Origin of the sequence: Olivibacter sitiensis DSM 17696 (genome assembly GCF_000427965.1) — a bacterium.
GTDB lineage: Bacteria > Bacteroidota > Bacteroidia > Sphingobacteriales > Sphingobacteriaceae > Olivibacter > Olivibacter sitiensis.
This window is the reverse complement of sequence record NZ_ATZA01000015.1, coordinates 1-57,671: the sequence shown is the minus strand read 5'-3', so window position 1 is coordinate 57,671 and position 57,671 is coordinate 1. Positions and strand designations below refer to the sequence as shown.

Annotated in this window: 44 protein-coding genes, 1 tRNA gene and 1 pseudogene (1 of these 46 running past the window's edge); 10 read left to right on the top strand and 36 right to left on the bottom strand. The window is 45.7% G+C overall.

All coding sequences use genetic code 11. The features are described 5' to 3' along the window. A protein-coding gene (locus A37S_RS0109815; RefSeq protein ID WP_028296833.1) for an ABC transporter permease crosses the window boundary here: on the bottom strand, positions 1-824 show its 5' portion. The gene continues 586 nt to the left of window position 1, outside the view; only the first 824 of its 1,410 coding nucleotides appear in the window; its start codon is at positions 822-824; the stop codon falls past the left edge of the window. A gap of 17 nt (positions 825-841) precedes the next feature. Continuing rightward, on the bottom strand, positions 842-1,543 hold the full coding sequence (locus A37S_RS0109810) for an ABC transporter ATP-binding protein (protein ID WP_028296832.1): 702 nt from the start codon (positions 1,541-1,543) through the stop codon (positions 842-844). Between the two features lie 124 nt (positions 1,544-1,667). Here A37S_RS0109810 and A37S_RS26630 point away from each other — a divergent pair, with 124 nt between their 5' ends. After that, the gene (locus A37S_RS26630) at positions 1,668-2,045 is read left to right on the top strand and encodes a Fur family transcriptional regulator (protein WP_084163844.1); all 378 of its coding nucleotides are present in this window, start codon (positions 1,668-1,670) and stop codon (positions 2,043-2,045) included. A 116-nt stretch (positions 2,046-2,161) separates the two neighbouring features. Here the strand turns inward: A37S_RS26630 and A37S_RS0109805 are convergent, their stop codons facing one another. Together A37S_RS0109805 and A37S_RS26625 are read right to left on the bottom strand one after the other, a co-directional pair. Further along, the gene (locus A37S_RS0109805; RefSeq protein WP_028296831.1) at positions 2,162-2,989 is read right to left on the bottom strand and encodes an IS5 family transposase; all 828 of its coding nucleotides are present in this window, start codon (positions 2,987-2,989) and stop codon (positions 2,162-2,164) included. Between the two features lie 75 nt (positions 2,990-3,064). Continuing rightward, positions 3,065-3,418, bottom strand: a complete 354-nt coding sequence (locus A37S_RS26625; protein ID WP_084163843.1) for a hypothetical protein — start codon at positions 3,416-3,418, stop codon at positions 3,065-3,067. Between A37S_RS26625 and A37S_RS28140 the strand changes: the two genes are divergently transcribed. Continuing rightward, positions 3,410-3,538, top strand: coding sequence for a hypothetical protein (locus A37S_RS28140; RefSeq protein ID WP_281169863.1), 129 nt, complete (start codon positions 3,410-3,412; stop codon positions 3,536-3,538). The genes A37S_RS26625 and A37S_RS28140 overlap by 9 nt on opposite strands. 39 nt (positions 3,539-3,577) lie before the next feature. Here the strand turns inward: A37S_RS28140 and A37S_RS0109790 are convergent, their stop codons facing one another. Further along, a complete protein-coding gene (locus tag A37S_RS0109790; RefSeq protein WP_211229758.1) occupies positions 3,578-3,784 on the bottom strand; it encodes a hypothetical protein in 207 nt (68 codons plus the stop codon). Positions 3,785-3,990: 206 nt separating this feature from the next. Here A37S_RS0109790 and A37S_RS24260 point away from each other — a divergent pair. Next, positions 3,991-4,256, top strand: a pseudogene (locus tag A37S_RS24260) (helix-turn-helix domain-containing protein). 85 nt (positions 4,257-4,341) lie between these two features. Here the strand turns inward: A37S_RS24260 and A37S_RS27075 are convergent. The 4 genes from A37S_RS27075 to A37S_RS0109770 form a co-directional block, all read right to left on the bottom strand. Then, a complete protein-coding gene (locus tag A37S_RS27075; protein WP_157278544.1) occupies positions 4,342-4,626 on the bottom strand; it encodes a hypothetical protein in 285 nt (94 codons plus the stop codon). 52 nt (positions 4,627-4,678) lie between these two features. Then, positions 4,679-5,551 carry an Rpn family recombination-promoting nuclease/putative transposase gene (locus tag A37S_RS0109780; protein ID WP_028296827.1) on the bottom strand — a complete coding sequence of 291 codons (873 nt, stop codon included), beginning with the start codon at positions 5,549-5,551 and terminating at the stop codon, positions 4,679-4,681. A gap of 94 nt (positions 5,552-5,645) precedes the next feature. Continuing rightward, positions 5,646-6,863 (bottom strand): site-specific integrase, encoded by a 1,218-nt coding sequence (locus A37S_RS0109775; protein WP_028296826.1) that lies wholly within the window; start codon positions 6,861-6,863, stop codon positions 5,646-5,648. 249 nt (positions 6,864-7,112) lie between these two features. Further along, positions 7,113-7,184: transfer RNA gene (locus A37S_RS0109770), tRNA-Glu, on the bottom strand. Between the two features lie 265 nt (positions 7,185-7,449). Here A37S_RS0109770 and A37S_RS0109765 point away from each other — a divergent pair. Then, positions 7,450-10,176, top strand: coding sequence for a TonB-dependent receptor (locus A37S_RS0109765; RefSeq protein ID WP_028296825.1), 2,727 nt, complete (start codon positions 7,450-7,452; stop codon positions 10,174-10,176). A gap of 8 nt (positions 10,177-10,184) precedes the next feature. Here A37S_RS0109765 and A37S_RS0109760 read toward each other — a convergent pair whose 3' ends face one another. The 11 genes from A37S_RS0109760 to pyrR all read right to left on the bottom strand — a co-directional run bounded on the left by A37S_RS0109760 (position 10,185) and on the right by pyrR (position 23,155). Continuing rightward, entirely contained in the window at positions 10,185-11,273 is a 1,089-nt protein-coding gene (locus A37S_RS0109760) for a WD40/YVTN/BNR-like repeat-containing protein (protein WP_028296824.1), read from the bottom strand. A gap of 7 nt (positions 11,274-11,280) precedes the next feature. Continuing rightward, entirely contained in the window at positions 11,281-11,952 is a 672-nt protein-coding gene (locus A37S_RS0109755) for a hypothetical protein (protein ID WP_157278542.1), read from the bottom strand. Positions 11,953-12,049: 97 nt separating this feature from the next. Then, positions 12,050-13,357, bottom strand: a complete 1,308-nt coding sequence (locus A37S_RS0109750; RefSeq protein WP_028296822.1) for a bifunctional folylpolyglutamate synthase/dihydrofolate synthase — start codon at positions 13,355-13,357, stop codon at positions 12,050-12,052. Positions 13,358-13,485: 128 nt separating this feature from the next. Beyond that, a complete protein-coding gene (locus A37S_RS0109745) occupies positions 13,486-14,304 on the bottom strand; it encodes an energy transducer TonB family protein (RefSeq protein ID WP_028296821.1) in 819 nt (272 codons plus the stop codon). Positions 14,305-14,333: 29 nt separating this feature from the next. Continuing rightward, positions 14,334-14,744: an ExbD/TolR family protein gene (locus A37S_RS0109740; RefSeq protein ID WP_028296820.1), complete on the bottom strand. Its 411-nt coding sequence runs from the start codon at positions 14,742-14,744 to the stop codon at positions 14,334-14,336. Positions 14,745-14,788: 44 nt separating this feature from the next. Continuing rightward, positions 14,789-15,487 (bottom strand): MotA/TolQ/ExbB proton channel family protein, encoded by a 699-nt coding sequence (locus A37S_RS0109735; protein ID WP_028296819.1) that lies wholly within the window; start codon positions 15,485-15,487, stop codon positions 14,789-14,791. 40 nt (positions 15,488-15,527) lie between these two features. Continuing rightward, positions 15,528-16,679, bottom strand: a complete 1,152-nt coding sequence (locus A37S_RS0109730; RefSeq protein ID WP_028296818.1) for a hypothetical protein — start codon at positions 16,677-16,679, stop codon at positions 15,528-15,530. 40 nt (positions 16,680-16,719) lie between these two features. Beyond that, complete coding sequence (locus A37S_RS0109725; protein ID WP_051292962.1) at positions 16,720-18,468, bottom strand: TonB-dependent receptor; 1,749 nt, start codon at positions 18,466-18,468, stop codon at positions 16,720-16,722. Further along, complete coding sequence (locus A37S_RS0109720; RefSeq protein WP_028296816.1) at positions 18,455-21,484, bottom strand: tetratricopeptide repeat protein; 3,030 nt, start codon at positions 21,482-21,484, stop codon at positions 18,455-18,457. Before A37S_RS0109720 ends, A37S_RS0109725 begins: the two co-directional genes overlap by 14 nt. Positions 21,485-21,638: 154 nt before the next feature. Further along, a complete protein-coding gene (locus A37S_RS0109715) occupies positions 21,639-22,577 on the bottom strand; it encodes an aspartate carbamoyltransferase catalytic subunit (protein WP_028296815.1) in 939 nt (312 codons plus the stop codon). Positions 22,578-22,603: 26 nt separating this feature from the next. After that, a complete protein-coding gene (pyrR, locus tag A37S_RS0109710; protein WP_028296814.1) occupies positions 22,604-23,155 on the bottom strand; it encodes a bifunctional pyr operon transcriptional regulator/uracil phosphoribosyltransferase PyrR in 552 nt (183 codons plus the stop codon). A 270-nt stretch (positions 23,156-23,425) separates the two neighbouring features. Here pyrR and A37S_RS24255 point away from each other — a divergent pair, with 270 nt between their 5' ends. Both A37S_RS24255 and A37S_RS27460 read left to right on the top strand, forming a co-directional pair. Continuing rightward, complete coding sequence (locus A37S_RS24255) at positions 23,426-25,969, top strand: zinc-dependent metalloprotease (RefSeq protein ID WP_036602078.1); 2,544 nt, start codon at positions 23,426-23,428, stop codon at positions 25,967-25,969. Between the two features lie 324 nt (positions 25,970-26,293). Then, entirely contained in the window at positions 26,294-26,446 is a 153-nt protein-coding gene (locus A37S_RS27460; protein ID WP_169719469.1) for a DUF5670 family protein, read from the top strand. 35 nt (positions 26,447-26,481) lie between these two features. Here the strand turns inward: A37S_RS27460 and A37S_RS24245 are convergent, their stop codons facing one another. Then, entirely contained in the window at positions 26,482-26,958 is a 477-nt protein-coding gene (locus tag A37S_RS24245) for a DUF983 domain-containing protein (protein ID WP_211229757.1), read from the bottom strand. A gap of 185 nt (positions 26,959-27,143) precedes the next feature. Further along, positions 27,144-30,071, bottom strand: a complete 2,928-nt coding sequence (locus A37S_RS0109685) for a M16 family metallopeptidase (RefSeq protein WP_028296813.1) — start codon at positions 30,069-30,071, stop codon at positions 27,144-27,146. Between the two features lie 235 nt (positions 30,072-30,306). Between A37S_RS0109685 and A37S_RS0109675 the strand changes: the two genes are divergently transcribed. Continuing rightward, positions 30,307-30,996, top strand: coding sequence for a YiaD family glycine zipper/OmpA-like lipoprotein (locus A37S_RS0109675; protein ID WP_028296812.1), 690 nt, complete (start codon positions 30,307-30,309; stop codon positions 30,994-30,996). A 110-nt stretch (positions 30,997-31,106) separates the two neighbouring features. Beyond that, positions 31,107-32,489, top strand: coding sequence for an FAD-dependent oxidoreductase (locus tag A37S_RS0109670; protein ID WP_028296811.1), 1,383 nt, complete (start codon positions 31,107-31,109; stop codon positions 32,487-32,489). Positions 32,490-32,612: 123 nt separating this feature from the next. Here A37S_RS0109670 and A37S_RS0109665 read toward each other — a convergent pair whose 3' ends face one another. From A37S_RS0109665 to A37S_RS24235, 4 genes are all read right to left on the bottom strand, one after another. Next, positions 32,613-34,070, bottom strand: coding sequence for a SusD/RagB family nutrient-binding outer membrane lipoprotein (locus A37S_RS0109665; RefSeq protein WP_028296810.1), 1,458 nt, complete (start codon positions 34,068-34,070; stop codon positions 32,613-32,615). A 32-nt stretch (positions 34,071-34,102) separates the two neighbouring features. Beyond that, positions 34,103-37,558: a SusC/RagA family TonB-linked outer membrane protein gene (locus A37S_RS0109660; protein ID WP_036602072.1), complete on the bottom strand. Its 3,456-nt coding sequence runs from the start codon at positions 37,556-37,558 to the stop codon at positions 34,103-34,105. Between the two features lie 231 nt (positions 37,559-37,789). Then, a complete protein-coding gene (locus tag A37S_RS26220; protein WP_028296808.1) occupies positions 37,790-38,749 on the bottom strand; it encodes a FecR family protein in 960 nt (319 codons plus the stop codon). 73 nt (positions 38,750-38,822) lie between these two features. Next, entirely contained in the window at positions 38,823-39,437 is a 615-nt protein-coding gene (locus tag A37S_RS24235) for an RNA polymerase sigma factor (RefSeq protein WP_051292960.1), read from the bottom strand. Positions 39,438-39,884: 447 nt separating this feature from the next. Here A37S_RS24235 and A37S_RS24230 point away from each other — a divergent pair, with 447 nt between their 5' ends. Beyond that, a complete protein-coding gene (locus tag A37S_RS24230) occupies positions 39,885-42,158 on the top strand; it encodes a glycosyltransferase (RefSeq protein WP_051292958.1) in 2,274 nt (757 codons plus the stop codon). A 3-nt stretch (positions 42,159-42,161) separates the two neighbouring features. Here A37S_RS24230 and A37S_RS0109640 read toward each other — a convergent pair whose 3' ends face one another. The 10 genes from A37S_RS0109640 to A37S_RS24210 all read right to left on the bottom strand — a co-directional run bounded on the left by A37S_RS0109640 (position 42,162) and on the right by A37S_RS24210 (position 57,334). Further along, positions 42,162-43,631 (bottom strand): glycoside hydrolase family 130 protein, encoded by a 1,470-nt coding sequence (locus tag A37S_RS0109640; RefSeq protein ID WP_028296807.1) that lies wholly within the window; start codon positions 43,629-43,631, stop codon positions 42,162-42,164. Positions 43,632-43,754: 123 nt separating this feature from the next. Then, the gene (locus tag A37S_RS0109635) at positions 43,755-44,456 is read right to left on the bottom strand and encodes a LytR/AlgR family response regulator transcription factor (RefSeq protein ID WP_028296806.1); all 702 of its coding nucleotides are present in this window, start codon (positions 44,454-44,456) and stop codon (positions 43,755-43,757) included. A gap of 42 nt (positions 44,457-44,498) precedes the next feature. Next, positions 44,499-45,572 carry a sensor histidine kinase gene (locus tag A37S_RS24225; RefSeq protein WP_051292956.1) on the bottom strand — a complete coding sequence of 358 codons (1,074 nt, stop codon included), beginning with the start codon at positions 45,570-45,572 and terminating at the stop codon, positions 44,499-44,501. Positions 45,573-45,574: 2 nt separating this feature from the next. Continuing rightward, positions 45,575-46,792, bottom strand: coding sequence for an acyltransferase family protein (locus A37S_RS0109625; RefSeq protein WP_028296805.1), 1,218 nt, complete (start codon positions 46,790-46,792; stop codon positions 45,575-45,577). A 116-nt stretch (positions 46,793-46,908) separates the two neighbouring features. Further along, the gene (locus A37S_RS24220) at positions 46,909-49,236 is read right to left on the bottom strand and encodes an alpha-L-rhamnosidase-related protein (RefSeq protein ID WP_084163841.1); all 2,328 of its coding nucleotides are present in this window, start codon (positions 49,234-49,236) and stop codon (positions 46,909-46,911) included. A 5-nt stretch (positions 49,237-49,241) separates the two neighbouring features. Further along, a complete protein-coding gene (locus tag A37S_RS0109615) occupies positions 49,242-50,396 on the bottom strand; it encodes a glycoside hydrolase family 88/105 protein (RefSeq protein ID WP_084163840.1) in 1,155 nt (384 codons plus the stop codon). Next, complete coding sequence (locus A37S_RS0109610; RefSeq protein ID WP_211229756.1) at positions 50,380-52,080, bottom strand: RagB/SusD family nutrient uptake outer membrane protein; 1,701 nt, start codon at positions 52,078-52,080, stop codon at positions 50,380-50,382. Before A37S_RS0109610 ends, A37S_RS0109615 begins: the two co-directional genes overlap by 17 nt. Before the next feature lie 26 nt (positions 52,081-52,106). Then, positions 52,107-55,391: a TonB-dependent receptor gene (locus A37S_RS0109605; RefSeq protein WP_036602067.1), complete on the bottom strand. Its 3,285-nt coding sequence runs from the start codon at positions 55,389-55,391 to the stop codon at positions 52,107-52,109. A gap of 114 nt (positions 55,392-55,505) precedes the next feature. Further along, positions 55,506-56,690 (bottom strand): FecR family protein, encoded by a 1,185-nt coding sequence (locus A37S_RS26215; RefSeq protein ID WP_051292954.1) that lies wholly within the window; start codon positions 56,688-56,690, stop codon positions 55,506-55,508. 2 nt (positions 56,691-56,692) lie between these two features. Then, positions 56,693-57,334 carry an RNA polymerase sigma-70 factor gene (locus A37S_RS24210; protein WP_051292952.1) on the bottom strand — a complete coding sequence of 214 codons (642 nt, stop codon included), beginning with the start codon at positions 57,332-57,334 and terminating at the stop codon, positions 56,693-56,695. Between the two features lie 149 nt (positions 57,335-57,483). On the opposite strand from A37S_RS24210, the gene A37S_RS24205 reads away from it, so the two are divergent. Further along, positions 57,484-57,671: DUF4372 domain-containing protein (locus A37S_RS24205; protein WP_028297637.1), on the top strand; the 188-nt coding region annotated here is incomplete at its 3' end.

Here is a 57,671-nt window from a genome sequence, read left to right as displayed (position 1 = left end):
TTAAATTCCTGACGGCTGGGCAAAGGATGGAGCTTGTCGGTCGTATTGCCCCATATTTTGGGCAGGAAAATGGTCCATAATATCCATACCGCCAGCATAGATGATAAGGATGCCGCATTGCTTTTTAGCCTTGCCGAAAACCAAGTGGCCAGCAAGGTGATGACATAATAGTAAGCGGCATAAGCCAACAATAACAGGGCTGTTCTGGTGAAGCTATCTGTATCTGTGCCTTTCGTATTTAAGAGCATCTGCATACCGACCGTTACGATAAGCAACAGCAGACCGTAAGCCCATACGCTTAGGGCTTTTGCAAAGATAAGCTTGGAAAGCGATGTACCTTGAAATACCAATAGCTTAAGCCGCCCGGTTTCTTTTTCGCTGCTTACCGATGCGAACGCAAGGAAAATAAGAAAGAGCGGAATCACATATTGCAATAGCAGTGCTGGTTTCAGCTTTCCGAACTTTGATACCGATAGGGACTGTGATGCTTCGGAATATGCTAATTCGTTTTGAACGTGTCCTTCCAGCCGGAGTACGTTTCCCGTTATGGCGTTAATCCCTTCGTCAATACTGTTTAGCGTATTGGTTGGTTTAAAAGCGTAAGAGCCGTAATGAGCCGCGCTATGAGGGTTCATGGCATCAATGCTTTCCCATTGCTCACGGACGTGTGCCTGTGCCGCCTGTTGCTGTTCCCGCTGTTTGTTGTTCTGTGAAATGCCTAAGTAAGTGACCAGGGTTAAGCCAATAATAAAAAACAGGGTGAGGTAAGCCAGTACCTGTATGCGGAGCAACATTTTCCATTCGTTGAGGATAATCTGTTTCATTGGAAATAGTTTATGGTTTAGCCCTGCATATAGTCGAGGTAGATCTTTTCCAGTTCGTTGGCAGTTACTTCCGATGTGTTCATTTCCTTAACCAGCACGCCGTGTTTTAATATGCCGATGCGATTGCAGGTTTCCCTTACCCTGAAAATATCGTGTGATGCCATTAGTATGGCTGCTCCTTCCTTGGCCAGTCTTTGAAGTAAGGCGGAAAGCTCATTGCTTGCCAAGGGGTCTAAGCCGCTTGCAGGTTCATCCAATAAATAGACTTTGGCCTTTTTGGCATAGGCGATGGCAATGCCCACTTTTTGCCGCATTCCCTTGGAATAGGCTTCCGTCTTTTTGTTGTGGGCGTCTTCCTGTAAGCCACAGGTGCTAAGGATACCCGAAAGTTCCGCACTACTATAATGGATACCTGCCAGCTTGCAGAAATAATCCAGGTTTTCAATACCTGTCAGATAAGGATAAAGATTGACGTTTTCGGGGATATAGCCCGTTTGTTTCCTTGCACCTTCGGCATTGGTGCTGGTATCTGCACCGTTGACGAGGGTCGTGCCGCTGTCAGGCTTCAGGAAGCCCAGCAGCATATTCAGCGTGGTTGACTTTCCTGCGCCATTCGGCCCGAGCAGTCCGTATATTTCACCACTGGCTACGGACAAGGAAAGGCCACTTACGGCCTGCTTTCCTCTGTATGACTTACTTGTGTTTTCGATTGCTATCATAATTCAATATTGTTATATTTGGGTAACCTACTTACAATCTTATTAATGCAACAGTATTGCAAATGTAGTGATTATTTTTGTCATTGCAACAGAGTTGATATAAACAATCAACTTTGTAGTAGCAATGAAGAATACGAGAAATACAAGGGCTAGGACTGAAATCCTGAACCTCATAACCAGTTCAGAGGAGGCATTGTCACATTCGCAGATACAGTCGTCCTTGAAGGATCTGTGCGATAGGTTTACGATTTACCGTGTGCTAGATAGGTTGACATACGAAGGTATTATTCATAAAGTCGTGAATATCGATGGGGTTATAAGGTATGCAAAATGTCATAATTGTGACGAAAAACATCATCCCGACCATATCCATTTTAGTTGCGAACAGTGCCATACCGTCACTTGCCTAGAAGATGTGGAACCCCAGTTTAAGTTACCCAAAAAATATAAAGTCCACGAAGTAAATTTTACCGTGTCAGGAATTTGCCCAAGTTGCTCTTAACTCACTATTTCAAGATGAAACGGAGATCTGCTGCATTGTACCCCCTTTGGAAACTGGAACCCAATGTGATACTCCCGCTTTGTTGGACAACTTTAACACTAAACCAAGGAACTTGTTTAAACTTTTCCCATTCTTTTTACCCTCCTTAGGAACAGCGCACTGAAAGCTATCCAATGCATTGACATCCAGTTCCGCGCGGTGGTTTCATATCTAATCAGCAGGGCCTTGAAGCTATCCAGCCATGCGTTTGCGTGTTCGATTACCGTGCGCCGTTTGTAGAGTTGCTCATCGAAGTAGCGGTATTCGGTGGCTTCGGCCTCACCTTTCCTTGGGTTTGCCTTGATGTTCGCCTCGATTTCCGATTCCGAACAATACTGGCGCAGTTCATCTCCGTCGAAACCCGGGTCTGCATTCATAAACACACCCTTCATGCTGATCCCGGCCTCTTCCAGCAGGTCACACATGGCCCCGAAAAGTTCTTTTATCCGATAAAGGTCATGGTGCTGGCCTTCCTGTGGAACTCCCATGGACAGCATCTGTCCAGAGTTGTCGCAAAGGAACAGCGAATTGCTCGTCTTGGCCGATTTGCGCCCTTGGTAACCAAAGGCCTCCCCACCGCTCTTGGCCGGGGTATGGCTACCGTCCAGTTGGGCCGGGGAAAGGTCAAGGCACTCACGGTAACGCTTCAGCAGGTTCACCCAAACCGATTGCCAGGAACCATCCCCGCTCCATTTGTTGAAATAATAGTAAACATGCTGCCAGCAGGAACCTTGTGAAAGGAAGTGCCCCACCGGAAGCTCCCGCCACTGACACCCTGTCTTCAGCCGGTAAAATATTGCCTGTATCACCTCAGCAAGGCATATCCGGGGTTGGAAGCCCCGCTTACCCTTGCTATGATGTGGTAAAATATGTTCCATTATCGTATCTTTATCGATGATTCCCAATTTGATTCCGTGTTTTATGATTTAGCACCACAAAACTGGAAATTTTATTGGGAATCTTCTTTTACAATGAAAAGTTTAAACAACTCCATAGATAAAGTTTTTTAGGAACACCAAGAAGCTGATAATGCGGCCGTTGTCGTACCTGCCGTGCGATAGCAGCGCCCGTGCTATGGTGCTCCTGTCTTCGCCAAGTTCTTCCTCTGGCGCCTTGCCCTCCAGCAACGCCTTTTGACAGGTAACCACTATCAGCGCAAAGATATTGTCCATGGCCAGTAGTTCCCCCTCTCCATGGTCGAAGATGTGGTAGCTGCGGTACTGGAAATGGATGCTCGTGTCCAGTACCTTGGTGCTGTACTCGGATGGCCTGCCCTGTCCCTTGCTTCCCGTGTACACCACTATGGTGGCCACGGGGTAGTATTGGTGGAGCATGCAGTACCTGATGGACTGGCCCTGCACCTCCTCCGTACCGCTTCGGTATTTGTACTGGATGTTTATGCCCTGCCATGTACGGAAAGGGTATACGCACAGACCACCATGTACTTTACTTGATGCTCGTTCAGAAGTTGGATGAAATCGATAAAATCCTGTTCAAACATCATGGTTCCGCTGGTTAACTGTTTTTTCCATGTATTTGGGATAGGTTCCGAGCAACCAACTGTAGTATGCCCTGCGCAGACGTGTCACTTCGGCTATCCGTTCAGAAGCTGGACGGTCTAACCAAAGCTGGATGTCCAGTAGGTCTTCTCCCTCTATTTTTACTTGGTTGGCAACCATTGCCATCTTCCTTTTCTTCATGGGTTCTTGCATGACTTATCAATGTATACGGAATTTTAAACAGAAATAAAACAACTCAGGGCATCTATCCACCCTTGCCTGTGTTCTTTCTGATGTCGTTGACAAACTTCCCTTTTGGAAAGTCTATATACCACATGCCGTGTAAACGGCGCAAATCAATACCCCGCTATCGGGATATACGGATATGGGAACATAACAATGGGAATATGGAAATAGACATCGTCACACGGGAAGACCTCCGGCAGTTCAAGCGGGAAATGCTGGGGGAGTTCAAGCAAATCATTGGGAACAGGGAAAAAGACAATCTTGGCAGGGAGTGGTTAAAAAGCGCAGAGGTGCGCAGGCTGCTGGGCATATCGCCCGGTATGTTGCAAAGCCTCCGTATCTGCCGTATCGCAAGTTGGGCGGCAGCATGTACTACCGCAGGGAGGACATCAGGAAAATGATGGAGGGAGGTAACGGCAATGGCTGAACGGATGGAAATACCCAAGCACGCGTTCAGCGCGTTCTTTGAGCGGATAGGAGATGACGGGCGGTTGCTGCCCACGCACGTCGGGTTAGTGGCGGCATTGTTCTACCACCACGATTGCGGCAACCCGCATGGCCATTTCCACGCCAGCCGCAGGAAGCTGATGCGCTTCTCGCGGATACGCTCCATAGGCCTTGCCCTCCGGCGCCCTTGACCCAATTCCCCCGCCTTGCGTTCGGTGGCCTAAGCGGTGAAAATGCCTTGGTGTGTGCAGATTTAAAAACAAGGCTACTGAAATGAACCGATACGAGCCAATAAGAACCAATAGTGAGCCGATAGCGAAATGTTGGTCGTGTGTACGCGAGGGGTACAAAAAAAGCCGTCCGTTTTGGGGATGGCTTACTCTATGAATGGTGAGCGTTCTGTTAAAGCTTTTCGATTTTCTCGATGGACAGCTTGGTAAATTTGGCAATCTGCTCAACGGAAATGCCGTCCTTTTTCATTTCACGGGCAATTTCCATTTTTTCTTCTTGTTTGGCCTCCTTTGCGGCCTCATTTACTGCATAGTCCAACACAGCTTTGTTGTCCCATTTGCGTTTCAGACTTGTATCGTACATGGTCTTTTCCTCCTTTGTCAGATTGCTGTATTCAGCAATATTAAACAGTTTTTCAAAAATCGGTTTGCGCAGATATACCGGAATCTTATCCATGCTACTCATGTTCTTCAAAACATAGAGCCATTTGTCAAGGTCGGTATCCAGTTCCGCTTCCGTTTTTACAAATTTAATCAATTCAATGAATATATACCCCAGCCCTTCGTAAAAAACTTTACCTGTCTCCCTGTTACTTAGGCAAATATCATGCAGAAACTCTTGCTCATTACCCGCATCCAAGGAAAAATCTTCCAAGAGCGCGATGAGATACACTTCTTTCACATTATACGCCCATTCGGAACGTTTTCCCTTTGGAGCCTGTTCGGTAATCAAGCGGCTGGTGTAGAAAATTGCACGTTGCTTGAAGTTCCCCTGTTTTCCCCTTTGTACTTCGATGATGAATTGCTCCCCATCGTTTCCTGTACAGGTAAGGTCGAATATGGCACCGCCCTCGTTTACCGTTTCGCCCGGATGTTCGTTTTTGTTGTAAACCAGATCCACGATGTGTTTCCGTCCACGGAATACGCCGTTGAGGAAGTCAATCAGCAAGTCCTTGTTAGGTTCGCTCCCGAAGAGCTTTTTAAATGCAAAATCGGTTAATGGGTCGATATAAGTACCTATTGTTGGTTGTGCTGTTTTGGCCATGATTCAAATATAATGTATTTTGAATTTATGTAATGTTTCTTATATCCGATTGGGGACATTTCAAGTCCCCAATCGGATATGAGACATAGGCAAATTAAGTTCCTGCCAATTTCCTCTGTAAAGTTAGCATATCGCTGCCGATCCGTGTGTCCAGCAGCTTGGCATAATGTTGGCTGGTCTTGATATTGGTATGCCCCAACATCTTGGATACCGTTTCGATGGGCACGTCGTTGGCCAATGTCACCGTGGTGGCAAATGTATGCCGCGCCATGTGGAAGGTCAGTTTCTTGGTAATACCACATAGGTCTGCGATTTCCTTGAGGTAACTGTTCATCTTTTGGTTACTGAGGACTGGAAGAAGTTTACCTTTGGAAACAGGGGGTGGATAATCACTGTAGCGTGAAAGGATTTCCAGTGCCTTTGGCAATATGGGAATGTTCGATGCGGTCTCTGTTTTCTCCCGGTTGGTGAATATCCAGAGCTTTCCTCCGAAACCTCGTCCGATATCATCATCAGAAAGTTTTTTGACATCGGCGTAGGATAGCCCCGTGTAGCAGCAGAACACAAAGATGTCACGCACATGTGCCAATCTGGGAATAGTGAACAGCTTGCGTTCGATACGTTCCAGCTCGTCCTCGGTCAAAAATTCTTTTTCTTTCGCTTTGGCAGAATTCTTATAGAATGCAAAAGGATCTTCTGTAATCCATTTATGTGCTAAGCAAAGTTTGACGATCTTCCGCAGGTGCTTGATGTACTTGGCGGCGGAGACTTCCGAGCAGCCGAGTGCCGAGCGGAGGAAAAATTCATAACCGGCAACAAAACCATGATCCATCTTTCGTACCTCAATATCCTTTAGGTTAAGGCTTTCGTTCAGATACCGTTCGATATGGGAAAGGGAAGTGTTGTATCCCTTGAGTGTATTGGGCTTAAAACCTTTTCCTAATAGTGCTTTCATCTGCTCGTTGTGTTCAAGAAAAACAGTCAGCAATGTTTTTCGCGGGATATCCCTTCCGAGATATTTCATTTTAATGGATTCCGCGGTTATTTCCTCGCCACGTTTGGTCATTTGGAGATGGGTATCCGCTACCTTGTGTTCGAGGGTGTCCAGATAAGCGTTCAGTGTTTTAACGTCTTCTTTAGTTCCCTTGGCACGATTGGCCTTTGATATCCACTTTGTGGGATCGCACTCCCGTCCGGTGGATACCTCTTTCGGTATTCCATCCACGGTTATACGCAGATAGATCGGCTTTGGGCCGCTTACGTAATTTTTTGGTTTCTTCAGGTAGAAGAGCAAGGAATAATTTGTACTCATGATAGTATCATTTAAGTGAAACAAACTTAGCCTTGCAGCAGAACGAAATCAAGATGTCCAGTTTTTAAACAAGTTGTGAAACAGCGAGTTAAAACCTTTTCAGTGAGTAGCATAGATTTAAAAAATGACTCACCGAATGACTCACTTTTTTATAGGGAAAAATTGAAAGATTTGTAGATACCGATAAAACAAAAAACGCTGTAAACATTTAATTTACAGCGTTTTAGTATGTTTTGACTTTTAAGTGTGTAGCCCGTAGGGGAATCGAACCCCTGTTTCAAGAATGAAAATCTTGCGTCCTAACCCCTAGACGAACGGGCCATTTCTAATGGTGGTGCAAATATAGCCTTATAATTGCGCTTGTCAATATTTTTTCATCTCGACAGGCGTAATATATTGTAAATGTTCAAATTATTTTTTTCAACCACTTAGTTGAATTTTGGAGAGAAATCTTCTCCACGGGCAATATCCTATTGATAGAATTCAAATTACACTTTTTTTGTCTCCCTATATATATTATTGTTATATTTCGTTATTCAATTATATCTCTGTCATTAATTTTTGATAGCATTAAGGCAGGATTAAGATGAATGAGCAAGATTTTATGGGAAGATATCTGATCTGCTTAATAATTTGTTTACAAGCTACGACGCTCAAGTCCCAAATTACGTCACGGGAAGTGAGAGGAGTAGTTCAAGATTCATCGGGTACACCTCTAGTTGGCGTCACCGTACGTCTCTATGCCGAAAGCGATACCATGATGTCTTCTACCAATGAACATGGCCGCTTCCTTTTCGGCAAAGTGGCCTCGACCAATTTCAAGCTCACCTTTTCACTAATTGGTTTTCAAATTTATGAGCGCACATACGTCTCAGACATCCTCTTACCTATCACCGAGTTGGTCACCGTCAACCTAAAAGAGCAACCCAGTGAATTGCAAGAGGTGGTTGTATATGGAGTGGTACCAATGCTGATAAAACCCGATACCATACAGTATAACGCTAATGCTTACAAAGTGAGGGATGATGCGTTAGTGGAAGAAATGCTAAAACAAATGCCGGGGTTTCAGGTGAGCAGAAATGGCAATATTTCCGCACAAGGGCAATCGGTGACAAGGGCACGCGTGAACGGAAAGGACTTCTTTGGTGGAGATGTCATTACGGCCACACGTAATTTGCCCGCTTATTTAGTTGAGAGCATCCAGGTCATAGATGATTATGGAGATCAGGCCAATATAACCGGTATTAAGATAGGGGAACCAGAAAAGGTCATCAATATTATCCTGAAAAAAGACAAAAATAGGGGGATGTTTGGACAAGCAACGGCATCCGGAGGAACGCAAAATCGGCACTTGGGAAGCTTTTCTGCCAACAAGTTTAACGACAGCAAACAGTTATCCATACTCGCATCCACCAATAACACCAATACGAGTCTATTCAGTTTCGGAGACGTAAGTGGAGCAGGGACAAGAACCAATCCTGATATCAACTCCATGATCGATGCCGGGGATGGCTTTAACAGTTCCTACTCCGCCGGGGTTAATTTTCGGGACGAAATAGGAAAATTCACCATCTATGGAGGCTATACGTACGTGCAGCGGGACAATCACACCGAGAGCGAAACCAGCGTTGAAAGCTATTACCAACTAAATAGGAAAATACTTTCCTTAGACGAAGTAAAGGCAAATAGCAGCCAAAAAAGACATAAACTGTCTTGGAATATGGAAATGGATATCGATTCCATGAATTACCTAAAAATAACCCCTACCCTTTCCCACACAAGCAACAACGCTTCTAGCAACAGCAACAGTATCATAACCGATAACTGGGTAAGGACCTTACGCAATTACAACTCCGAGAATAACAGTAGATCGCCCAATGCGGAAATGGACGTGTTATTCAACCATAAGTTTGACAAACAGGGAAGAAACCTCAGTGCAAGTATCAAAATAGATTATATTGGCTCAAAAAAAACAACCGATATCATTGACAGAAGTGATGTGATCGATGATTCCTATATTATCAACCCTCGTAGCTCGGACACGCTTTTCCAACAACAGAACAACAATTCGAATACGACAGGCCTTTCGGGTACGATTTCTTATACCGAACCGATTAACGAGCGAAGTTTTATGGATTTTCAATACACCTTCAATCGGATGAATATCGAGAATGACAGAATGGTTTATGATTGGGGCGATCTTTTTAACAGAAGGAGATACGTCGATTCCCTAAGTGTCGATTACGCCTATTTATCCCAGCTCAACCAATTTGGGTTGAACTATCACTTGGATGGAAAACACACCAAATATATTATCGGCTTTGCCGTACAGCCAACTGACCTGAGCGGAAACACCACTCAAGGAGACATTTCCACACGACTTACACGAGTAAACCTTGTGCCGAGCATGCGTTTTCAATATCAGCTCAGCAACTCTTCCAATTTATCGCTCATTTACAAAGGGCAGAATAACCAACCAGGCTTTTTGCAGGTACTGCCTATACGTGATATGAGCAATCCCCAATTCATCGTGGAGGGAAATCCGAATTTACGTGCGGAGTTCATCAATACCGTAAGCATGCAGTACAGAAACTTCAGCATACAGCGTGGCAGTTCCTTCTTCCTAAACCTAAACTACACACATATAAGCGACAAAGTAGTGTCCAACCGATTCAGAATACCAAATTCCACTCAGCAAGAAACCAATTTTCTGAATGCAAATGGCTATTTTGACATACGAACCTACTATCATTTCAGCTCGCCCCTTTCTGGTGGTGCGATGACCCTGAACCTGAGTGGAAATGCGGATTACACCCATAATATTTCGTTCGTGGACGATGTGCGCAACTTAGGAAAAAACCTGGTTCTTGGCCAAAGTGCGCAACTGCTCTTCCAATTAGAGGATTTTCTGGAAACGGATGCGAGAGCATCATACAATGTTGACAAGATCAACTATAGCATTCCCTTCTTAGGCGACATCGAAGCGCAGAACTTCAATTTCGGGGCGGGCACTAAGGCTTATCTCAAGAACAACTGGGTATTAAGCCTTGATTTCGCAAAACAATTCAATACCGGCTACGAGAATGTAGGCAATGTAAACCCTACCTTGATGAATGTGTACATCGAAAAGAGTTTCCTGAAAAACGAAATGGCATCTATCCGCCTACAGGGATTTGATCTCTTTAACCAGAACACGGGCATAAGCCGTGAAATATCCGGAAATGACATATTTGATGTCCGCAGCAACCGCTTGGCACGTTATTTTTTGCTTTCATTGAACTTTCGCTTTCAAAAGTTCCCACCAAAAGGATAAGGCTAAAATCATTGATAATCACTATCGAACACATAATCATAGGGGAAGATGGCAATATCCCATGTTCTGCCCCCATCTGCCGTGCTAAAAAGCCTATCCTGTGCATATACGATCCCGTGGTTTTCATCAAAGAAGGAAAGTCTATTGCCAAATACGCTTTGTCCATATATGGTGGGACTGCTTACATGCCAAGTGAGCCCTGCATCTTCGCTCTCGTAAAAAAGGGCACCATTGATTGCGTAAAGCTTCTCTTCGGACGCAAACTGAACATCGGAAAAACGCGGTCCCGTAGCGAATGTATACCCTCCATCTGTCGAGGCAAGACTACTCACTCGTCCTTGGCTGTCGTACACCAGCAAGTGCATTGGCGTAGAAGCAACCATATCCGGAGCTACCATATTGCCTATTTCTAAAGGGCTTGTCCATTGGTAGCCCCCGTCATCCGTTCTAGAAATATACAGTTTATCCCCAGCAACTGATTTCAGTAGCGCCCACCCGACATCATCGGTCACGAAACAAAGAGATGAAGCAGTATAAGCACCAAAAGAATACTTAACAGAACCCGCTCTCGCTTCTTGGTCATAGCTGTAAAGATAGGCACCCATACCTCCAGATCGAAGCTGGGAAGCCAACACAAGCACTTGCTTGTGGCCATTCATTCCGTATATGCCCGCTATGTGATCTTGAGGTGTTGGAGATGCCACATCCAGTACATATGACTCCCAAGAACGCCCATAATTGTCCGAAATCCCAAATCGAAGATAATAAGGCTCCGTAAAAAAAGTGTATGCCGCATTTTGATAGATGATATTTGCTACAAGGGAAGGATTCGGACGCGAACTTGTCTGTATGATCTCGGCAAAAACGTCTGGAGTCTCAAAAAAATTAAGCCTAGAAAAGCCCTTTACTTCATTCTCTCCTACCATCGTCGCATGCTCTAGATAGTTCCCATCTATCAACATTCCCACTTTTGGGTTAACAACGGTCTCATTGGGAAACAAATCCAATAAGGTATCTTCCTTGTTAACGCAAGAAACAAGACCGCTTATCGCAATCATGGCCGTACACAGAAAAAATAAAGTTTCAATTCTTTTCATAAGTAAATTACTGGATAAACAAATCGTAACCTATACCGATATTAATCGTACTGAAATTGATGCGCTGCCGCTCTATACCATGATAACCTGCCATGTGATCGTCGTTGATAACCCGATCGCTCAAGCGTAATTCAGGGCGGTAGAGATTATAGCTCAGCTTGAGGTAACCGGTCCTTATCTGCAACCTAAGGCCTAGCTCTGGCGACCAATCTTTTCCTCTTATATAGGTGTACGAATAGGTGGTATTGCTATAGTCTGTTCCCGCGTCTTCCGTATAAGAACTAAAATTTCGGGACCAATTATAATTGATGCGTAGAATGGGATAGAGGAAAAGGTTGTTTTTTTGGAACTGATAAGTAAATTCTGCTCCAGAGTACCAGCTAAGAAAATGCTGCATTTCGTTGCCGTTAAAGCCGTCCATATTCTGTCCAAGCCATCGCACGCCTCCCAACAACTTAAGCCAAAGTCGTTGAGAAGTCAGCATTCCTACTTTTGGCCCTAGTTCAAACTGGGCACCTAAGGGATATAAATTAAACGCTTCCTTGCCCGTGGGTACGGACATACCAAATTCGAAATCCATACCCAATGGCAAGGGGGCTGGCCCCAAAGAATAATCATCATCGAAATCGGTGCTGTCGGTTTGCGCATGCAAAACAGGCGCGAGAGAAAAGCAAATCATTACCACAAGAAGGGATCGAAACCGAAAGGAAGCAAGCATAGTACAGTATATTAACTGCCTTAAAAGTACGTCAAAGCGTACGATATTGCAAATTTGACTATCGATGTAGAAATATTGGCAGCGCCTCAGCCACTACAAAAGTACTGCCTCCAATGAATACCATATCGTCTTTTGTTGCCTGATTTAAGGCCTGCGTCACGGCTTGTTCTATATTTTCAAACGCCAGGCCATTCAAGCCATAAGACATTGCTTGCTTCTTTAGTTCCTCGGCAGGTAGTGCCCTAGGGAAATGAGGATTGCAATAATAATAAATGGCACTTTTCGGCAACAACGGCAACATATGAGAGAGGTCTTTGTCTCGCATAACACCGATGACCATGTGCAATGTATCGAACTCGCATTGAGAGAGACTCTCCAGTATCTCTGTCCAACCGTCATAGTTATGCCCCGTATCGCAAATAACGGTGGGATCCGTCCCCAGTACCTGCCATCTACCCATAAGCCCCGTAAGGGCTTGCACATTAGCCAGTCCATAGACAACTGCAGCATCATCAAAGGCAAAACCTTTTTCCTTTAGCATATTAATGCTCGCCAATACTCCACCGATATTCTTCAGCTGATAGCTTCCCATCAGATCCAGCTGGTAGTCATCTACCAATAAACGATTGCCTAGCTCCAAGACGCGTACTTGCCGCCGCCCCATGCTTAGCCCCATATCAACCACCTCATACTCATCTCCGGCAAAGATCAGCGGTGCTGCTTCCAAATCGGCCTTTTGCCTAATGACCTCTTCTACAGCTTCCTGCCTTTCACTCACCACTACGGGCGTAGCCCTTTTGATGATCCCTGCCTTTTCCTTTGCGATATCTACTAAGGTATTTCCCAAGATATTCATATGGTCCATACCGACGTTAGTAATCAGGCTGAGGACGGGAGAAATGACGTTTGTGGAGTCCAACCTTCCTCCTAAACCCGTTTCTATTATGGCGATGTCTACCTGTTGTTTGGCGAAGTAATGAAAAGCCATGGCAACGGTAACCTCAAAAAAAGAAGGACCTATCTTTTCGATAACCGGTTTCCACTCTTCCACAAAAGAGATTACCTCTTCCTGGGGAATCATAGAACCATCTATCCGTATGCGCTCCCTGAAATCCAAAAGGTGCGGCGATGTATATAGTCCCGTGCGGTAGCCAGCACGTTGTAAGATGGCTGCCAACATATGGGAGCTGCTTCCTTTACCGTTGGTGCCGGCGATATGAACGGAGCGAAACTTGTTTTGAGGGTTTCCAAGCGCCTCACAGAACTTGAGGGTATTGGTCAAATCCTTTTTTATAGCAGCAGCACCATCTCTGGTAAACATAGGCAACCTACCGTAGAGATAGTCTATCACCTCATTATAAAGCATGTGCAAAAATTAATTTAAAAGTATGGTCTTATCTAGGTGAACAACAACGATCCGCTCAACCCGAGTTCATTTTTCTTTTCACCCCGAGCATAGCCGGCCCATGACAAAACTGCAATTTGCCGTATGTCCTATCTCACCTTGAAGACAAAAGGAATGATACCCACCATTTGATCCGGTCCTTGATCTATGGTATTGAACTTGGACCCCATAGCGGCCCTCTCGCATTTTTCCCACAAGGATGCGTCGGGTAGGGTTGTTCCCTTGGCGCCCGCACGTGCCCTAATGACGTTCCCATTCCGATCTACGGTTACCTCTACGGCTACTACGCCACTTTGCCTACCATTATCCTCTATCTTGGGGCGTACGGCAAAAGACCGATTTGGCAGCCCAACAAGGCCATAGCCCGAGCCACCCTCCCCATAATTTGGGGCCATATTACTTCCATTGATGCTGCCCTGATTGCCGGGAACGGAACCAGTGCCATCGCCCGTGCCAGATCCATTATTTTTCTTGCCCTTATACAGGGCATTTTCGTTCACCGTAGGTTTACTTTCTTTCTTTTCCGGAGTAATGACTGGAGTACTCGACGTGGGCTTCACTTTCTCTTTCGTTACCACCTCCGGCGCATCTTCCACATCTTGCGTCACCACTGATTTATCGCTGCTCTGTTGAGAGACCACAGGGGTAGATTCCACCTCTGGCACCACTTTATCCGGCGGGGTATTATTGGCATTCTCAGAGACAGAAGGTTCTTCCAATCCCATATAATTATCACCCATACCTTCCTCCGATGTGCCAAAATTGACTAACAAGCCTCCAGTACCAAACTCCGGCAATTTGGAGCTGATGATATACAAATAGCTCAAGGCCAATAGTAGCACAAAAATTGCCGTCGCTATACCAAAGGCTTTGGGAAAATTGTTTTCTTGCTGGTGGTTATAATTCATCGCTGTAACCCCTTTCTTATTTTATGCCGCTATGATTGTGGCTTTGGTTCGGTAGCCAATACCAACCTGATTTTCAACTTATTTGCAGTATCCATCACTTGAATAACATCTTCGATGGCCACAGACCGATCCACATATAGCAGAATGGTCAGTTCTTGATCTGGCTGAACATATTGCTCCAATGTCTGTGCCAATTGGTCTTCGGCAATTTCTTGTTTCTCCACATAGTACTTCAGATCGGAGGTAATGGACACCGTAATAGTCTTCTTAGCTACGGATTGCTCCCCCGAAGAGGATTTTGGCAACAGCAACTTCACGACTTGTGGATTGGCTACGGCCGATGCCAACAAGAAGAAAAGCACCAAGAAAAACATGATGTCATTGAGTGCCGATGTATGTACTTCTGCCGCTGGCCGTTTACTTCGATTTCTTAAATTCATGACAATATCGTTTGATATCTCTTTTTTAAGTTTTGTCCTCTAGTCTAGCTCCCAGGCTCATCCAACAGGTCAATAAACTCTATCGAATCGCTTTCCATTCGTAGGATAACCCTGTCTACCATCATATTGAGGATGTGATAGCCCACATAGGCGATAATCCCCACAATAAGGCCGCAGGCAGACGTTACCATTTTCTGGTAAAGACCACCAGAGACAGTACCAATTTCAATCGATCCCGTTATGGATACTTCATGAAATATCGTAATTACCCCCAATATAGTTCCCACGAATCCAAGCATTGGCGCTATACCGGCCACGATACCTAGAATATTGATATTTTTTTCCAGGCGTGCTACCTCCAGCTTGCCCACGTTTTCAATAGCTCCCTCAATATCCTTGATCGGCCTACCTATGCGTGTAAGTCCCTTCAGCAACATTCTAGCAAGTGGGCTATTGTTACTTCTACATATTGCCGACGCTGCATCCAACCTGCCCGAAAGTATATTCTGTTTCACCTGTATCATCAGGTTTGAATCGTACTTACCAGCTTTTCTGATGGTTATATAGCGCTCAATAAAGATGACCAACGCGATAAAAGCCAAGATGGCAATGGGTAGCATAACCCATCCCCCCTTGATGAGCAAGTCTATGAAGCGCAAATCTTCTATTGGTGTTGCCGATGGTCCTGGGGTTGTTAGCATGGAATCTAAAGGCGCAGGATTATTAACTTGTAATAAGAACATGTTGTATATATTGCTTTTTTAAGGTTCGAATTGTTTGATATTATTTGCTAGGGTAAATAAATGCATCTTTGTTTATATGCTGTCTCACGTAAGCTAGGCTGGCAAGTGCTTCCTCGTAAGTGGCATAAGACCCGCAGCTTATTTTCTTTCTATTGCCCGGCATGTTGCTATCCAGCACAAAGGAAGAAATACCCATTTCTTTCAGTATCTCCACTTGCTGCAATGCCAGTGTTTTATTTGGCAAGGACCCCACGATAATGTTATATGGCTTTGCTGGATCGATCTTTCTGATAAGCGATCCCGTATCCTCTATAGGTTCCTCTGCCGATCCACTTGCCTCTTCTCCTTCAGCCAAGCTGTCGATTTCTGTTTCTATAAACGTTTCCTCTACGGGCGCCGTCGATTCCTCTTCAGCCGCCTCGTTTCTCACTGTATCTTTTACCAAAAAGCTGTTATAGACGTCGTGATTTTTTCTCACGGCAAGAATAGCATAGACACCTACTGCTAAAAATAAGAGTATAAGACCGCCCCACAACGCTACTTTTTTCCATTTTATACCTGTTGGCTCTTGGATTTTCACGCGTCCAACAGCTTCGCCCTCCCCTTCAAATTCCTCAGCGGCAGCTGCATTTTCTTCTATTTGTTCCACTTCTGAAACTGGCTCGTCCTCTGGTTCGGCCTCCACAGGCACCTGTTCGTTCGTCAGGTCAGTTGGGGGTTGTGGCTCCTCAATGGCGATATCTGGTTCCTGCGAAGGGATACCGGTAGATGCAGGAACGACATCAGGCGTTTCCTCTTGCGATACAATGTCTGCCACTGGCTTCAAGCCTAAGGGCAGTTCTTCAGAGGACAGCACGAGCACCCCATCTTGCTTAGACAAAAAACCAAGAGGTGCCAGAGACACTGTTCCTTTCTGTTCTATTTCCTGTAGCAATGAGTTGGCCACCTCTTCCAACCTTCTTTCCGCTTCCTCTTGCGTAACTTGATCTTGTTGTATGAAATAATCCAAAAGATGGCGATCGCTACCTGTCTGCGCTATCAATTCATAACTAAAGCTGGGAGGAAGAAACTGATTGCTTTCACTATCAAATCTGGCAGGCACTCTCTTCTTCTGAAATAGGCCTATGCCAGTCACGCTTACCTTAGCGTGCTGATTGAGTAATCGTATTAACAGGCTGCCTATTTGAGTCATATTAGCTTTGTTTTATAAGCAAAGTTAGATGCTTTATTGATTAAAATGAAAAATTTACCCCACCAATAGCATTAAAACCTAATCGGGGATAATATAAAAACCTTTGATAGCTGGTATTCAGCAAGTTATTAAACTGTGCATACACGCCTATACGGGGTGTAATCCGATATTCAATCCCTGCACTTAAATCTGCAAAGGCAGGAACGGTAACCTTTGTGTACTCCAACGAGGCCGTTTCCCCAAAGTAAGGACTTTCATAAACCTTGGCATATGTCTGCCCTACGAAAAGCAATTCGCCTGTCACGAACACCTTGTCCGTAATATTGATTCGCGTATTACCTTCGGCCCTAAACTTGGGCATGAACCATGCCTCCTCCTCATTTTCGATATCATATTCCGAGATAGTTACCTTGCCGCCTAGCTTGAAAGCCTCGGAAACCTGAAAATCGATTTCACCTTCCAGCCCATAGATATTGTTTTCTCCATTATCGTAGATCAGGTCAAACCGGGGAAAGTTGTATATTGAGCCATCTGCAGGGCCTATTGTATTTGGAGCATTCACATAAAAAGGCAAGTCGTTGATACGTTTATAGAAGACACCCGCCTTATATCCTAGGGTAGCGCCTCCATTGCCTTTGATACCTCCATATGCGTTGAACTTCTCGGTCATGTTCTCAATGGCAATATTCGTATTAAGGTAAGGATTCTCGTAGGCGAGTGTCCTGAGGGAGGTACGCTTGACATCGCCATCCACACCGGCATAAATGGTCGCATATTCCGGAATGAACGCAAGCTCCAAATTGACTGCAGGAAAAATATTGGTCTGCGACTGGCTACCAAACTCCGATACGAAATTGGCTCCCAGCGTTAAATTATATCCTTTTCCCTTAAACCTGACATAAGGATTGATTTTCCCAATATGGTTACCAATAGAATAGGCTGCATCCTTTACCGAGGCAAAGTCACCGGAGACATTGGCTCCGATATTAAAGACATTTACTCGCTTATTCACATTGGCACTGATGGCAAAGGCATTCTCTCCTGCATCATAGTTATTACTGAACAAGTAGGCATCCGCTTTCACGGAATAGCTCAATAAGGCATCATTGTCCGTAAAGTTGCTGGTCAATTCCCCCTTGGCATATATGTCGCTGTATGCAATACTGGAGGGATCAAGATTCGCATCGGGCAAATCAGGATTATAACCATAGTAATTGCTAGCGTTTCGCTTAAAACCTATTTCTCCGTCCAGCGTGAAATCGTCCAAGATGGAACGCGCAAAAACGCCTATTTTTTGCTGGGAAAAGCTTTGCCCTTCCAATTTTCCTTTTTGGCTCAGGTGACGGGCAAAACCACCGTACTGCATAAATTCGTCTTCCCCACTTGCCAGGTATACCTCGCCGTTAAGGGTACTTAAGTTACCTACCCCCAACTTTGCATAGCTATTATACAATGTTTCTCGCCTTAGGTCGGCCAAAGGCTGTATCTCCAGCCGATGTGTACCGGTATTGATATCCAGCTTTTTATCCTGTATGCTATATTTTAACTTGGGCTGATAAGCCCTTATATTGGTTAAATCCGGACTTTGGCGAATTTTCACGGCATCGGCCAATATGGGCCTATAATCGCGCACCACTTCTACCTGTTCCATGGTAGGAGGCAGCTCGCCGGGTTTTCTTTTGGTGGTATCTACTTGAGCCTGCACGGCATGGGCAGACAGCCCAAAAAGCATGAACAATGTATATTTTATCGAGCTACTATTGGCTGTCATATTACTATTTCTTTTCATTCAATTTCTTTAAACGTGCTTTTGCAGTGGGCAGAATATCGTCATCGCCCTCATAATTGTCAATGACACTTTGCAGTGTACTCTTGGCCTGAAAATTGTCCTTCAGCTTTTCATAGGTATCTGCCAAGAGAATAAAGCTCTTAGCTACCCAGTAGTCATATGACGGCATGTTTTTGATCAAGTCAAATGCGGTATCTTGCGCCTTTTTATACTCGCCCTCTTCGAAAAGCAAAACACCGAAATTGTATTTTGCCTCAGCGCCTACTATGGTCTGGCTATTGGTTGAGGCAAACTCCAGCTCCTTGCGTGCTGCCTTTAAATCACCCTTAAGCATATAAGCCTTTCCTGCATACAGGCTTGCCTTCACTTTATCCTCTAGGGAAGACTTCTCATAGTTTTTCACGAAACCTGCATATTTAATGGCCTCGTCAAAATCATTGAGTTGGAAATAGCAGATCATGAGATTTTGTATGGCAAAACCATAGTTCTCCTTATACTCGGATGTTAGCTCCAATTTCTTCAATGGAGCAATAGCCTCGTTATAACGCTTGAGTCCTAGGTGCATGTTAGACACACTGATGAGCGTCCTCTCCGTATACGGGCTGGTCCAATCGTTCAATATGACATTGAAATCGTGGATAGCCTCGGTGGGCTTACCTGTCTTATAGTAGCTTTCGCCACGGATAAAACGCGCAAACTTTTCCTGTATAGGCTTTGGAAACTTATCAAAATATGCATTGATGGCCTCGATAGCTGCTTCGTAATCGCCGCGGATAAAATAGTTATGTGCCACTTGGAACGTGATGTTGTCCTGTTCGGCCGTGGTAAGGTTGCCAATATTGGTACCCTGTGCATAACTCAAGAAACCGTTGGCATCTCCGCGATCGATATACACGTTTTGTATGGATTTAAGTGCCTGCTTCGCTTCTTCGGTGGTGGGATATTGCTCCACTACACGTTTGAACGTGCTGAGGGCAGCATCTGTCTGATCGCTATTGTACTGCACGAGGCCAATGGTGATGAGCGCTCGCGGGACATAACTGCTCCTTGGATACTTCTCTATCATATCCTGCAAACCTTTGATGGCTATTTCATTTTCTCCCGTGAGGAAATAGGTGTAGGGAATTTCAAAACTCGCATCGTCGGCATAATTGGATTGTGGATAGCGGGCCAATAGATCGGTCAGCGTTGCTATCTTTTCGTCCGTTCTTCCCTCCAGACCTTGGATGATCCCACGCTGGAATAGGGCATAGTCTTGGCTTTTGGCCTTTCTTTCTATGAGCTTATCATATTGTTGCATTGCCCTACCGTAATTCTTGGCCATGAAATAAGAATCTCCAAGACGGGCAATGGCGTCGTTTTTGGTATTGAGCTCTATCCCTTCTCCCGAGTTGAGGAAACGCTCCAAATAGGTAGCCGCCTTTTGGTACTGCTCGCTTCTGAAAGCCGCATAGGCCAATGCATAGTTTGCATAGTTGTACACATCGGTATTCTTCGCTGCCGGATTTCTCAGAAACTGCTCAAAGGCCGTTGTAGCTTCGGCATATTTGCGCACTTCGTACATGGCTTCAGCCTTCCAATAGGTCGCCAGAGCCTTAATCTCTTGGTCGTAATTGAATGACTCTGCCCGCATGAAGGTAGAAATTGAATTTTCAAAGGCACGCTCATTATAATACTCCAGCCCCCGGAAGTAGGTTACTTTCTGGTATGCTGTATTGGCGTCGGCATTTCTCTTCGGGATAGATTCCAAAATATCGATTGCCGCTTTGTAATTCTTTGTACTTAACAGTACTTCCGCCAAAAGCGTTTTTGCTTCGTCCACATGTGCGGAGCGTGGGTAAGTTTTTAAGTATTCCTGAGTTGCATCCAGTGCCACTTGATGAAATTCAAGCTCGTAGGAAAGCTTGGCATAATTGAGCAATCCCTGCTCTTTCATGCTGCTGTCAAAGTCAAGTTTGGAGGCCTTGAAAAAAGCATTTCTTGCGCTCTGCTTATTCCCCGTTTTGATGAAAGCGTCACCCAATAGAATCATCCCACTTTGGTAATACGCATCTGCATCGCTCAGCTTTTCCAATTCCTTAATCGCCTTTTCGTAATCCTCTTTCTTATAGGCAATGTAGCCTATTTGGTAATCATCTTGATTGTTCTGTGTCTTACCTTGATCCTGCTGCTGAAATTTGGTATAATAGACATCCGCGTTTTGCAGGTCATTTTTGGCAAAATACGTGGCACCCACTATACGAAAAATTTCGGTCTCATTCTCCTGCTTTGTAGCTTTCAAGATAGGCAATATATATGCCAGTACATCGTCGTATCGTTTGTCTAAGAAGTACAATGCGGCTATATAATAAGGATAACTGCTTTCGTAGGTCTTCGATCCCTTTAATCGCTCAAATTCCTTTAAAGCAACTTTATACTCGCCATCCAAATAGGCAATATAAGCGTAGTAGTAGATGGAGGCTTCCTGGTATTTCCCGCCATTGTCTTTCTGTCTTTCAAACAAAGGTTTGGCTTCGGCATATTGCTGTTCCATAAAATGGGAATAGGCCTTTTTAAAGCGATACTCAGCAGCTTGTCCGCCGCTCAGCCCACCGCCATCCAGCTTGTCGAACCATTCGAGCGTCTTTTTATAGTTCTTCTGCCCAAAATAGGAACGCCCTACCTGAAAATAGGCAGCCTTGGTGTTGCTACTGGTTGGATGGTCTTTAATGAAGCGAAGGAAAAGCGACTCTGCATCTTCGTTGCCCAGCTCCAGGGCACACACGGCTTGGTAGAAGCGAGCATCCTCCTTGATGAGGGAGATTTGATCTTTTTCATCCTCCTGCTGCGTAGTTTGCGTCCTTTGTTCTTCTACTTTGCCAAACTGGTTGAAAGCAGCTGCATATTTCCCTCTTTCATAGAGTTCCATGCCCGTTTTGTAGGCTTGATTGAGTTCCTGCCAAGCACTTTGCTGGGCTAGGGCCGTGTTTGAAAATAGACCGATTACTATACTTAATCGGGTAATTTTTTTTAACATATAGCGTGTGTTAAATATTTCTGCTATTTAAGAAGAATGGTGCGTCTTTGCCTAAACAAAAACTCCACACCTGTTGATAACCCCTAATTATAACGAGCAATCCAAGAAAATAATATATTATGCGGTACAAAACGCAATACCCTGGCAATGGCATTCATCCTCTTTTGTTTGCCAATAGATAAAGAACGGCCATCCGCACGGCCACCCCGTTTTCTACTTGATCGAGGATGATGGAATGATCGCTATCTGCCACATCACTTGTTATCTCCACACCCCGATTTATAGGCCCGGGATGCATGATGGTAATTTGCTTATCCAAGCTATCAAGCAGTTCTTTATTAAGCCCATATAACAATGAATATTCTCGCAATGAAGGGAAATAGTTGATATCCTGCCGCTCCAGCTGAATGCGAAGCATATTGGCCACATCGCACCAGCGCAATGCCTTCATCAAGTTATGCTCCACATGAACCCCCAATGAAGCAATATGTTTCGGTATCAATGTAGTAGGTCCGCAGACCATCACCTCAGCACCCATTTTTTGTAGGCACAGAATATTGGATAGGGCAACGCGCGAGTGCAAGATATCGCCTATAATAGCTACTTTTCTGCCTTCCAGCTCCCCATACCGTTCGCGGATGGAGAACGCGTCCAGGAGTGCTTGAGTAGGATGTTCATGCGCCCCGTCACCTGCATTGACTATCTGAGCTTTAACATATTTGCTTAAGAACACACCAGCACCGGGATAAGGGTGACGCATAACAATCATGTCGACCTTCATGGCCAGGATATTGTTCACCGTGTCTATCAAAGTCTCCCCTTTGCTTACAGAAGAGGAAGATGCCGCAAAATTTATAGTATCGGCAGACAGTCTTTTCTCCGCCAATTCAAATGACAATCTGGTACGTGTGGAGTTTTCGAAGAAAATATTGGCTATCGTAATATCCCTCAGCGAAGGCACCTTCTTAATAGGTCTATTGATCACGTCCTTGAACGTATCTGCCGTATTGAGGATAAGTTGTATGTCATCTACATTTAGATCTTTTATACCGAGCACATGCCTAGTACTTAAATATTGTGCTGTCTCTGCCATTTCCGTTTCTTATACTAGCCTTGAATTTATTGTTCGTCTTCATTGAGGAGAATGATCTCATCCTCGAGCTCTGTCTCTTTCCAGTTGACGATCACTTTCTGTGAGTTGATGGAATCTACCTGGATGCCTATGTAATCCGCCCCTATGGGAAGATGGCGCGAAAAGCGCCTGTCCACCAACACCAAAAGTTCCACTTTGTTCGGCCGTCCAAAAGATTGGAGGGCGTCCATCGCTGCCCTCACGGTGCGCCCTGTCCATAAAACATCATCTATCAAAATCACATTCTTGTTTTCAATAATGAAGTCCATGTTTGTCGTGTTGGGCACCAAGGGCCCTGTCCCCACCCTTCGGAAATCATCGCGAAAAAAAGTGATGTCCATCTCACCATAAGGCAGGTTGTCTATTTTCAAAATTTCTTGCAGCTCTGTCTTGATCCTTTGGGAAAGTTGGATTCCTCTCGGCTGTACCCCCACTATCACCGCATTGGAGAAGTCATGATGATTCTCTATCAACTGATGGCATAAACGCTGGATAGTAATGTTGAATTTCGGTCCGTTAAGCAAAATAGATCGTTGCATCAGTTGTTTGATTTTTTAAAGGGCTGTTATACAATAACCATATCCCAAGCATAAATTATGCAAACTTAGATAAATTGCTCAACTAATGCAATGCAATTACCAAGAGCTTTTTGCCGTCCTGCAAACAATTCAACAGATAAATGCCAACATTATTTACAAACGTAAAAAAATGGATACACATAGCGGTTTTACTCAATTAATCCAACTATTTATTATGACATTTGAAATAATCAAACGTACGTCAACTCAAAAACCATAAATTCAACAAGTATGAAGAAAACGATTACAGCAGCATGGATACTTACCTTGCTATTATTCATGGGTGGCGCAAATGCGCAACCGCCCGATAGATCAAGTTCGGGCCAGGCTGCGACAGGTACCGCTAAGCAAAGCATTGCCGCCATTACAGAAAAGATGAAACCTTATAAAGGCTATTTCGATTTTTTCTATGACGAATCCAACGGCAAGCTTTTTTTGAAAGTTGAACGATTTGACGAAGAATTCCTGTATTTCAGCTCCTTGTCTAACGGAGCTGGACGAGCAGCAGAACGGGGAAGAGCTTCCGCAAGGGTTGCAAAGTTCATTCGTATGGGCCCCAAGGTGCTTTTGGTGGAACCCAACTACGGATTTCGGGCCATCACGGACAATGCAGATGAGGTAGAAGCCGTAGAAAATGCCTTCGCAAAATCAGTCCTTTGGGGATTCGTCCCAGTAGCGCAAGATGGTTCTTCATCTTTGATAGACATCACGCCTTTTATTGTCCGCGATGCCTTGAACGTAGCATCGGGACTGGCATCGGGCTCGGCGCGCCCTGGAGGTACGGCATCTCGGCAAGCTGCCTCATCTGCCAGCTATCGGGTAGACGAGAGCCGTTCCGCCGTGTTCCTGCCCAACACTAAAAACTTTCCCAAAAATACCGAGTTTGAGGCGCTGCTCACCTTTACTGGCGCGTCGACTTCATCGGGCAGGGGGTTCGGTGGAGGCTCCAGCGACATTGCCCCCGATATCAATGCCATCACACTCAACCTGCACCAGTCTTTCGTGGAACTGCCCGAACCAGGCTATGAGCTACGCGCTTTTGATCCCCGCTCGGGCTTCAACCAGTTCAGTTTTATGGACTTTTCTGCTCCAATGAGCGTACCACTGGTCAAAAGGTATATCCGACGGCACCGCCTGCAGAAAAAAGATCCCACCGCATCCCTGAGCGAACCGATAAAGCCCATCGTCTATTATATAGACAGAGGTGCCCCAGAGCCCATCAAACGTGCATTGATAGAAGGTGGAGCCTGGTGGAACGAAGCTTTTGAAGCCGCAGGCTTCAAAAATGCCTTTCAGGTGAAGGAGCTGCCAGAAGGGGCCGATCCCATGGACATCCGCTACAATGTGGTCAACTGGGTGAACAGGGCTGGCAATCCTAGGGCTTTTTCTTATGGATCTTCCTATTCCGACCCACGTACGGGAGAAATCATCAAAGGCGTAGTGACACTGGGGGCAGATCGCCACAGGCAGGACTACCTGATTGCCGAAGGACTGCTGCAACCTTACGAACAAGGGAAACCCATACCAAAAGAGATGGAGGAGATGGCCTTAGCCCGTATACGTCAGCTTTCGGCCCATGAGATAGGACATACCCTCGGTTTCACGCATAACTTTGCTGCCAGCCCAAAAGACAGGGCATCGGTCATGGACTACCCTTTCCCGAGAGCCAAGCTGAACAGTGATGGTTCCATAGATTTGAGCGATGCCTATGCCAAGGGAATCGGTTCTTGGGACATTCGTGCGGTTATCTGGGGCTACAGTCAATTCCCAAAAGGGGCCAATGAGGCTGACGAATTGGATAAAATCATGAAAGAGACTTTGGCGCAGGGGCATCAGTATATCCCCGACATTGGCGGATACACGCACCCCGTATCGCACCAATGGGATGATGGCACAGATCCACTAGAGGCTATGAAGACCTTGATGAAGGTGCGTAGGACGGTGCTGGACCGCTTCTCGGAAAAATCCATACTGGACGGCGAACCTCTGACAACTATCCATGAAGTGTTGGTACCTATCTATTTGCTGCATCGCTACCAAGTGGAGGCCGTGGCCAAAAGTGTTGGCGGCCTATACTTTACCCATGCGGTGAAGAACGATGGGCAGGTGCCTACGCAAACGGTAGATCCCAAGCGCCAATGGGAGGCACTTGACCTCTTGCTGGGAAGCATTACGCCAGAGGCCTTGGCCTTACCCGAAAAGCTCATTCAGATGATCCCTCCCCGCCCCTCGGGCTATCCTGCATCCATGGAAACTTTCCGAGGCAATACCGGTCCTACTTTTGATCCGCTGGCCGCTGCCGAATCGGCTGCCGCCTTAACGGTCTCCTCCATACTGGACCCACAACGTGCTGCCAGGCTCATAGAGTATAACGGACGAGATGCCAAACAGCCCGGCTTCGCTGCCGTAGTAGACAAACTGATTGAACAAACTTGGGCAAAAGGGCTACCTAATGGCTATTACGGTGACCTGCAGGCCGTAGTGAACAACCAAGTGGTCAAATACCTGTTGGAACTTGCGGCAGGAGATGCATCTTCCGACTTGGTGAAAGGACAAGCCTTGCTGAAGATAGCTCAGCTGAAAGCACTATTGCAACAACGCGAGGCGGGAAGTAAAGATGCGGCAAAGGCAAACATCCTGTTCGGTCTGGCACAAATAGCCCAGTTCGAAAAAGATCCTTCGGCCTTCAAGCCGGCAGCAAGCGCCGAGATGCCTCCCGGCGCGCCCATTATGCCTAGCATGGACTTCTTGATGAACGACCATGAATGGCTTTAAGAACTGATTAATGCCGATAGGCTGCCCAAAGAAAGGCAGCCTATCGGCTTTTTGCATCATATCGTCTTACCTCACTGCTGATTTTTTGTGGAAAATACAGCGCCCCTTTTCATTAGAGAGCGTTTGCCAATAGCTGTTCATTGGACACTATAGCCCTTATATTTGAGAGTTCGATATTTTCATTACGGTTCTATAAATTAAAGACACTTGGTTTTAAAAGTCAAACCAATCAAGTCTCTCTTTAGGACGATATCGCTTTACAAAAACAAAAAGAAACCTTCGCGTGTTGAACACTTCAAAAAAGAACTAAACACATATTATATTATGAGAGGAATATTTTTTACTATAGCAGCTATCCTCATTGCCGTCTGGCTGATTGGGTTGGTTTTGAAAATAGCAGGTGATATTATCTACCTGGCCTTAGTACTGGGCATCATTGCGCTTATACTAGGCGTAGTGAAAATCAAAAGCAATTGATTTGACGGGGTATTTCCTTTGATCCTTTATTTATCCTATGGCTCGGAAACTGCCTCCTTCAATTCGCTTTCATCCTCCTTACGTTCTTTACTAAAAGTATCCGCCAACTCGGGCCTATATTTCAAGCCGGGATCCAGCCAATATACTTGTATCACCTTAGAGTACCTGTTGTTGAATGGTGCCATGAGGAGCAATCCCGGAATTATTACAGACAAATAGAGCCAGGGATCATTAGAGTCACCTGAAAGCACCGATGTAGCAATCCACAAGGTGGCGATCTCCGCCACGTTCATTGCATAGCTCACGAACATAGAAGTATAAAAATAACCTGGGTTACGTTCAATGGTAAGGCCACAACTGCTGCATACCTCGTTTGTGTTTGAAGTAAATGGTCCTTTAAAAAGATTCCCTTTGCGGCATCTGGCACATTTTCCCTTTGCCATAGCCACTAACATGGGAACGCGTTTGATATTGTTTTTTGTATCCTGTAAATGGTATTGGGGAGTATCCATTTCCTGTAGATTTTAGCGTGTATGCAAAGGTACCCTCTTTGGCTCTATTTTGAAAGTTTTTCCCCATCTAAATAAATTGCGCATGAATATATAATCTACCGCCATTCCGTCACCACTCGAAAATCGGCTTCTAAATGGCGGTAGACATATGCTTTTACAGCGCTTTTGATACACCTACTTTTTTATCAATACCCGAACAAGGTACTTAAATCCAATTCCTTTACCGTACCGTATTTTTCCAGATCCGCAGTAGGGATACGCTCTTTGCTGCCTACAATGCAGTAGGCATAAGGCTTGTTTTTAAACTCCGAGTCATGGAAAGCTTTTAAATTGGCAAAGTTCAATTTCTGCGCCTCGCTATATACCTTTTGGCGCATATCATAATCAATGCCCAAACGCTTGGCGCTCAAATAACTGTAGATAATGCCGTCTTCGGTAATGCGGCTGGTCACCAGGGATTTCAGCAAACTCTCTTTACCTGTTTGAAATACCTTTTCAGATTCGGGCAGGTTATTGATCAGGTCGTTCATACCGGCAATGGCCTCGTTCATCTTGTCGGCCTGTGTACCCACATAGGCCACTATGCTGTATCGATCGTCCTTTTTGGCTGGTGAACTATAGTAGGCATAGGTTGAATAGGCCAGCGCCTTGGATTCGCGAATGGTTTGGAACACGATACCGCTCATGCCGCCACCAAAATAATTGTTGAACAACTGAATGATGGCAGTCTTATTGGGATCATAAACCTCAGCATTCCTAAACCAGTCTATTTCTGCCTGCACCATGTCATAGTGAGCAAAATAAACCTCATTGGCCTGTTGATCTCTTTTTTTGAACTCTACAAGTGTAGGATAGTCCTTAAATGAGTCTGGTATGGCATGTAGCGAATCTATCACAACAGCAACATCGGTTCCCGATTTGGGTCCGTAGTAGATAATCTGAGGCTTATAGTTCAATAAATCCTTCAAGAGGTCTATTAACTCCTGTGCGGTGATAGCTTCCAGTTCCGCATCGCTCAACACATTATTGAAAGGATTTTTCTCTCCATATTGCGCATAGCTCAGCAAGCCTTGTAAGATAGCCGATTTATTGAGCTTAGCATTTTCACGTGCCTTTTGCAGGCGCACTTTCAGTCCAGTCAACGCCTGCTCATTGGGTTCGGCATGGCGAATCAGATCCTCAAACAGGCTTACGGTCTCATCGAAATTCTCCTGCAATCCCGAGAGGGATATAGTGGTAATCTCCGTGGAGGCCGATACGCTGAAAGAAGACGCCAATTGATAGAAGGCCTTGCTGATGTCTTCCGCGGTTTTATCTTTCGTGCCGATAAACTGGATGTACTGGGCGGCAATAGGCAACAACTTTTCATTATAGCTGCCTATATCGAAACGGTAGGCGAGACGGAAAATGGCGTTGTCCTTATTTTCCACGCTGAGCAGCTCCGTTCCTTTCACCTTTGTCCTATTGATATCCTTATTGAAATCCAACCACTTAGGTTCGATTTTGGTTTCGGCCATCGCATCGATGTGCTGCAAGAAAGGCGATTGGGCATCGCGATTCACCTCTACTGGCGTAATGGATGGCTTTTCCACTTTCAGCATGTTCTTATCCTCTCCTTGTCTCTTGTACACAGCCACATAGTTGTTTTTCAAGTATTTGTTGGCAAAGGCAACTATATCATCTTTTGTGATCTCCGCCAAGGTCTTATCGTAGGCTACGCGTGTTTTCCAGTCTATACCGGAAGTGAATGCATCCATCAGATTGCTGGCCCTTGATTCGTAGCTTTCGTTTGATTGTATGGTTGCTTTCTTAGCATTGTTCACAATACCCGTCAGCAAGCTCTCAGGAAAGTCGCCCTTTTTCAGCTTATCGATCTCGGCCAGCATCAAGTTGCGGACGTCATCCAGCGACTGGTCTTTTATCGGATTACCTTGCAATATGAGCGTACTATAATCCTTCAGCACATAGGGAAAGGCTGCGGCAGAAAGCAATTTTTGCTGTTTCACCAGATTGAGGTCAAATAAGCCAGCTTTACCATTAGTAAGGATACTTCCCATCAGTTCCAGCAGTTGGGCGTCTTTGGTAGATGCTCCTGGGAAACGATAGCCGATCATGATGCTTTCTGGATTGGGCCCCCATACCTCCTTCACCACAGGTGTCGTTATTGACTTTTCCTCATCATAAGTATATGGTGGCACTGGCTTGTTTTGCATGAAGCCAAAGTTGGCGTCGATCTTTTTGATCACCTCATTAGGGTTGAAATCGCCAGAGAGGATAATAGCCATATTGTTGGGTACATAGTAAGTATTATAATATTCCCTGATGGCTATGAGCGATGGATTTTTCAAGTGCTCAATGGTACCAATGGTCGTTTGCTTGCCATAGCTATTGGGAAACAGGTTGGCAAACATGGCTTCAAAGGTTTTACGACTATCACTATCCAATCCACGATTTTTCTCCTCGTACACTGCTTCCAGTTCCGTATGGAAAAGACGGAAAACCGGGCTGCGGAAGCGCTCGGCCTGCACGGCCAAGAATTTGTCGACCGCCGTGCTGGGCAGGTCTTCCGTGTAGACGGTCTGCTCAAAAGAAGTGAAGGCATTGGTACCTTGCGCTCCCATACCAGCCATCATCTTGTCATACTCATTGGCTATGGCGTACTTGGCCGCCTCGCCCGATACGCTGTCTATATTTGCATAGATTTGCTTGCGCTGGGCACTATCGGTGGTACTGTTATACTGTTCATACAGTTTGTCTATCTCGTCCAGTAAAGGCTTCTCTTTTGACCAATCCAAAGAACCAAACTTGTCCGTGCCCTTGAACAGCATGTGCTCCAGGTAATGGGCCAGCCCGGTATGGTTGGCGGGATCGGTCTTGCTTCCTGCCTTCACGGCGATGTAACATTGGATGCGCGGTTCCTTCGGCGTTGGGCTCAATATTATCGTGAGCCCGTTCTTCAAGGTATAAAACCTGGATTTCGTAGGATCGTCGGTCACCGTACGGTAGGTATAGCCACCCGATTGCTCCGTTTTCCATTCGTATTCTTGGGCTATGCCGTTGCCCGCCACAAATAGCAGAAAGAAAGCTAAGGCGTAGTTTTTGTGATTTTTCATATCCGTTGATTCGTTTTGTGTGCTAATCTACGAAGTTTTCGATTTATGTGGAGCGGTGTTTTGAGATTATTGTTTTTGGGCAAGGCCATCTCGGGCCAGCCGCTCATCTATCCATTTCACATAGGTGCTATTTGGGAATAGGGTTTTGTAAATCGGGTAAGCCTGAGAAAAAAGCTTTTTTGGCACTCAAATTGCTATTATGCGGTGAACAAACATATTTTTGAAAAAACAAAAAATGAAATTATCAAAGAAAATAAGCGTATTCGGTGTTGCCGTAGCTACGTCTGCCATGTTAATGACTAGTTGTAGCACCATTAAAAACATGAACAATACGACCAAAGGTGCTGCGGTAGGCACAGCGGGCGGTGCAGGTATTGGTGCCATCATAGGTAATAAGGCTGGCAATACGGCAGTAGGAGCTCTTATAGGAGGTGCGATAGGTGGAGTCGCTGGTGGCCTCATCGGTAAAAAAATGGACAAACAGGCTGCCGAGATCGAAAAAACCGTGGCAGGGGCGGAAGTGATCAGGGAGGAAGAAGGTATCGTGGTGAAGTTTGACTCGGGTATCCTATTCGGTTTTGATCAATCTACCTTGCAACCCAATGCGCAGACCAATATCAATAACTTGGTGAAATCGCTGAACAGCAATCCCGATACGGACATCTTGGTGATAGGACATACCGACAACAAAGGTACCGAGCAGTACAACCAGGGACTATCTGAACGTAGGGCAAAGGCTGTAAGGGACTATGCCGTAGCGCAAGGCCTCGCTTCGGGGCGTATCAAGACCGAGGGTAAAAGCTTCAACGAGCCCATTGCCAGTAACGATACCGAGGAAGGGCGTGCACAAAATCGCCGTGTGGAAATTGTTATCGTAGCTAACGACAAAATGGTTCAGGAAGCCAAACAACAAGCTGCCAATTAACGAAAAGAAGCTACATGGACAAAAAGGCCTCCTTTACTGGGAGGCTTTTTTTGTTAAAAGATGTAAACTAACCTTACCTTTCTCTTGCATTTGTTATTTTTACCCTCACAATGAAGAGACTACCGTACAAAAGCCTATACTTATTATTATTAATCGTGGTTCCGCTATTCGCGCTAGGGCAAAACCAAGGACGGCCTCCTGGTCCGCCACCGAAAAATGCACCTCAACGAGCAACGAAGGAAAAAGCTTTTAAGCCCAAAGTACTCGTCTATGGCAGCGGCGTGGATGCCTTTGCCGCTGCCCTGCAATCGGCACAATCCGGCGTACAGACCTTATGGGTAATGGAGGGGGCAAAAGTAGAAAGTGCCCTTACAAACGGTGAGGCGAAAACAGTCAATGCCTATGCTGATCTATCCGTAGGCTCTTGGGCCTTGTTTCTAAGGGCATTGGCCAATGTTCAACAAGGAAGCGATTCGGCCTATCGTGCCGCCCGTCAACTTATTAATCCACAAATAGCCATCAACACCTTTGAAAATGTAGTCGACACTGCAAAAAATCTTCAGGTACGGAATAAAACGACTATAGCAGCGATCAAAAAGGCAGGAAAGGGCTATGAAGTCACGTATTCGAACAAAGAGAAGCAAAAGTTTGAGGTCGTTGTAGATGCCTCGGAAAGCCATGCGCTATTTCAAGCGCTTGGTAAGGATTACCTTACCGACGACGGTTGGGTAAAAGTAAAAAATGCGATCGGTATAGCACGCCAACAAATTGACTACGGCGATATACGCTACCGCACTGGAGTGTCATTGGCCTTACAGAATGGGAAAATGGGTTCTCTCCCTATCTCTGCCCTAGTTCCTGACACCGCATCCAACATCTTCGCTACCAAGGGATTTGAGGGAAACATCATGAAAGAAACAGATATAAACCTAGTGCCACAGCTGATGCTACAAGGGCAAGCGGTGGGAACTATGGCTGCATTTTGTGCTTTCTTCAATACAACAACCGATAAGATTGCGTTGCGTACCCTCCAAGGCGAGCTGCTGGCTTACGGCGCTTGGCTCCTTCCCTTTCAAGACATCAAGGTGCTGGATCCTCACGTCGGTCCTATACAGCGCATAGGCGCCACGGGTTTGTTGCAAGGACAATATACGGATGATAAGTTCTTATTTCTCCCCGACTCAACTGTGAGTAGCACCGAAATAAGGGATATCAGCGAGCAGCTCTATACACGAAGCCAGATTTGGTTTCTTCGCAATAAGGACATCCCACAAATTACCCTTGGGCAAACGCTCGACTTTATAAAATACCTTGCCAATAGAGGGGATGAACTTAACGTCGAGGTGGAGAAGGCTTGGGCAAAGCGCTTTAAATTCACTACTCCCTTTGATCAAGAAAGACCTGTTACACGCCGCGAATTTGCCGTATTGATAGATACTTATCTGCAGCCCTTCAACCTGAAAGTGGATTGGGATGGGAATTTTGCGTATTGAAATACGTGTAAAAATAACTTGAGGGAACACTTTATAATAATTTAGCGGTCAGTACGTGCAAAAACGATACTGACCGCTAACATTAGGCAACAATATACTGCCGGTCTTATTTATGTCTATTCCCTACTTCTCCCACCAAACTTTGGTCAATATATCATCTCCACCGATACGTTCGGCGGCAGCCTGGTAGTTTTCCGGATTATAAATCCTAACCGTATTGTGGTACATAAACCTGGTAGGCATCACGCCATCATGGAGCATATACTCGGTTTTTGGCAATACGGGATAACCTGTTCTACGGTATTCGAACCATTGTTGATAGTCGTTAAAGAAAAGGCCGACGTATTTTTGCGTCATGATCTGTTCCAAAGTACCATTGAATGCCGCTTGTTCGTTATCGAAATAATCGGCCGGCATTGCTCCTCCTACCCATTGGGTGATGGCCGCCTCCACCCCTTTTTCGTAGGCAATCTTGGCAGCTTCCAGGTCACCAAAATGTAGTGCAACCTCCGCCTTGATAAATTCCACTTCGGCATAGCCCATGATCACTTCCTTGATAACGGTACCGATATTGTCGAATACCATCAGGTTTCCGTTAGGCGTGCTGGGGTTATAATTGAACTGCGATTCATCTCCAGAATGGCCGCTGGGGATTCCCACATAACCGATCTGCTGTGTTTGCCCGTCGACCAACCTGCTCGCTTGCGTCATAAACAGGGGACGCCTTGGGTCGGCCAATCCGTTGAGCAGGTCTACAAAGTGCGATGACATGGCTTCAAAGTTCACGTAATCCTGCCTACGAGCCCAGGCATAGTTATAGGGATAGATGCCACTTATACTTACCAAGGCAGCGTCGGCATTGCTCTCGAATATAGGATACTGCGTAGGGTTTTCCAATATGGCCCTGATCCTTTCGTAGCTATTGAACTCGGTACGTTTTGACAAACGCAACAACAGACGCAATAACAGCGAATTGTTGAATTTACGCCACTTTGCCTTATCATTGGCATACAAGAGATCTTCGCCCACCATATTGCCTGATGCTTCGTAAATACCATTTGCTGCCTCCAGATTGGCAATCAGCTGGCTATATATAGCCTCCTGTGTATCAAATACCGGCTGACTGATCCCGTCCTCGGCGAGCAATGCCTCACTGAAAGGCACATCACCAAAACTATCGGTCAAAATACCCGTGATATAGGCCTGCAAGGTATAAGCCACCGCCTGATAAACGGGTTGATCGAACACTTCAGCTGCCTCTTGCATTTCCCTGATATTCCTCAACCAGCTATAGCAGGTATTCCATGTACCATTTCCAGCTGTCTCGGACAAATCGTAGCGATGCACGCCAAGCGCCACACTCGGATTTGGCAGGCCTACTTGCATGATCTGCCAAGTAAAATCGTAACTGCGTACCGTAAAATAGGTGCTCATTCCATATACCGTCGGAGTGAGCAAACTCCCCGGACTTACTTTATCTATAAGATTGGGGTTGGTGTTCAGTTCATCGAATTCTTTGGTACATGATGGCGCCAAAAACACACCAATTATGGACATCATCAATATTATTTTCTTTTTCATTTTTCTTCTAATTTCTTGAGGTACAAAAACGGTTATAAGCTCAGTCTTAGGTTCAGCCCCCAAGTGCGCGGTGTGGGCAATTGCCCCATTTCTACCCCCGGCATGACCGTATCGCCATTGAGCGTTGCAGTTTCTGGGTCAAAGATTGGAAACTTGGAAATCATGAACAAATCGCGTCCATACAGTGCCACACTGGCGGCAGAAAACTTCGTTCTATCCAACCATGTTCTAGGCAAACTGTACTCCAAGCGTACTTCCCTAAGCTTCAAGTACGAGGCGTCAAAGGTGTTGGTCTCCAGGTTGGCCCTGCGGTAATAATCGGCATACCAAGTCTGTATGGCTACGGGCGTAGTATTGGGCGAGTAGCTGCCATCACTGTTTAACACGACCCCATCGCCCACTACCGTCATGGTCTCACGACCTAGTAGTGTGTGGGCCAATTTACCTTGCTCCGTCATTTTATGGTGGGTCTGCGAGTAGATTAATCCACCATATTGCCCATCGATCAGGGCGCTCAAGCGCCAGTTTTTGTAACTGAACTCGTTTTGCCATCCTCCTCGCCAGTCGGCATATACATTACCTATCTTTTGTACCTCCGAAGGACGCACCGCCAATCCCGTGCTGGCGTTGAATACCACCTGCCCTTGCTCGTTACGTACCAATCCGTAACCCCATAGATCTCCTGTAGTACCGCCCGCTGTAGCTATGATTTGGGCTACACCGCCACCGGTCTGGGCGATGATCTGCCGCTCACTATTAATATCTTCACTCAGCTCCAAAACACGGTTGTCATTTTTGGCCCAGGTCACGGTGGATGTCCAACTGAAATTTCTATTGGCAATCGGTTGGCCGCTCAGCATAACCTCAATACCCCTGTTTCTCACCTTACCGGCATTGATATAGGCCGAGCTATATCCCGTTGTAATGTCCAATGGCACGGCAAGTATTTGGTTGATGGTGGAATTGTTATAGAAGTTCACATCAGCATTGATTCGACTGTTGAACAATCCAAAATTGAGCCCAGCCTCCCAGGATTGAGATATCTCGGGCTTCAGGTGGGCATTGTGCAAAACGGTAGGCGCACTGGCCGACCCCGGAAAATCAACCTGTCCATAATATTTCTGTAGCCTATACGGATCCGTATCGTTTCCTACCATGGCCCAGGAAAGGCGCGCTTTTGCAAAAGAGACGGCACTTGGCATAGCGATCATATCACTCAAGATATAACTGGAGCTTACGGATGGATAGAAATAAGACCTGTTCTCGGCAGGCAACGTAGAAGACCAATCGTTCCTACCCGTCACATCGACAAAGATCTTATCCTGCCAAGATAGATTGACAAAGCCATAAACGCTATGGATTTTTTTGTTTTCCATGAGGTTATTAGCTATTGGCACATCCAGTGCGTTGGCTAGCGTATATACCCCGGGTAGTGTCAAACCATTGGCCGTAGCACTATTCCGTTTGTTTTGATAGTTCATCAGGTTCCCTCCAAGTGAAGCATTTATGCTGAATTGCTCACCAATCTTGTCCTTGTAAGAGAGCAAGGCATCGCTATTGGACTCAAAGAAAAACACGTCTTGCTGCTTATACATCCCCATAGCATAATTTGCCGTATTCCAGGGACGACGTGATTCTCTCCTGTCCTGACGCATGTTCAAGCCAGAACGAATCATCAGCTCCCACTTGGGGTTGAAGGTATAGACACCCTGTAAATTCCCATCTATATTATTGCTTTTCAACCCATTGGTCATTTCATAAGCTATGAGGTACGGGTTTTCTATGTAGGAGCTATAAGGGTGAATCTGTGCTACCTGTTCCTGCCCTTGTTTCCATCGCGGGCCATACACGGCTTCCAGGTCTACGTTAGGGTTCTGGAAGATCATGAAATAGGCAATGGATTGGTTGTTGTAACCCGTACCGGGCAGGTTATCGCTTGTTTTGTTGGTAAAGGCCACTTTAGCATTTAGCTTCAGCTTGTCGGAAAGCTGTGCACTGGTATTGAGTGATGCCACCAAGCTTTCGTAACCCGTATTGGGCATGATCCATTCGTTCTTGGTATGGGTGATGGAAGCCCTACCGGAGAAGTTGTCAGTGGCACCGTCAAGAGCCACGCTATTGGTCAGTGTCATACCCGTACGCCAGAAACCCTTAATGTTATTGGTATAGGGCACCCAAGGCAAACGTTCGGTAGATTGTGCTTCTATTGCAGGATCGTATTGATAGTACATTTGGCCGTCAAACTTCGGCCCAAAGGCGCTGGAAGTAGAACCCGTGTTGGCGCCATCTTCAGACAATCCATAAGAATAATACAATTCGCCGGCAGCATTCCGGTTATTGTTGCCTTGACCGTATTCATATTGTATATCTGGCCACCGAAGCACATCATTGATGCTTGTATTGGAATTGATGGTGACACCTATTCCGCCTCGCTTTTTGCCTAGCTTAGTAGTAATGATCAAGGCTCCGTTTGCGGCCCTACTGCCGTACAAAGCCGTCGCCGCGGCTCCTTTCAATACGCTGATGGATTCTATATCATCAGGATTGATATCTCCTAGACCGTTGCCAAAATCGATTGGGATGTCGCTTCCAGCTCCTGCACCGTAAGCATCGGAAACACCCGAACTCGCTCTGCCGGTGCTATTGACCATAGGCATGCCATCCACGATGATCAGTGCTTCATTTTTGGTGGCATCCAGCGATCTATCCCCTCTAAGGTTTATCCTAGTGGAATTTAAAGGGCCAGAGCCCGTTTGTGTCAGGTTCAATCCCGCCACTTTACCTTTCAACCCATCGGTCCAATTGTTGGGCCTTGCTTCCGTTAGTTCCTTACCGCCAATAGTGCTTACCGCATAGCCTAGGCCTTTTGCCTCCCTTTTTATACCCAATGCCGTAACTACCACCTCTTCCAAATCGCCTGCTTCTGCCCGAAGGCCGAAATTAACGGTTAGATTTCCTCCCGTACTTACATTTATACCAGTTTTCTGCTCACTTTTGTAGGAAATGAACCTTGCTTCCAAGGTATAAGTACCCTCAGGAACGCTTAGGGAGTAGCGGCCGTCGTTATTCGCTCCAACACTCCTGTTTAGCTCCACCACGCGCACGTTAGCTCCGGGAAGTGGTTCTCCATTTTCATCTGTCACAATGCCAGTAATGCGGCCAGGCTGCTGCCTACGAGATAAGATAATGGCTCCTGAGCTTTCATTGAATACAATCTCCTGGCCATGTAGCAAGGCAGTCAACACATTTCTTAGCGATTCTTTCGTAAAGCTGACGTTGGTTACTTTTATTTCGTCCAGTTTCAACCCTTCGGTAAAGCCGAAATCGATGTTTGCTTTTTCCTGTAGATCGAGGATAACTTCCTGAAGGGTGGATTCACGATAACTGACGGTGACACGTTTATTAAGTCCCTGCGAATACGCAGGCGATGCTTGAACAACCGGTGTCAGCACCGCTATCATTAAATAAAGTATACTTGTTATTTTCATATACCACTGCCATTGCGGTAAAAAATTCATATGATTGTTGCTATATATTCCCACTCTGATATGGAATGGACATTTCCGCTCCTTAGCATGGTATGTCCATTCCTTTTGTTATCTTTGGGATGTTTGGTAATTTAATTCTTTACTAATCAGGGGTGCAGCCATAGGCGTCCAATCTATATCCCGCAACCCGTAAGCAGGTGCTGCACTCTGCGGCCCTGTTTTGTTTTTGTATCAATAGATGATAATACGCTCACCCTCCTTTCTATATTTTTTCTGGATCATTTCAGTCAATTGCGCCATCGTTTGTTCCAGTGTACGCGTTGAGCGTACTGTGAAGTTGTATAATGTATGGATAACGCTTTCGTCAACACTTTCGAGGTTGACGCCATAACTATTGTACATGACCAAGGCCAGCTCCTTAAAGCTAGCCTGTCTTAGTACCGAGACACCATTTCTCCAAGACGATTCATTGCTGGAGAGCAGGGTGTGAAGTTCGAATTGAGCTGTCTCTTTATGGTAGGCCAGTTGCTCGTTGGCAGATAATGTGGCCAGCGCGTGATGCTTATCGACAAGTTGTATCCTACCGCTGCTTACCGAGACATTAATGTACTCCAGCTGCTTGTAGGCATTTACGTTGAACGAAGTACCTAGTACCTTTATTTCCAAACTGTCTACCAAGATCCTGAACGGACGTAGGTTGTCCGGCTCCACGTCAAAATAGGCTTCACCAGACAAACGTACCACACGTTCCTTTTGTCCAAAATCCTTAGGCATTTCAAGGACGGAATTTGCATTGAGGAATATTTCCGTACTATCGGGTAGCGTCAGGCGCTTTAGCTGGTTGACACCTGTCAACATCACATGATAGCCCGATTGAGATCGCGTACTGGAAGAATCGTTCTGGAGATATATCGCTAAAGGCCAGGAGATGCAACAAAGAACGACAGCTGCGGCCGCCATGCGCGGCCAGGGACGCCTGTACCATATCCTTGGGGAATCGTCGTCGTTTACAACACGTCCAATTATACGCTGCTTGAGAAATTGTATTCGTTGCGGATCATTAGCCTGTCGCAGGGAACCAGCATCCTCAATCAGCGATTCATACCACCTATCAACGACATATTTTTCTGCCTTGCTAGCCCGCCCCCTTAGGTAGCGCCTGAACAGTTTTTTTAGTTTTGCTGTCTTCACACTCTGCTATTGCTTTACAGGTAGGAGAGACATGGCAAACCAAAAAGTATGTTGATTTTTTGATACGAAATTGTTAATTTTCTATTAAGCGCGCTATGACAACGGCAATTAACGTATGGCTGATATCGGGATGCCTGGCCAACACAGTGTCCTTTATCCTTCGATTCAATTCAGAATGGTAGCCCTTTACAGTTTGTTCGGCCAGGCCCATTACCTGAGCTATTTCCTTGAGGGAATAATCTTCATTGCGAAGCACGAATACGCGACGCATGTTTTCGGGCAAGCGATCGATGGCTTCGGAAAGCGTTTGTTGGAGATCGGAGGCAGCCATTACGTCTAGAATAGACTCTTGCATTTGATCCATGCGCCGTAGCAAATGAGCCATGGCATCGGCATGTAGGCTGGCACGCGACACGTGGCGGAGAAAACGGTATTTCAACATACTATGCAGATAAGCCGATAGAGAAAGGTCTATTTTGATCTTTTCTCGGCGCTGCCATAACTCCATAAACACGTCCTGTACGAGATCTTCCGCATCGTCCCGGTCTTTCAACAAGCTCACGGCGTGTTGAAACAAGCGATCCGTATGATCCTGCACAATGGCTTCAAAAGCCTTTGTGTCTCCCACTCTCAGCAATTTCAAAAGCTGGGTGGCATCTTGTTCATTAATAGCCCTTAGCTTGTCCATTCCAAGGCAAAGTTAGTTCAAAGCATGATGATACCGAAGATAAATCATATTATAAATAAGTTAATTTTTCGCATGCCATCTTCCAAAATGGATACTGAAAGCCATATATCGCCATCTTCAACAGATTGTACAGTGCCTTTACGGTCTTTCAACCTAAAAGTCGATTGGGAGGGAAATTTTTGTTTACCAGTACTCTTTCTTATAAAGGAAATCCAAAAATATCCATTTAGCACCGTACAAGAACTTTACTTCGAAAATATCACAAATTAATCAAAAATCAAAAAATTATATTATAAACATTTAGACAAATAAAAATGTTATACCTATAATTAATTGGTTATATTTACCGTATTGAGCTAAATGCATAAAACGTCGTATCACTCATGAGATAGGAGTTTTGAACATCGATGTTCTTTATAGATTCATTTCACCCCTAGAAAACAGCTCATGAAAATCGCATATCTAGCTACCTGCCTGCCACGTGAGTGCGGCATAGCCACCTTCAATCATAATCTATATCAAGCAATTGCCCTGGATAGCTCTCAAGAAATGGCTGAAAGCTATCTGGTAGCCATAAACGACCATGATAGCAAAGCGATTTACGACTATCCTCCTGAAGTAAAATACGTCATACGGCAAAACCAACGACAGGACTACAAGGATGCTGCAGCGTATATCAATCAAAGCGGAGCAGCTGTATGCGTACTGCAGCACGAATATGGCATATACGGGGGCGAGGCGGGCTACTACTTGCTCAATCTCATTCATGGGCTGGAGATACCCTTGGTAAGTATCCTGCATACCATTTTGAAAGAGCCGACCTACATGCAATTGAACGTCGTTCGGGAAATAGCGCGCAAATCGGCCAAGGTGATAGTCATGAGCCATCGTGCCGTTGGATTTCTGAAGTCGATCTATAAAATCAAGTCGGAAAAAATACAATTGATCGAGCATGGCGTGCCCGATCTAGGCCAAGAGATTCTGAAAGAACCTATCCCAGACCAGTTGTTTCATCGGAAGCGTTCTTTGCTCACTTTCGGGCTGATAAGCCGAAACAAAGGGCTGGAGACAGTTATAACGGCATTGCCTGCCATCATAGCCCAACATCCGGACATCACCTATTACATCATCGGGAAAACACATCCGGGCGTCATGCGCAAATCGGGAGAGGAATACCGTATTTACCTAGAGGATTTGGCCGGTCAATTGGGCGTGTCGGATCACGTCAAATTCATCAATGCATTCCTTTCGGAATCCGAGCTTTTCCAATATCTCTCTACCTGTACCCTATACGTGACACCCTACCTTGACGAGGCGCAGATTACCAGTGGTACGCTTTCCTATGCCATAGGAGCCGGGGCCGCGGTACTGTCTACGCCCTATTGGCATGCACAAGAACTCTTAGCCCAAGGTCGCGGGGAGCTTTTTGGTTTTAAGGACAGCAAAGAATTGGCCAGCAAGGTCAATCGCCTGCTCACTCATGAAGACCAGCGCAGCAAACTGAAAGAAAAGGCCTTCCAATATGGTATCACCTTGCGCTGGCCATCTATCGGCAGGAAATACCTGGAAGTACTGCATGAGGCCATCGAGCAGCAATCGCTAAAATATTGCGACCTGCTTTTGGAACCCTTTGAGATTCCTCGTTTTAATCTGGCGCACGTGCAACGCCTTACGGACGATACGGGCATTGTACAACATGCCCGATTTGGCATTCCCAACCTCAAGGAAGGCTATTGCCTGGACGACAATGCAAGGGCATTGCTCATGGCGACCATGGCATATCATCAGCAAAAAAACATGGCGGCATTGGACTTGATCCCAACTTATCTAAGTTACATTCAATACCTTCAACGGGCAGACGGCAATTTTCGCAATTTCCTGAGCTTTAGCCGCCAGTACCTGGATGAGCAAGGGTCGGAAGACTCGTTTGGCCGTACCATTTGGGCCTTGGGCTATTTGATCCATTTCGCTCCCAACAATTCCTATCGGGAGTTTGCTCAAGAAATATTGTTTCATACTATCCCCCACTTCGCATCACTAACCCATTTGCGCGGTGTAGCCAATACCTTGATCGGCGTATGCCATTACCTCAAAATACATCATCAGGACGAGCCTATGCTTGCCCAAGGCCATGCCTTGGCCCACGTGCTTTGCAAAGCCTATGAGCAACATCGCACCACCGACTGGCACTGGTTTGAAGATAAGCTGACTTATGATAATGCCCTATTGCCTATGGCCCTGTTGTGCCACTATGACATTACAGGAGATATGCTATCCCATAACGTAGCCATGGAAAGTATGGCTTTTCTGGAATCCAAAACCATGGACAAAGGCTACCTTCATCCTATTGGCAATAGCAAATGGCTGGAAAAGGACAAGGAGATGGGACTTTATGACCAACAAGCGATTGAAACCATGGCTATGGTACTGTTATACGACGAAGCTTTCGATGTTTCGAACGACAGCACGTACCTCGAACAAATGGACATATGCTATCAATGGTTTTTGGGCCACAATACCTTGCGCATTCCATTGTACGATGAGGAAATGGGCGGATGCTGCGATGGTCTGCACGAGTACGGCGTCAACAGAAATCAAGGTGCCGAAAGCACATTGGCTTACCTCATTTCCCATTTGACCATAGAAAAACAGGCGGTAAAACCATTGCCTATCCAACGATTTACCCATACGATCGAGGCAAAGCTGGGCGGCAAGGGTTAATGTTTAATGCTCGCTTGCAGTAAGCTTGCTCAATAGCATTTTCAGAGTGACCGTAGCAAAGGACGAACTATGGTCAGACAGGCCATAAGGCACGATCAGTTCGCCATTATTGATGATAGATCCACAGGAATACAGGACATTGGGCACATAGCCCTCACGCTCGTCGGGGTTTGGAATGATGAGAGGCTCTTTCAGCCTTCCAATTTCTTTCTCCGGGTTTTCCTTATCCAAAAGCGCAGCACCGATGCAATAGCGCCTCATAGGCCCTACGGCATGCGTGATGATGAGCCAACCGTCATCTGTTTCTATGGGTGACCCACAGTTGCCCATTTGTACGAACTCCCAAGGCTCGATGGGGTCTTGCAGCTTGATGGGATTCTCCCATACGTTCAGTTTATCCGAGTACATCAGGTAATTGCTTACCCCATCATAGCGGGACATCATCACGTACTTGCCATTGATCTTTCGTGGGAAAAGTGCCATATTCTTGTTCTTGGCGCCCAAGCCGTGCAAGGGGCTGACCTTGAAACTGTAGAAATCTTTCGTCTTGAGCAGTTTGGGCATAATATGCTCCCCGTCAAAGGCGGTATAGGTAGCGTAGTAAGTAACCCCTCCATTTTCTTTTTCGAAACGTACGAAACGCGCATCTTCGATGCCCTTGCGCTCAAATTCGGAAATAGGGAAAATAACCCGGTCGCTAATATCTGTATCTTTCGAAAAGATGATTTCGCGATAGCTGTCGGACAAGGCCAAGATGAGGTTGCTTTCCTTCAACAGCTTCTCATCCTCGGCATAGCGTTCCCTGAATGCCACGATGACTTCCCTTAGGTTGGCATACTCGAATCGTTCTTCCAGTTTGTCTTCCATTTCTCTTAAGATCACTTCACAAACATTGGCATCCGTTGCCTTTCTCAAAAACAGCTTTTTGTCGTAAACGGCATTGCGGATGGTATCGGCCTCATCCACGTAATTGCCCGATGGAAGGACAGTGATATCATTGTGCCGATTGATAAGTGCGCGCCTGAAAACCAAGGAAGAGATATGCCCTTCACCAACTGCCCTAAAACTTAGAATGACACGTAGCATGCCCTCTTCAAGCTCGCTCTGATCCGGATCTGCTATAATAGACGGATTGAAAAAGGCCGCAGATTCTATGGAATATTCGTGGGTAAAATAGGAGCCTATCAGCAGCTTGGTATAGTCATCCAATTGGTCAAAATCGCTACCGGCAGCCACTATCGCACTTTTCACTCGCTTGCAATGCCGCATCAAGATTTTGGTAATATTACGATGCCGTTTGGAAAACTCTTGCAACAAAGGAGAAATGAGGCCAAATATCTGTGCCTTGTTCAAAGCCAGGACATGCCTGACCACCGTTTGAGCACGTTCGTCTCCATTATAAAAAAATCGGGCTATGACACGCTTAGGATCTGGATATACCTTTACGGGCTTTCTTTCTATAGATAATCGCATAGTTTATTTATTTAGAACTGATCATCTTTAGAACAAACACAGCCCAAATTAATTTCTTAAATATACGTCTTCTCCATCAAACAAGTCGTTCTTGCGAGAAAAGAATATCCAATCATCATTATATCAACGTTTTAACAGTCTATTGTCTACAATTTTCTTTAATACCTCATCTTTTAAGTTCCGCGAGATAGTGACGCGATGTTGTCCAATCTCGATCATGTTTCCCTGTATACTATTTATAGCGGATATGTTGACAATGGCCGATTTGTGAACTTGAACAAAACCGACCGGCATCTTTTCAAGTATGTTTTTCAATGTCAGGTGTACGATATATTTATCGGAATCCGTAAATATGCAGATGTAGTTTTCCATTCCTTCTATGAAGAGAATATCCTGCCAACTCAATTTCATCAGTTTACCATCGGTCTTGACATAGAAATCCCTACCACTTTCCACTTGACGGCCCCTGTCAAAAAAATCAAATGCTTTATTGGCGGCTTTCAGAAAACGTTCGAAGGAAATGGGTTTCAACAAATAGTCGATGACCTCAAGGTCATAACCTTTTAATGCATATTGTTCATAAGCCGTCGTCAATATTACTTTTGGCGGTTTGATCAATGACTGTAGCAATTCTACCCCCGAAAGGTAAGGCATTTCTATATCCAGGAACAATAGATCGACCTCATGCTGTTGCAGAAAAGTATTCAAGGCCAAAGCATCTTCACACACTCCTTCCAGTTGGAGAAAATCTACTTTTTCCACATAGCTCTGCAAGCCCTTTCTAGCTATGGGCTCATCGTCCGTAATGACACATTTTATTTTCATTCGTAAATAATTTATCCATCGGTCAGATGGCGCTTACCCTATTTAAAATCTAACTTTCAAATTGGCCCTATACCTATCTCCTTCACTACGAGAAAACAGCTCATGCCTTTCGGGATAAAGTAACTCCAATCGCCTACGAAGATTTTCCAGGCCAATACCACTGCTTTTGTTAGCCTTCGCTTCTTTTGGTATGGTATTTATCACCTCAAAAAACAAGCAATCGGTGTCTGCTGAGACAGCCTTGATGTATATAAAATAATCGCCCCCCACATATTTGAAAGCATTTTCCACCAAAGGCAAGAGCAATGAGGGGTATATAGAACGCCCAGGCCACTGCCCGTCCAAATTTATCTCCAGCTGCAGGCGTTCATTCATCCTTTGTCGCTGTAAAGCAATGTAGGACTGCAGATAGTCCAGCTCCTGCCGTACCGGTACCTTTTCCTGTTGGTCATACAACTGATAGCGCAGCAACTCGGAGAGTTGCTCCACCGTATGCCTGGCCTTGTCATTGGATTCATCTATTTGAAAATAGACCGTATTCAGCGCATTGAACAGAAAATGCGGATGATATTGAGCTCGCAGCATCTGAAGTTCGGCCTGAAGCGTATTGCTGTGAATCTTTTCGAGCTGCAGCTGGCGTTCATAGTTTATCTGTACCAGTGCATTGCCCCTGGATACCGTATAGTACAACAGGTTGAACAAAGGTGGGATAAGGCACACATTGACTACATCGATGAGCTGAGCGCCGTCGTCCGTCAAGGCGACCATAGGCAGTATAAATACGACGGCAACTATTTCCATGTAAAGTATGACCTCGAAAAACTCCCGTAAAGGTCCTTGTTGCTCATTCGTACTTATAAGTCGCAGGTTCTTTCGCAATAGGCGCCGCACGACATAGGCAAAGAGATAAGCAGTGAGCACCACCGTTGATAGCTCTATGGCATTCAGTGTCCACGATCTCAACCAAAATTTGGTTCCAGACATGACATCCGTTATCAAACGTATGATCGTATAGATCAGCAGGCCATAGAGTGGCGGGAAAACGAATCTCTCCGTCCAGCTGAACCTCGGCCACCGCCACGTGTCAGGCATGTCTATTTTCTTTACCGCTTCCATAATCAATCGCGAGCTAATACGCTTCCCTCTGTTTGTATTGCAATATCGGGAATAATGTTCGTCTTGGGTGTCTTTTTCAAAGGTTTCATCCCAAAAAGAAAACGAGGAAGGGGGTAGGGCCGGATGAACAGGTGATAAATCAACATCGATACGGAAAAGGAACTTGTCACAATGTACACATATTTCAGACCTACACCATCGGCAGAGCGAACCACGAAGTAGGCAATAACGAGAATGACGGTCTGATGCAGGATATAAAAGGGATAGATAGATTCGTTGATATAGGCCATGGCCTTATGCCTAAAGTTGAGGTATCTTTTCCCATAGCCAAGGATGGCAAACACCAAACTCCAGGCTACCAGCGGATAACGTGCCAAGTAGACGTAGGTACGCCAATCTTGTTCATAGTTGGACACGTACTCTCCCCACTTGAAATCGCTCCACCGAAGGCTGTTTATAAACAGCGCCAGCAAAAAGGCCATGCCCAGTGAAAAGCGCCTATTGCGCTCCAAGCTATCCATAATACTTGGCTGCACCATGGAGATAAAGCCTACCAATACGAACGTCAACCAGTACAGGAAGTAAAGCGGATCGTGAATCAAATCGTTCGTTGGTTCGGGATAGCGGAGCGTCATTCCGCAAAACAGCAACGTGGTGGGCAGCATCAGCAAATACACGTGTTTTCCCTTTCCGAAAAATGCCAGTTTTTGAAGAAACGCTTTCGCCTTATCCGTAGTGCACCATTTGAAGAATGGCGCAAAAAGAAGGTCATAAATGAAGAGGTATACGATGAACCACAAATGGTGCCAGCTGAAATTCCCCTTTGGGTAAAACTCAAGCTTGAAGATAGACGGATAAAAATCCCAGTAACTACCTTCATACCCCTGCGTAAGGCGTTCTACATACACCTGCGGTGGTACCACGATCAATATACCCGCGATGACCGGGATGAATAGCCGACGTAGCCTAAGCAATACAAAGCCCCCTGTCGATCGTTTCTTGACCATAAAGGAAGTAACGGCACCTGAAACAAAAAACAGCAAGGGCATACGGAAGCGACTAAGCCAGAAATTAAATTCGCTAAGTATATCGCTGCTTACGGGATTGACAATATGCCAATGATAATCGCGATAGAACGGCATGGCCGAATGGAAGAGCAGAACGCCAAAGATGGCCAAAATCCGAAGCCAGTCGAGGTAGTTGATACGTGTATTTTGCATGATCTTTTCCTTTTAATTCTATAAATACAACCTAAAACTAAGGCAGGAAAACACCTATTTAAAATTTCTTTGACCAATGGCATTGCAGCTTTGACGTATGGCAGTTTACTGTCGAATTATTGTGCAACGATCTTCCATTTTCCTTCGTTCACCTTCATTTTGACAAGAGAGGAATTTGCATCGGGATGAGCAAAGGTCTCATCCTGGTACTTGCCATCCTGCCATATCAATTGGTCGTTGAGAAATATTCTGGCATAAGTTGATGGAATCCCTATGATGCCGCTTGTCTCGGCAGGTATATCCACGGTTAGGGCAAAACGATCCGTTTCTCGCACAAAAGAGGACCTGATATAGCCGCTTACTGTCGACACCGTAGCCGAAGCTTGAGCCATCTCCCCCACTTGTGGTACAATTTGGAAAGTTTTGTACCCTGGCTCGATGGGAGATATGCCGCATAAGTATTGGGATAAAACGGTAAGCGCTCCGCCGCTCCATGCATGATTCACCGTGCCTCCACCGTAGGTGGGGTCGTTGAAGTTCCATCCCTCCCACAGGGTAGAGAAATTGGGGTCGTCTACCATTCTTCCAAAGCGTTTCTTATGGCGTTCGAGTGCGTACTCTACCTCACCCATCTGAAACAGGGCCTCCATCACATATTTTTCCATATAGGGACTTGCATGTTCTTCCGTTTTAAAAACAGACAACAGCGCAGGGAATTTCTCCTCATCCGCCAGACCAGAAACCACGGCGAGCGCCTGCACCCTGTCATCGGTCTTCCCCGAGTAAACGGGATGACGATAGCAGGCACCTGTCCAGTATAGGGCGTTGAACGCTTTCTTATAAGTATCCATTCTAGCCAGATAATCCGCCGCATCTTCGTCTTCATCAAGGGCTATCGCAGCCAGTTGCATACCCTTCAAGGCTAGGTAGTAAAAGGAACTAAAGATCAGCACCATATCCTTTTCGCTGCCCCAATCTCCCCAGGTCCAGTCGCCACCTCGAAACTTGACGGTGCCTTTGCCATCTGGCTCCCAAAGCGACAAGTATTTCTGCGCCGCCGCGTAGCACCTCTCCAACGTTTGCTTATCGCCGGTATGGAGATAATAATTCCAAAGCCCATAATAGCCTATGGTAGCCAATAGCTGATCGGGAAGCTCCCTATCCCAGTTCCCCGCGGGGACGGGGGAAAACAGACTGCCATCAGGGCGTTGCCATCCTATGATTTCCAACAACCATTTTTTTGATAGTGCGTGGCTTGATGGCGAAAGGGCATAAAATGTTTCCCCAGATTCATTCACCGCGTCTCCGGTCCATTGCGCTCGCTCGCGATCTGGACAGTCCATATAGCTGTCGCGCATGGTAAGGTATAGTGTGCGTCTCGATTTTTCCCATATTTTGTTGAAAAAAGGATCGCTACAAGCAAAACTTCCGGCAAAATCGGTATCATAGCCGCTCTCGCGGTATTTTAAATCAAGTATCTCCACGCCCTTTGGAACGATATAGTACACTTTGTGGCCATTGAGCCACCCAAGGTTTTCGTACTCCTGGATCCCTTTCCGAGTGATATATTCGGCACGTATATAGTCATCACCCCCATTGTAGTAAAGGTAATTGTCCGTACATATGATAATCTTTTGTCCATCTTCAGGCGCATTTATTTTGAAATACGGCGTCATCTGGGCGTTGTACGGCAACTGGCAAACAATGGTATCGTATTCTGAAGAAGCGATTCGCTGTTGACCATCATAATCTTGAAGACCAAAATCTTTAAATAAGGGAATAGGCCGCAGGACGAGTTGATTCCAGGGCGCACTGCCGGCAGTTCCCATTTCCACGGCATTCGGCATAGGCAACAACCCATTTTCCTGCCAGGAGGCATCTACCGCACGCGCATCGTACAGGATACTGGATTCAGGCAATCTGAAATTTGGTTCTGGGGCTCCCGCAGTCTTATAGGCTTCCAGCGGCTTGCATTGCCAAGTTCTGTCGCTTAGTACAGTCAGTTCGGGCGACTGGCAATCAAACAACAGTCCTGCCCTACCACTGCTTTTATGGGAAAAGCCCTCTTTGCCAAAGTACCATAACAGCACGGCTATCGTGTTTTCTCCCGACCTGAGAAAAGGGGCAATATCTACCTCATCGTAATACGTATCCATGGGATTTGGCCCTCGTTTCAGTCCACCTTCGAACACGACCATCTTTCCGTTTATCCATAGCCAGTACTTACTGTCGGCGGCTATTTTGGCAATGGCCGCAGAAGGTTTTTCTCCTATGGCGATATCCTTTTTAAAGGCCAACCAGGTATTGGCTTTATCTGCCGTTTCGACGGCCGTAATCCATTGTGCCTGCCACTGCTGGGCAGAAGAATGTTGAGCTAGGAGCACAACAAGACCTATCGAAATAATGACTACGCTCTTCAAAATATTCTTTTTTTCGGTTTTCATCCAAATCAGTACGACAATGCATAGGCACACCACAAGACCGGTGCTTGCCCGTGAAAGTCCCCGGCAACACGCGGACGATCATAGTAATGTTGACGGTCGTTTTTTTTATTAGTACCCACGCATACTTCGGTCACATCTCCTTCTTCATTAATATAATTGACCAATGCTATCCACGCTTTTTTAGCTGGCTCCTGATAGGCTTCTTTTTCCAACCATCCTTCCTTCACCCCGGTTATAAATGCATATGCAAACATAGCAGATCCAGATGTTTCTGCCCAACATAGAGGGTCATCAATCAGCTGATTCCACATGCCTTCTTTATTCTGATACTTTCTGAGACTTGCCATCATCAACAAATAGCTATCCATAATGCGTTGGTAATGCGCACTATCTTTGGGCAAAACTTTTAGGAGTTCCGTCATGCCTGCCGCCATCCATCCATTGCCCCTGCCCCAATAAAAGGGTACATCTGGCGCATGATAGAACAAGCCGTTCGGACGCTGCAGCTGCTCCAGGTAATAAACCATCGATTTAGCTGCACGCTCTATGTAATCTCTTTTCTGGCTCACTTTATACGCTTCGGCTTGAATGATCGTGATCATGAACATATCGTCTATCCACAATCGGGTTTGCCAAGAATATCCTGCGCTTGCCAACTTACGCTGCTCTTCGGTAGCATCTGCCGGCAACTCCCATTGCGTGTCTGCATACGGCAAACCGAGATGGAGATATGCGGGATTAGCATTTATACCATAAAAGGTCAATGGCAGAGCGCCGAACATATTGAGGTCAACGTGATTTTTTATGGGCAACAGGTCTTTTTGAGCGGTAAAAAGGGGGCTAAAACGTTGTTCCAGCTCATCGATTAGCACTTCATCGTCAATGGCATCTGCAAAACGAAGGGCACCCAACCAGGTACACACCTCGGCATAATGGATCCACTTCTCTCCGTGCAGCATGTGCTCACTGACCAAGAAACGCCTGCTCAACTTTTGTCCAACTTCCTGGGCGCTATATCCTTTGGGAAGATCAGAAAAAGTAGACACCTGCCCCTGCCCCTGCCCCCTAGCGGATATAACACTACCGATAAGCAGGGTGCCAACCAATAGCCTGTTTCTTATCTTATTCAATGTCTGAACAGTTTTAATAATAGCCTTCATTTTGTTCCTCCTCTATGGTGCCTTGCGGATTCAACCGATCGATATGTTGCTGTGGTATGGGCCTATACTTATGAAATGGACGTAGGTTAATCGCCTCGGGATTGAATGGCCTCACCAGATCTTCCAATCGCTCGCACCGCACCAGATCTTCCCAGCGATTTGTCTCTCCCAGCAATTCACGTGCGCGCTCGTTGAGCATAAAGAGGACAAAGTCTGTGCTGATATCGGCAGGCGATACACTGATTTCCGGATAGGTACTTTCGGTATTGCCCATCTCGCCCCCTTCTTCCTTCCAGTACTGAGGCATTTTCTCTTCACCATCATGCCAAGCGGCTCTTTCCCTTAAGACATTGATATAATCTGCCGCTCCTTGATAGTCGCCCAACCTACCCATTGCCTCGGCAGCCAACAGATAAGTTTCGCCCAAGCGCATACGGATCCACTCCCTACTCCCTTTGGCTTCGTTTACCGCTACCCGATTGGGGTCGAGGTATTTTAGTAGAGCGGGATAGTATCGGTTATTTTGGTTGGGATTTTCCCTATTCCAAGTAAAATAGCGGTAAGGATGCGTGCCTGTTGGCGACAGCAAACTATAATATATTGCCGTGTCGCCTATAGCTATCCCAGGAGCTTCCCTATTGGCATAATATGTCCACTTGAAACTCTTGTAGAATCTGGAATCGTTCTTGCGGTCAAAGAGTTCAAACATGGTCTTATTCGTCGAACGGTGTCTTCTAAATGGCCTACCATTAACCAAGTCGCGCTGCATGCCAGGCTGATCTTCATACCAAGAGCCCCAGTACATATGAAACGTATTGCCATCTCCGTTGAACACCAAATTGGTGGTAAACTGAACGGAAAAGATAATCTCGCTATTTCCTTGATTGCCTATATCCCATAGGTCGGCAAAATTAGGCTGCAAGCTGTATCTCTGACTTTCTATCACTTGCTTAGCATAAAACAAGGCACTATCTATATCGGCAGATTGCTGACCGCGAGCTTCATTCACGGCACTTCCCCGTGTTAAATAGACCTTCGAAAGTAAGTGAGCAGCGGCATATCGACTTGCGCGACCAGTTGCACTTGGGTTCACAGGCAGGTTTTCGGTTGCATAGCGCAAATCATTTATAATCTGACCATAAATACTCGATATGGGACTACGCCTAAAATCTGTTCTCGCTTCGAAAGCTACATCGAGTACTAGGGGGATGCTACCAAACTGCTGCACCAGTTCAAAATAAAACATGGCTCTGCCAAAAGACATTTCTGCCACAGCTGCCACCTTTTGGGACTCTGACAACTCCGTGGAGCCCATTGCCTGTTGGATTACCAAGTTTGCTGTTCCGATGGCCTTGTAGTGGTTCTCCCACAACTGGTACAAAACCATAGCGTCCGGATTGAGCTGGCTGCCATATTGGTTAAAACCTGCGGCGTAAGGTCCCGGGTCTTCACCTTGTGTAAACAGGTCTGTACCATATTCGGTCAATACATTATACCGCTCATCTCCGGCTCCCCACCGCATGTAGGCATATACGGCCGTAAGTGCCGACTCGACTCCCTGTTGTGTCCCATAAAAATCGGGGTTCAGGGTCGGAGGATTTTTTTCTTCCAAAAAAAACTGACAGGCATTTAGGCCGATTGCTATAGCACTGCCCAATAAATATATCAAATAGAATACTCTCATTTTCATCATCTTGATTTTTAATAGATTTAAAGACTTAAATTGACGCCAAACAACCATGAGCGCACACTGGGAGCGACCCATCCCACGGCTCCCTCGGGATCCACACCGGTATAATTGGTGAACATGAAGGGATTTTGTGCCGTAAGGTAAAACCGAAGCCGTTTGATTCGGCTGCTTTTTATCAGACCGTCCGTCAGGGTATAGCCCAGCGAAATATTCCTGACCTTTACAAAATCGGCCTTTTCGTACCATAAGGTGTTGCGGTAGTCCAAATTGTCCACACCTTCAATTGGTCTTGGCATATCATTGGTCGGGTTTTCTGGTGTCCAATAATCGACCTTTACACCACTATTGCGATGAGCTTGGTTGAGGTACTCTACACTGTTTTCCAGCATGGCTCCGAAACTTCCGTACAGAAACACGTTTAGATCAAAAGCGCTATATTGGAAATTATTGACCAAACTGGCAATGTACTTGGGCCTGCGCTGCCCTTGGATGACACGGTCGTCGGCCGAGATCATATAGTCTCCATTGTCATATAAACGGATAGATCCCGGCATGAAATTGCTTCCATTTGCATTGAAACGGGCCATTTCCGCCAAATCTTCAGGTGTATTTTGCCAGATCCCAATTTTCTTATAGTCAAAACTGACATCAATCGGATGTCCGATAAACCATTTGTTCCCAGGATCGTCCTCCCTACCATTGTAGAGTTCTACGATCTCTTCCTTATTGGCATAAAACATCCAATCGGTGCTCCATTGAAACCGGTCTTTTCTGACATTCTGCGTATTCAGTGCTATTTCCAAACCCCTGTTACGTGTTCTGCCCACATTGGACATCACCACACTGAACCCAGATACCACCGGCAACTGCCTATTGATGAGCAGATCATGGGTGTTCTGCAGATAAACATCTACCGATCCGCTTATCCTATTTTCCAGCAAGGAGAAATCCACGCCGGCATTCCACTGCCCAGTGGTCTCCCATGTCAGGTTGGGATTGGGCAAAATGTCCGGTGCGTACCCGATCTGATGATCATCACCGAAATTATAGTGCTTCGCTATCAAGGTGCCTTTGGTTTGATAAGGGCTCACTTCAGAACTGGCCGTAGTGCCATAGCCGACCCGTAATTTCAGGTCATCCAAGGCACTTATATCTTTCACAAAACCTTCTTCCTTAATGCGCCAAGCCAAGGCGGCTGCGGGGAACAGTACCCATTTGTGCCTTTCCGCCAAACGTGATGCCCCATCATAACGTGCCGAGAGGGTCAGTAGATAGCGACTTTTGTAATTATAGTTTACGCGTCCCATAAAAGAAGCTATGTTCCACTGCTGCTTATTGCTAAGGAGCGTGCCCGGTATGAGGCCTGCGCCTACATTGTAATACAGCAGCGCATCGGAGGGTATATTTTCTACCGGAATGCCGTTGCTCTCTACCAAGTTTTGTTGTACGGATTGCAAGAAGGTAAAGCCCAAATGATGATTATCCAATGCCTTGTCGTAGAAAAGCAGGTTTTCCCAAGTATACATAAACCTATTCTCCGTAGCATTTCGCGCATAATTTGGACGACTTGAACGCGCCAAGCTCGACTGAAATTCATAGTCCTGAACGGCAGTGAAGTCAATACCCAGATTGCTCCGAAACCGCAGGCCTTCTATGGGAAGTTTTATTTCGCCATAATAGCTACCAAAGAACTGGTTCGTTTTCAACGGGTTGACTACCGCCCCATCTACCAAACGTGTCAATGGATTCCAATGCTGATCATCCGTGCCGGAAACGCGGGCAAGGAGATTTCCTTCATCGTCATAGAACCTTCCAATGGGCATGACACGCCAATTGTTCTGCATATTGCTTCCCCTATTTTGCAAAGCATGCGAAAACTGCGTCTGTCCACCTACTTCCATGATATCGCTCAGCTTATGGTCGATATTGATGCGCAAGGAGTACCGGGTATAATCTTCGTCCTTATAGATTCCCTCATTTCTATTGTAGCTTCCACCAATGACAAATCGAGTAGATTTGTTCCCTCCACGGATACTTAGCTGATGATCGGTAAACATGCCTGTGCGCTGTACGGCATCCCACCAACGACTGTCTGATCGCACCTTAGAGGGATCGTAGTTTCCATTCTCGTCATAGGCCAAGCGTATGGACTCCAGCGTATACGGATCGTTCACAAAGGTAGGAATGGTTTGGTCTTCTTCCCAGCTAGGGACACTGGAGTGGTATTTTCCCGTAGCACGGTAAGACTCGCGAACAGTTTCGACAAAAGTGGCGCCATCCATATATTCCAGTTGCCTTAATATAGTCTGCGGCCCGAAAAAGCTGTTGTAGTCCACCTGCGTTCCTCCCTCAACCCCTTTCTTGGTCGTGATCATGATTACGCCATTGGATCCCCGCGCGCCATAGATAGCGGTTGCAGAGGCATCTTTCAGCACATCCATGGACTCGATGTCATTTGGACTTATTTGTGCCATCCCTCCGGTAATGGGGATGCCGTCTACCACGTACAAGGGGTCACTACTGGCACTAATGGATCTCTTTCCCCGGATCAAAACAGATGGTGCGGCACCTGGCCTTGAACTGCTTTGCGATACCAGAACACCACTAACCCTCCCTTGCAATGCCTGCGAGGCTGTAGTAACGGGCACTTGGTTTATCTTATTAGCACTTACTGAACCTATTGCTCCCGTTAAATCACTTCGCTTTTGGGTACCATAGCCTACTACGACTACTTCCTGAAGATTATCAACGGATTCATGCAAGACCATATCAATCGTACCTGTTGTTTTGACATCGAAACTTACCTCCCTGGGCGAATAACCAATCAGATCAAAACTTAGCGTGCCAATAGCGGCCGGCACTTCCAATTGATACGTTCCATCCGTATTGGTAGCCGTGGCCACAGATGTACCTTTCACGCGCACGCTCACACCTTCCAATACCTCTCCCCGCTCATCCGTTACCTTCCCTTTCACCAGCAAGGGTTGTGCTGCTAGGGATCCTGTCACCTGCTTCTTTCGAGAGACAATGATCACCTTGTTGTTGAACCGATAAGTTAAATCCGTATCGGTAAATGACCTTTTCAGTATGTCGCCGATAGCCTCATTATCAGCTTTGACAGATATACCGGTCACTGACGAGATATCCTCATCACTATAAATAAACTGATAGTCCGTTTTTTTCTCAATGAGCCTAAAAAGCTTTGCGAGTGGCTCATTTTTTAGGTTGACGCTTAATTTTTGATGGGCTTGTGCAAAGGCAACGTTCACCATCAACCCTAGGAGTAATAGAGTTTTACTTATCATAATGTTGGTTTAATTACATATGTCCCGACTACAATTGGTTAAGTACTAGTCATATTTGGGCACTTTTAGAAACTCCAACAACCAAAATGGGAGAATGGGTGACAACAGCAAAAATTATTTTGTAGGGTAAACGATCACTTTACCAAGATCCACCTCAAAACGTACCTTGGCCGTCTGGCTTATAATATCCAACAATACGGCTATATCTTCGTGTCGTTCCAATCTACCTGAAAAATGATAGTTCTTGACCGATGGGTTTGCAAATTCTATTTCTACGGCATAATGCCTGGAAAGTACCTCCATCAATTTCCCCAAACTCTCATTCCGGAAAATAAAGAGGTTATTCTTCCATGCCAGTACCGCATCCAGATCGGCCTTTCTCTTGGTCATCGTTGCATCGTCTACCAAAGCCTCATCCCCAGCCTTTAGGAGCAGTTGCTTTTGTTTTTTTCTACCGGTAATCTTTACAGCGCCTTCCACTAAGGTGGTTCTGTCTGCCGTTTCAGTTGCATAGGCATTGACGTTAAAGGAGGTACCTAGTACATATATTTCCGATTTAATCGTTGAAATCACAAAAGGTTTTTCAGCATTTTTTACCACTTCGAAATAGGCTTCTCCCTCCAATGTGACCCTTCTCTCTGCCGAAATGAACTGAACGGGATATTTAATGGACGATCCGGCGTTCATCCACACCCTCGTGCCATCTTCCAATTCCAATTGGTACCGTTTTCCCTTTGGCACCACGATGGTATTAAACCGTTCCTTATCCATGGATTTCCTATCTGTTGTCTTATACGACAATAGGCCGTCTTGATGATGAAGTTCACGTCCTTCTACCATAACCATAGATCCTTTTTCCAATAAAGGAAGTGCTTCCCCATCATTTGTAATGAGCCTTACGCTACTGGCATCCACCTCATCCTTGGACGCAAAACTGGATTCCTTTGCCCGAACATCCGAGTCCTTTTTGGTTTCCCCGACATAAAAATTCAGTTGATAAACCATAAAGAAACCAACGACAAACAAGACGGCTGCTACCGTCCCGAGCCAAGGGAACAATTGCTTCATAACCGTTGTACGAACGGTCTTGCTTGCCAGCCTTTGCCATTGCCGTTCGGCAGACATCGGTTTTTCCCAATCCTGCAATTGACGCTCGACATAAGAAGCATCCGTCAACCGGCGCCATAGTGCTTCATTGGCAGGATGGCTTTTCCGCCAACGGAGCAACTTTTCTCTTTCCTCTACCGAAATAGACCCCTGAATAGATTTGACGATAAGTTCTGTAATTTCTAGATCCATAATTAATTTATCTGGTATGCAAGCCATACATCGCTATAACAACAAGTGAATAGAAGTGGGTGACAACAAAACTGGGCGTATCCAAAACTGTTAAATAACTGTACAAACCCCATTACGGCAATACCTTTTAGCAAGAGCCTTAGGCTTTTCAGGGCTCTCGTTTTTTGGGTTTTCACCGTATTGATGGATACGCAAAGCTTATCCGCAATTTCCTTATTGTTCATGCCTTTGAAATAGCCATAATAAATCACTTGCTGACATCCTTCGGGTAGTTTTTTGATAGCCTGATGCATATGCTCCAGCACCTCTGCCTCGATCATCCATAAAATCGCGTTATGGCTATCCACCTGTTCTGCTTGCCTAAACTGGTATTTATCTTTCACTTTAGCATGTTTCAAACGATTCAAGCAGTTATTTTTGACACACAGATACAGAAATGACAATATAGCGTTGAGATGATGAAAGTGTCGCCTTCGGTTCCATAGCTTTTCAAATGCCTCTTGTACGATATCTTCGATCTCTGGCGAGTCCGGAACAATTCCTCCTGCAAAATAGATGAGGCGACGGTGAAACATATCAAATATAGTTTTAAAGGCAACCTCGTTGCCCTTGGCAAAATCTGCAATCAATAGCTCCTCATTCATGCGACATCATGTGGTTATATAATTGATTCTTTTAATTGGTAAGGATAAAAGTAAAAAAATCACTACTGACCGACAAAAAATAATTTAAGGAGCTGCCATATCTGGCAAGCTCCTTTTTTCATATTTTGGTTTTACGACAAACTAAAAATATGAGTGATAAAAATACAGAAAAGAAATTAGTCGGTCAGCCAATCTTCAAACAATTATTAGGTTTTATTCCAAGGAACAAATTTGAGATGCTTGTGAGCAAGCACCGGTCTGACCGCTATTACAAGACCTTTGATTCATGGACACAACTCATGACGATGCTGTTCGGAATATTCAGCCGATGTGATTC

What these genes read in the sequence shown, in the direction of transcription:
- A37S_RS0109735 (WP_028296819.1), bottom strand. Translation starts at nt 15,487, where the DNA reads ATGTTCTTATTACAAGTTAATAATCCTGCGCCTTTAGATTCCATGCTA.
- A37S_RS0109685 (WP_028296813.1), bottom strand. Translation starts at nt 30,071, where the DNA reads ATGAAAAATCACAAAAACTACGCCTTAGCTTTCTTTCTGCTATTTGTG.
- A37S_RS0109670 (WP_028296811.1), top strand. Translation starts at nt 31,107, where the DNA reads ATGAAGAGACTACCGTACAAAAGCCTATACTTATTATTATTAATCGTG.
- A37S_RS0109775 (WP_028296826.1), bottom strand. Translation starts at nt 6,863, where the DNA reads ATGAGTACAAATTATTCCTTGCTCTTCTACCTGAAGAAACCAAAAAAT.
- A37S_RS0109740 (WP_028296820.1), bottom strand. Translation starts at nt 14,744, where the DNA reads ATGAATTTAAGAAATCGAAGTAAACGGCCAGCGGCAGAAGTACATACA.
- A37S_RS24220 (WP_084163841.1), bottom strand. Translation starts at nt 49,236, where the DNA reads ATGAAAACCGAAAAAAAGAATATTTTGAAGAGCGTAGTCATTATTTCG.
- A37S_RS0109810 (WP_028296832.1), bottom strand. Translation starts at nt 1,543, where the DNA reads ATGATAGCAATCGAAAACACAAGTAAGTCATACAGAGGAAAGCAGGCC.
- A37S_RS0109745 (WP_028296821.1), bottom strand. Translation starts at nt 14,304, where the DNA reads ATGAATTATAACCACCAGCAAGAAAACAATTTTCCCAAAGCCTTTGGT.
- A37S_RS24235 (WP_051292960.1), bottom strand. Translation starts at nt 39,437, where the DNA reads ATGGACAAGCTAAGGGCTATTAATGAACAAGATGCCACCCAGCTTTTG.
- A37S_RS27460 (WP_169719469.1), top strand. Translation starts at nt 26,294, where the DNA reads ATGAGAGGAATATTTTTTACTATAGCAGCTATCCTCATTGCCGTCTGG.
- A37S_RS24245 (WP_211229757.1), bottom strand. Translation starts at nt 26,958, where the DNA reads ATGGATACTCCCCAATACCATTTACAGGATACAAAAAACAATATCAAA.
- A37S_RS0109640 (WP_028296807.1), bottom strand. Translation starts at nt 43,631, where the DNA reads ATGCGATTATCTATAGAAAGAAAGCCCGTAAAGGTATATCCAGATCCT.
- A37S_RS0109675 (WP_028296812.1), top strand. Translation starts at nt 30,307, where the DNA reads ATGAAATTATCAAAGAAAATAAGCGTATTCGGTGTTGCCGTAGCTACG.
- A37S_RS26630 (WP_084163844.1), top strand. Translation starts at nt 1,668, where the DNA reads ATGAAGAATACGAGAAATACAAGGGCTAGGACTGAAATCCTGAACCTC.
- A37S_RS24225 (WP_051292956.1), bottom strand. Translation starts at nt 45,572, where the DNA reads ATGGAAGCGGTAAAGAAAATAGACATGCCTGACACGTGGCGGTGGCCG.
- A37S_RS0109715 (WP_028296815.1), bottom strand. Translation starts at nt 22,577, where the DNA reads ATGGCAGAGACAGCACAATATTTAAGTACTAGGCATGTGCTCGGTATA.
- A37S_RS0109765 (WP_028296825.1), top strand. Translation starts at nt 7,450, where the DNA reads ATGAATGAGCAAGATTTTATGGGAAGATATCTGATCTGCTTAATAATT.
- A37S_RS0109725 (WP_051292962.1), bottom strand. Translation starts at nt 18,468, where the DNA reads ATGAAAAGAAATAGTAATATGACAGCCAATAGTAGCTCGATAAAATAT.
- A37S_RS26215 (WP_051292954.1), bottom strand. Translation starts at nt 56,690, where the DNA reads ATGGATCTAGAAATTACAGAACTTATCGTCAAATCTATTCAGGGGTCT.
- A37S_RS24210 (WP_051292952.1), bottom strand. Translation starts at nt 57,334, where the DNA reads ATGAATGAGGAGCTATTGATTGCAGATTTTGCCAAGGGCAACGAGGTT.
- A37S_RS24255 (WP_036602078.1), top strand. Translation starts at nt 23,426, where the DNA reads ATGAAGAAAACGATTACAGCAGCATGGATACTTACCTTGCTATTATTC.
- A37S_RS0109780 (WP_028296827.1), bottom strand. Translation starts at nt 5,551, where the DNA reads ATGGCCAAAACAGCACAACCAACAATAGGTACTTATATCGACCCATTA.
- A37S_RS26625 (WP_084163843.1), bottom strand. Translation starts at nt 3,418, where the DNA reads ATGCTCCACCAATACTACCCCGTGGCCACCATAGTGGTGTACACGGGA.
- A37S_RS0109665 (WP_028296810.1), bottom strand. Translation starts at nt 34,070, where the DNA reads ATGAAAAAGAAAATAATATTGATGATGTCCATAATTGGTGTGTTTTTG.
- A37S_RS0109790 (WP_211229758.1), bottom strand. Translation starts at nt 3,784, where the DNA reads ATGAAGAAAAGGAAGATGGCAATGGTTGCCAACCAAGTAAAAATAGAG.
- A37S_RS0109660 (WP_036602072.1), bottom strand. Translation starts at nt 37,558, where the DNA reads ATGAAAATAACAAGTATACTTTATTTAATGATAGCGGTGCTGACACCG.
- A37S_RS0109615 (WP_084163840.1), bottom strand. Translation starts at nt 50,396, where the DNA reads ATGAAGGCTATTATTAAAACTGTTCAGACATTGAATAAGATAAGAAAC.
- A37S_RS0109720 (WP_028296816.1), bottom strand. Translation starts at nt 21,484, where the DNA reads ATGTTAAAAAAAATTACCCGATTAAGTATAGTAATCGGTCTATTTTCA.
- A37S_RS0109635 (WP_028296806.1), bottom strand. Translation starts at nt 44,456, where the DNA reads ATGAAAATAAAATGTGTCATTACGGACGATGAGCCCATAGCTAGAAAG.
- A37S_RS0109730 (WP_028296818.1), bottom strand. Translation starts at nt 16,679, where the DNA reads ATGACTCAAATAGGCAGCCTGTTAATACGATTACTCAATCAGCACGCT.
- A37S_RS0109610 (WP_211229756.1), bottom strand. Translation starts at nt 52,080, where the DNA reads ATGAGAGTATTCTATTTGATATATTTATTGGGCAGTGCTATAGCAATC.
- A37S_RS24230 (WP_051292958.1), top strand. Translation starts at nt 39,885, where the DNA reads ATGAAAATCGCATATCTAGCTACCTGCCTGCCACGTGAGTGCGGCATA.
- A37S_RS0109750 (WP_028296822.1), bottom strand. Translation starts at nt 13,357, where the DNA reads ATGCTTTATAATGAGGTGATAGACTATCTCTACGGTAGGTTGCCTATG.
- A37S_RS0109605 (WP_036602067.1), bottom strand. Translation starts at nt 55,391, where the DNA reads ATGATAAGTAAAACTCTATTACTCCTAGGGTTGATGGTGAACGTTGCC.
- pyrR (WP_028296814.1), bottom strand. Translation starts at nt 23,155, where the DNA reads ATGCAACGATCTATTTTGCTTAACGGACCGAAATTCAACATTACTATC.
- A37S_RS0109760 (WP_028296824.1), bottom strand. Translation starts at nt 11,273, where the DNA reads ATGAAAAGAATTGAAACTTTATTTTTTCTGTGTACGGCCATGATTGCG.
- A37S_RS0109755 (WP_157278542.1), bottom strand. Translation starts at nt 11,952, where the DNA reads ATGATTTGCTTTTCTCTCGCGCCTGTTTTGCATGCGCAAACCGACAGC.
- A37S_RS0109625 (WP_028296805.1), bottom strand. Translation starts at nt 46,792, where the DNA reads ATGCAAAATACACGTATCAACTACCTCGACTGGCTTCGGATTTTGGCC.